This is a genomic window from Roseovarius sp. A46 (assembly GCF_004126395.1).
Taxonomy (GTDB): domain Bacteria; phylum Pseudomonadota; class Alphaproteobacteria; order Rhodobacterales; family Rhodobacteraceae; genus Roseovarius; species Roseovarius nitratireducens.
Window position 1 is genome coordinate 1 of the sequence record NZ_PVWS01000016.1, and the last position, 55,314, is coordinate 55,314.

Sequence of the window (55,314 nt, forward strand, 5' to 3'; positions counted from 1 at the left end):
CGCAACCAACAGCCGCGCTGCGCCACCTGAAAGCTCCGCGCATCTGTCGGTTGCTCCACCTGCGCCTGTCGGCGTATCAACCCAAAGGGCTCCGGTTCCGGCTGGATGAAAGTTCAGTGGCAGGCCAGCCTGCCCTCACGCTACGGGTTTGTCAAATATACAATCGCCATTATTTGCGCCAACCAATACTGAGTAGTTGGCTAGTGGAACTTTCTTGGCTGCTGTAATGCTTCGAAAATTCGACACGGTGAAGGACGTGAGTTGCATTTTATGTCCCCAGAAACATCTGATATGTATTTTCTAGTCTACTGTAAAATCTATGGCAAGAATTCGTACAGGAAGGTTTGGGAGAGGTTTTCAATGCTCGGCAGGACACCGTGTTTGCCTCAGCATTCCTGCCCTTTTGCGCACATCCCCCTTCACCCCAACGCCCCCTCCAAATCCGCGATCAAATCCCCCGCATCCTCGATCCCCACCGACAGCCGGATCAGCGTCTCCGGGATGCCCGAATGCGGCTCGATGCTGGCGCGGTGCTCGGCGAGGCTTTCCACCCCGCCCAGCGATGTCGCCCGGTGAAACAGCCGCAGCCGCCCCAGCACCTCCAGCGCGCGCGCGCGGTCGCCCTTCACCATGAACGACAGCAGGTACCCGTACCCCCCATTCATCTGCCGCGCGGCGACGTCATGCCCCGCGTGCTCCGCCAGCCCCGGATATAGCACCGCCGCCACCCCCTCATGCGCCGCCAGGTACTCTGCCACCGCCATCGCGTTGGCGCACATCCGCTCCACCCGCAGCGGCAATGTCCGCATCCCCCGCATCAACAGCCACGCCTCGAACGGCCCGATCACCGCGCCTGCGTCATGCCGGTCGGTGGCGATCTCGGCCCACATCGGCAGCTTGGGGTCGCGGCACGACAGCACGCCGCCCAAAACATCCGAATGCCCCCCCAGCGCCTTGGTCGCCGAATGCATCGACAGGTCGGCCCCGAGGTCCAGCGCCCGGGTCAGCACCGGCGTCGCCGCCGTGCCATCGACCACCAGCACCGCGCCCGCCTTGTGCGCCATGCCGGATGCCGCCGCGATATCCACGGTCTTCAGCCACGGGTTCGACGGCGTCTCGATCCACACCATGTCCGCCGACGACCGGCACGCATTGGCCAGCGCGCGCGTGTCCGACGCGTCCACCTCGTCCAGTATGATCGCCCGGCGCACGCAATATTCGCGCACCCATTTCAGCGTGCCCCAGTAGATGCCATTCTGCATCACCACCCGCGCGCCCGACGGCAGCGCCCGGAACACCGCCGCCACCGCCGCCATGCCGCTGGGAAACAGCAGGCTCGCCGCCGCCTCTTCCAGCGCGCGCACCACCTCCTCGGCCTGCCGCACGGTGTCGTTCTGGTCCCGGCCATAGGTGTTGTCGGGGCGCAACAGCGCGTTGTCCTCGCCGCGCAGGTAGGTGGTGGCCAGGCTGATCCCCGGCACCGCGCCGCCGGTCTGCGCATCCATCGCACCCGCCGCCTGCGCCGCGATGGTGGCGGGGCTCAGTTTGCTGTTCTTCATGGCCGTTTTCGTCCTTTTGTTCGTTGTCTTTCAATGCGCACCAGCGCCGCTATCCCCCGCCCGGCGGCACCGCCGGGCAGCGCCTGCCTGCCCCCCGGCAGGCGCTTCAGACGTTACACCAGGTAGCAACGCCGCGCATTACTTGACCGCATCGCCGCTGGCACGGTTACGCCCGCGCGCCCGCCCAGGCAGGCGCTGCCCTCAGCACAACAGCACATCATGCCGCACTCTTTCACACCGCAAACAGCCGCCCCGGCCCCCAGCCCCGCGCCCGCTCGCCCGCACCCGCCAGCCGCAGCATATGCCAGAACATCGCCTGGTTCGAGGTCACCACCGGCTTGCCCAATGCCGCCTCAGCCTCGTCGATCACCGCCATGCTACGCAGGTTGGTGCAGGAGGTGAACACCGCCTCTACCCCGGGCCGCGCGCCGACGTCCAGCATCCCGCGCAACGTGGCCGCCTCGGGGATGCGCCCCACGATCCGGTCGTCGCTCTCGCCAAAGCTTTCCGAGGCCACCGCCTCGATCCCCGCTGCGCCCAGCGCCGCCTGCATCGGCGCCACCACCTCCGGCAGGTAGGGCGTGACCATGCCGATGCGGTCCACCCCCAGCACCCCCAGCGCCGCGATCACCGCGCTCAGCGGGTCGGTCACCGGCGTTCCGGGATGCGCCTCGCCCACACGCGCCGCCACCTCCGCAGGCCCGATCACCGTCGCGCCAGAGGTACACCCATACCCCACCGCCCCCAGCCCCGGCGGCAACAACGCCGCGCTGCGCGTCAGCTCCGGCGCCATATGCGCGAGGTCGTCGGGCGTGACATGGTCGCGCGCCGGGATACGGCTGTGCATCACATGCGCCGCGCGGCCCGCGAACACCTGCCGCGCCTCCCATTCGAGCCCCGTATCCACGCTCAGCACGATCAGGCCCAGCCGCAGCCCGCCCCCCGGCCCCTCGTCAAGCGCGTAATCCATCTGCCCCTCCTTCCGCCCGGCTCAGCGTGCCGCCCGAAACGGCGGCGCGCACGCCCGTGGTCCCCGGGCAGGACGTGGGCAACCCCCGCGCCACCCGCACCGCCAGATGCGCGAATGCCTGCGCCTCCAGCATATCACCATCGAGCCCCGCCTCCTCGACCGGCACCACCGGGCAGTCCAGCGAGGCGCGCAGCATCTCCATCATCACCGGGTTCTTGCGTCCGCCCCCGGTCACCAGAACACGCGCGGGTGGCACCGGGCAATGCTCCATCCCGCGCATCACCGCCGACACCGCCATCGCCGTCAGCGTCGCCGCCGCGTCGGAATCCCCCAGCTCGCCCACCAGCGCCACCATCTCGGCAAATGCGTTGCGGTCAAGCGACTTGGGCGGCATCCGCAGGAACCACGGCTCATCCAGGAACATCTCCAGCGCCCCCTGCGCCACCCGGCCCCGCCGCGCCAGCGCGCCGTCGTGGTCGCACTCGGCCCCCAGCCGCGCCTGCACCAGGTCGTTGATCGGCGCATTCGCCGGTCCGGTGTCAAAGGCCAGCAGCGCGCCGTCATCCTCGGGCCGCGCACAGCGCGGATCGACCCAGGTCAGGTTGCCCACCCCCCCGAGGTTGAGAAACGCCAGCGGCGCCCCGGCCCCGATCCATTTCGCGCAGGCGAAATGGTAGAACGGGGCCAGCGGCGCGCCCTCGCCACCGAACCGCACATCGGCGCTGCGAAAATCCCACACCACCGGCAGACCCAGCATCTCCGCCAGCCGCGCGCCGTCCCCCGCCTGATGGGTGCCGCGCCCGCGCGGCTCGTGCGCCAGCGTCTGCCCGTGAAACCCCACCAACGCGACCCCGTCAAAGCCGCGCAGCAACTCCGCATGCGCGTCCTCCACCACGCGCGCGGCGGCCTCGACCTCCGGCCCCACCCACTGCCCGAGTGCGCGGCGCAACACCGCGCGCTCAGTGTCCGAGTAGGGCCGGTAACCCACCGGGCCAAAGCCGTGGATTAGCTCGCCATCAGTCTCGATCATGGCGGCGTCCACCCCGTCCAGAGAGGTGCCCGACATCGCCCCAAGCGCCCGGATGCGCCCCGCCTTCAACATGGCCTTTTCCTTCGCCCCACGACTGCCTATACATGCCGCGCAAATCAAAGCGGGACAAGCGCCATGACCTACCACCCGAAATCCGATTTCATGCGCGTGATGATCGAGCGCGGCTTTCTCGCGGATTGCACCGATTACCAGGGGCTGGACGAGGCGCTCAGCGCGGGCGTGGTGCCCGCCTATATCGGGTTTGATGCCACCGCGCGCTCGCTGCATGTCGGCTCGCTCATCCAGATCATGATGCTGCGCTGGCTGCAAAAGACCGGGCACAAGCCGCTCACGCTGATGGGCGGCGGCACCACCAAGGTGGGCGATCCCTCGTTTCGCGCGGATGAGCGCCCGCTCTTGGACGATGCCGCGATCCAGGCCAATATCGACGGCATCCAGCGCGTCTTCGCCGCCTACATCACCTATGGCGACGGCCCCACCGATGCGCTCATGCTCGACAATGCCGAATGGCTCGACGGGCTGAAATACATCGAGTTCCTGCGCGATATCGGGCGGCATTTCTCGGTCAACCGGATGCTGGCCTTTGAATCGGTGAAATCGCGCCTCGACCGCGAGCAATCGCTGTCGTTCCTCGAATTCAACTACATGATCCTGCAGGCATATGACTTTCTCGAACTCAACCGCCGCTATGGCTGCGTGTTGCAGATGGGCGGCTCGGACCAGTGGGGCAACATCGTCAACGGGATCGACCTCACGCGCCGCGTGCTCGACCACGAGATCTACGGCCTCACCTCGCCGCTCTTGACCACCGCCGACGGGCGCAAGATGGGCAAATCCGCCGATGGCGCGATCTGGCTCGATTCCGAAATGTGCAGCCCGTACCAGTTCTGGCAATTCTGGCGCAACACGATGGACGCCGACGTGGGCCGCTTCCTGCGGCTCTACACCGAATTGCCCCTCGACGAGTGCAACCGCCTGGGCGCGCTCGCGGGGTCAGAGATCAACGAGGCCAAGATCATCCTGGCCAATGAGGTGACGACGCTGCTGCACGGGGCCGAGGCCGCGCAGGCCGCCGAGGCCACGGCCCGCGAGGTGTTCGAAAAGGGCGGCATCGGCGATGACCTGCCAACGCTCGACCTGAGCCGCGCCGAGGTGGCGGATGGCATCTCGGTGGTGCAACTCATCGTGCGCGCCGGCCTCGCCAAATCCGGCAAGGAGGCCAAGCGCCTCATCGCCGAGAACGGTGCCCGCCTCGACGACGCGCCGCTCACCGACGCGGGCCTCGTGCTCGACGCGGACGCGCTGTCCTCCCCGATCAAGCTCTCGGCGGGCCGCAAGCGTCACGCCCTCGTGAAACTCACCGACTGATCCGCCCCGATTTCTTCAAAAGAAATCGGCCCGAAGTCTTTTCAAGACTTCGACCCCCGTCACGGCAGCTTCACGAAACCCCGCTTGCACCCCCCGGGACGGCAGCCTATCCCTCCCGCCATGACCGATCACACCGCAGACGCCCCCGGCGGGATGGGCACGTTCGAGCGCTGGCTCTCGCTCTGGGTGGCGCTGGCCATGGGCGCGGGGCTGTTGCTGGGCAATCTCCTGCCGGGCGTCTTCCAGACCCTCGCCAGCGCCGAGATCGCCCGCGTCAACCTGCCCGTGGCGGTGCTTGTGTGGGCAATGGTTTACCCGATGATGGTGGGCGTCGATTTTGGCGCGCTGCGGCAGGTGGGCGAGCGGCCCAAGGGCCTCGTCATCACCCTGACGGTTAACTGGCTCATCAAGCCTTTCACCATGGCCGCACTTGGCGTGCTGTTCTTCAACCATGTCTTCGCCGGGCTGATCCCACCCGAGGACGCGCAGGGCTATCTCGCGGGGCTGATCCTGCTCGGCGCCGCACCCTGCACCGCGATGGTCTTCGTCTGGTCACAGCTCACCCGCGGCGACGCCACCTATACCCTCATGCAGGTCAGCGTGAACGACGTCATCATGGTGTTCGCCTTCGCGCCCATCGTGGCGCTGCTGCTGGGCGTGACCGACATCGCTGTACCGTGGGAGACGCTGCTGCTGTCGGTCCTGCTCTACATCCTCATCCCGCTCATCGCCGGGATCGCGACGCGCAGCCGTCTGATGCGGCAGGGGGGCGAGGCCGCGGTCGAGGCATTCCGCGCCCGCGTCAAGCCGATCACCATTCTCGGCTTGCTGGTCACGGTGCTGCTGCTCTTCGGCTTCCAGGGGCAGGTGATTATCGACACGCCGCTGGTGATCACCCTCATCGCCGTGCCGCTGCTGTTGCAGAGCTACGGCATCTTCATCATAGCCTACGGTCTCGCCCGTGCGTGGCGCGTGCCCTTCAACGTCGCCGCGCCTTGCGCGCTCATCGGCACGTCGAATTTCTTCGAACTCGCCGTCGCCGTCGCGATCAGCCTGTTCGGTCTCGGCTCCGGCGCGGCGCTCGCCACCGTGGTGGGCGTTCTGGTCGAGGTGCCGGTGATGCTCTCGCTCGTGGCCTTCGCCAACCGCACGCGCCACTGGTTTCCAGCCGCTTGACGCACCGCGCGCCGCCGGCCGCGAACCTTGCGGTTCGCGTCCTGAACCTACAGGTTCGCGCGGCCCGCCAGCGCGTCGTCCAGCACCTTTCGCACCACCTCGGGCGGCACGTCCCCCGTGATGAAGGCGTCGCCGATGCCGCGCGCGAGGATGAACCGCAGGGTGCCATCCACCACCTTCTTGTCCTGCGCCATCAGCGACAACAGCCCCTCGGCATCCGGCAATTTTCCTGGAATATCAGACAGGTCCGCCTTCATCTTCATGTCGCGAAGATGGGCGCGCACGCGGCTCGGCTCCTCCTGCGCGCACAGCCCCAGCCGCGCAGACAACTCGAACGCCAGCGCGCAACCGATCGCCACGCCCTCGCCATGCAGCAATCGCGCCCCATCATATTGTGTTGCCGCCTCCAACGCATGACAAAATGTATGGCCCAAGTTGAGCAAGGCCCGCTCGCCCTGCTCGGTCTCGTCGCGGCTGACGATCCCCGCCTTCATCTCGACCGAGCGTTTCACAAGATGGATGCGCGCCGCCATATCGCCCTTGGCGGCGGATGAGCTATGCTCTTCAAGCCATTGAAAGAATTGGCTGTCTCCCAACAGACCGTATTTCACGACCTCGCCATATCCCGCCCGGTAATCGCGCGGCGTCAGCGTGCCCAACACCTCCGTATCCGCCAGCACGAGGCTCGGCTGATGAAACGCCCCGATCAGGTTCTTGCCCCTTGGCGAGTTGATCCCTGTCTTCCCCCCGACCGAGCTATCCACCTGCGCCAGCAGGCTCGTCGGCACCTGCACGAACCGCACCCCCCGCCGCAGGATCGCGGCGGCAAAGCCGACAAGGTCGCCGATCACCCCGCCGCCGAACGCCACGACCACGTCGCCGCGTTCGATCCGCTGCTCCAGAAGCCACTCGACGACGCGTTCCAGGTGCGGCCAGGATTTCGTCGCCTCGCCCGGTGGCAGGGTCAGCAAGTCAGATGAAATTCCTCTATTGTCCAGCCCCTTACGGAGCGTTTCCCAATGCAGTCCCGCCACTGTCTCGTCGCTCACCACCGCCACGTGCGGGCGCTGCAACAGCGGCCTGATACGCGCGCCCGCCGCGCAGAGCAGCCCCGGCCCGATCACCACGTCATAGGCCCGCTCACCCAGTGGCACATGCACGGTTTCGATCATTTCACCTCCTCCAGAATATCCGGACGCGCGGCCAGCGCCGCCTCGACCTGCGCGGCCATGTCGTCGATCGCGTAGTCGCGATGTGCCTCTACTCGCACATCTGCCAGCGCATAGAGCGGTACGCGCGCCTCGTAGAGCTCGCGCAGCGTCTCTCGTGGATGAGCTGTGCGCAACAAGGGCCGGGTATTCTTGCCTTTTACCCGTGACCACAGCAGATCGAGCTCAGCATCCAGCCACACCGAAAGCCCCTTGCGCGCGATCATCTCACGGTTACGTTGCGCGAGAAAGGCACCGCCGCCGACCGACAGGATCGCCGGCGTCGCATCGAGCAACCGGTCGATCACCTCGCTCTCTCTGGCGCGAAAGAACTGCTCTCCATCCCTTTGAAATATCTCGGCAATTGTCATGTTGGCTGCCTTCTCGATCTCGACATCCGAGTCAAGAAACGGCACCCCCAAACGGGCCGCGAGCGCGCGCCCCACGGCGGTCTTGCCCGCGCCCATCATGCCGACGAGCACGATTGTTTTCTTAAGTTTCCAACGCTTGCCAGCCGCCACGCCCGGCGCTCCCTTGCCTCTTGGGGATATTTTGCACTCAATGGCGTGATCTTGCCGGAAATGCCAGCTATAAGTGGGAAAAATCACCCTCAGAGCACATGGACCGCCTCATGCTTCGCCTTATCAAATGGTTGTTCTACCTTGCAATTCTGGGGTTCATTGGGCTCGTGGCCTATGCCTATCTCGGCCCGTTCTTCGGTGCCGATTTCACCCCGACCCAAACCGAGACGCGGCAGGATATCATTCTTGAGATCGAGTAGCGCCTTTCTCGCCGCCCTTCTGTGGTCCGGCACCGCCGCGGCACAGGCCCCACTCTCGGCCATCGACTGGCTCGACGAGATGGGCACCGCCGCCGTCATATCCCCCGGCCCCGATGCGCCCGACACCGCCGACCGCATCTCGCGGCCCGACGTCACGGTAACGCCACTCGGCGCGCAACGCGCGGATTCGGTTGGGCTCTTGCCGAGCACCACGACCGGCCTGCCGCGGACGCTCTGGGAGGCAAGCAACACCGCCATCCTCACCCGCTATCTCGAGCGGCTGCCCGAGCGCCCGCTCCCCGCGATGCGAGCGCTCTACTACACGCTGCTGCTGGCTGAGGCCGACGCCCCCCCCGACAGTACCGGGGCCGCGTCGTTCCTGCACGCGCGCCTGGCGGCGCTGCGCCGGTTCGGCGCGGTCGAGCCCGCGCTGGCACTGGTCGAGCGCGCAGGCGGGTCGCGGCCGGGACTGTTCGACACCTGGCTCGACCTCGCGCTGCTCGACGGCCGCGAGGACCGGGCCTGCGCAGCACTCGCCGCCACGCCACACCTGAGCGATGATCCACGGTCGCGCATCTATTGCCTCGCCCGCGCGGGAGACTGGCAGACGGCGGCGCTGATCCTGCACGGGGCCGAGGCAAGCGGCGCGATCACCGAGCCGGACGTGACGCTCCTCGCGCTCCATCTCGAACCCGAACTCATCGAGGAGATCGCCCCGCCCGTGCCCCCCACCGAGTTGACGCCGCTTCGATTTCGTCTCTACGAATCCATTGGCGCACCACTCGGCACACATGGCCTGCCGCGCGCCTATGCCATGGCCGACCTGCGCGGTACGGCGGGCTGGAAGGCCGAGATCGTCGCCGCCGAGCGGCTTGCGCAGACCGGGGCGCTCGCTGCTACACGGCTCTTCGGGCTCTACACGGCGCGCAAGCCCGCAGCCTCGGGCGGTGTGTGGGACCGCGTCGCCGCGGTACAGGCGCTCGACAGTGCGCTCGCGCCCGGTGGCGGGGCTGAAGCGCTGGCCAAGGCGCTGCCCGCCGTGTGGGAGGGTGCGCGTGCGCTTGGGCTGGAAACGGTGATGTCCGAGATTTTCGCCGAGCGCCTTCTCGCCGCCGCCCCCCTGCCCGACCCGCTCGCTGCGCGCGCTGCCGAGATGGTCCTTCTGTCGCCGCTCTACGAGCGCGCGAGAGAGATCGCGTCACCCTCCATGCGCGACAGGTTCCTCGCCGGGATCGCCGAGGGCACCCCGGGAAACGCGGATGCCGCCACCCGGATGCAATCGGCGATCGCCGCAGGATTTGCCGCCACCACTGCCGCCCCCGAGCATCAGCAGATGATCGCCGAGGGTCGGCTGGGCGAGGCGATCCTCGCCGCCGCCGCGCTGCTCGACCACGGTGCCGAGAGGGTTGCGCCCTCGTCGGTGGAGGTCGCGCTCGCCACCCTGCGCGCCGCCGGGCTGGAGGACACCGCGCGGCGCGCGGCCTTGCAGATCGTGCTGCTCGGGCCGGACCAATGAACCTGGCCGAGAACCGCATCGACACCTTTCTCGAGGCGCAGGCTGCCGAACTGGGGGCCGCGCGCAACACGCTGATGGCTTATGGCCGCGACCTGCGCGCCTACGCAGGTTGGCTCATCACGCGGGGCGGGCGCGGCTTGCTGACGGCCACGCAGGCGGATGTCGAGGCCTATCTCGTGGCCTGCGATGCAGAGGGGCTGGCGCAGGCCACCCGCGCGCGGCGCCTGTCCTCGATCCGGCAATTCTACCGGTTCGCGGTGGATGAGGGCTGGCGCAGCGACAATCCCGCGATCCGCCTTCAGGGTCCGGGGCGCAGCCGGGCATTGCCACGCACGCTTACCGAGGGGCAGGTCGAGCGCCTGCTCGACGCCGCGCCACAAGTCGGCCGTGGTGAGGTCGAGCAGGTGCGCAACGGGGCTCTCCTGGCGCTGCTCTATGCCACGGGTATGCGGGTGAGCGAGCTCGTGGGCCTGCCGCTGGCCGCGGCGCAGGGCGACCCGGAGATGCTGCTGGTGCGCGGCAAGGGCGGCAAGGAGCGGCTGGTGCCACTGTCGCCACCGGCGCGCGCGGCGCTCGCTGCGTGGCTCGTGGTGCGCGCCCGCGACAAGCGGCGCGCGGCTTCGCCCTGGCTGTTTCCGTCGTCTGGCCGCGCCGGGCACCTGACGCGACATCGGTTCTATGGCCTCGTCAAGCAGATCGCCACCCGCGCGGGCATCGACCCTGACGCGGTCACGCCGCACCGGTTGCGCCATGCCTTTGCCACGCATCTGCTGGCGAACGGGGCCGATCTGCGGGTAATCCAGACGCTTCTGGGCCATGCCGATCTCGCCACCACCGAGATTTACACCCACGTACTCGACGCACGGCTGCGCGCGCTGGTGGAGGCGCATCACCCGCTCGGCACCACCCGCCGCAAGACTGACCCCAAGGGATGAGCGCGCGTCTGCCGCCTTGATTGAGCCGCCCTGAGACCGCATAACCCCGCCATATCATCTCAAGGACGCTGACCCATGGACTCGCTCGCCGCCTATCTCGACCCGACCTTCTGGATCACCGTCGTGGCGATTCTCGGGCTGCTGGTGCTCTCGGGTTTTTTCTCGGGCAGCGAGACCGCGCTCACGGCGGCCTCGCGCGGCAAGCTGCGCGCACAGGCGGAAAAGGGCTCGCGCGGGGCGGAGACCGCACTCGGGATCACCGAGGACAACGAGCGCCTGATCGGCTCGGTTCTTCTCGGCAACAACCTCGTCAACATTCTTGCAGCCTCGCTGGCCACCGCCCTATTCACACGGCTCTTCGGCGAGAGCGGCGTAGCGCTGGCGACGCTGGTGATGACGCTTCTTGTGCTGATATTCGCCGAGGTGCTGCCCAAGACCTATGCCATCACCAATGCCGAGTTGGCGGCGGCGCGCACCGCGCCGGTGATCGTCTGGGTGATCCGCGTCTTCGACCCAATCGTGTCCGCGGTGCGCTGGCTGGTGCGGCTGATCCTGCGCTGCGTCGGTGTGCAAACCGACCCCGACAGCCACATCCTCGCCGTGCGCGAGGAGATCGCCGGTGCGCTCTGGCTGGGGCAGTCCGAGGGCGTGGTCGAAAAGGAGGATCGCGACCGCATCCTGGGCGCGCTCGATCTCAGCGATCGCGCGGTCGAGGAGGTGATGATCCACCGCTCGCGCATCCAGATGCTCGACGTAGAGGCCCGCCCGCAGGATATCCTGTCGCAATGTCTTGCCAGCAACCACACGCGCCTGCCTCTCTATGAGGGCGATCCCGACAATATCGTCGGCATCGTCCACGCAAAGGACCTGCTGCGCGCCATCCACAAACTCGCCGTGGAGGGCGATAACAGCACCGGCGAACTCGACGATTTCGACGTGCGTACCATTGCGCGAGAGCCATATTTCATACCCGAGACGACCACGCTCGACGAGCAGATGCGCCAATTCTTGCGGATGCGGAGCCATTTCGCGTTGGTGGTGGACGAATATGGCGCGCTTCAGGGGCTGATCACGCTTGAAGACATCCTCGAGGAGATCGTCGGCGAGATCGTCGACGAGTTCGATGCCGAAACCGATCACCCGGTGCGCCGCGCCTCAGACGGCGACTATATCGTGGACGGGGCGATGACCATCCGCGACCTCAACCGCGCCACCGACTGGACCCTGCCCGACGACGCGGCCAACACCGTCGCGGGGCTGGTGATCCACGAGGCGCAGAGCATCCCCACGGTGGACCAGGTGTTCAGCTTCCACGGCTTCCGCTTCCAGGTCATGTCACGCAAGGATAACCGCATCACGAGGCTGAAGATCCGCAAACTGTGAGGGGGCTTTTGGCCTGGAGCGGACGTTGCAGTGAGCCGCGCCATCTCATGTCCGCGGCCAGGCGATCCAACGGTTTTTCAGGGCACTTTATTTCTGCTTTTCCGAAAAACATGCAATCGGCACGCTAGCTTAGCCAAATCGCCTGTCCGGGGGGCGGACATGCGATGGCGCGGCGGCCTTCGGCCTTGATTCCGCGCCGGGACCAGATGGTCCAACGTCCGCTCAAGGCCACCCAGCGACTTTCCGCCCGTCCGCGCCTCACCCACCCGCCGGGAACACGAAACACCGGTCGCGGCGGATCATCAGCCACAGCGGCTTGCCCGGCTTGGGCAGGAACACGTTGGGCACGCTCGCCTTGATGAGCGAGCCGTCGTGGTCCATGCGAAACTCCACCAGGCTTTCCGACCCCATGAACCGCGCCCGCGTCACCACCCCGCGCGCAGGCGTGCCGTCGAGCGGCGTGGGGTTGGGCCCGCGCCCGTTCCGGTCGAAATCGATCTTGATGTGCTGCGGACGGATCACGATCTCGACCACTTGCCCGTCCGGCACGCCAGGGGCGAGAAACTGGCCAAAGGGGGTCTCGGTCAGCGCCCCGCGCACGGTGCCCCGGATCACGTTGATTTCGGAGAAGAACGCCATCGCGCTGCGATCCATCGGCGCGTTATAGACGTTGTAGGGCGCGCCCTGCTGCACGATCCGCCCGTCGCGCATCAGCGCGATCTGATCCGCCATGCGCATCGCCTCCTCCGGCTCGTGCGTGACCAGCAGCACGGCGGTGTCCTCCTCGCGCAGGATGTCGAGCGTCTCGTCACGGATACCATCGCGCAAGCGGTTGTCGAGCCCCGAGAACGGCTCGTCCATCAGCATGATCCGCGGGCGCGGCGCCAGCGCACGCGCCAGCGCCACACGCTGCTGCTCGCCCCCCGAAAGCTCGTGGGGGAAGGCGTCGATATGATGCGCCAGATGCACCCGCTCAAGCAGTTCGATCACCCGTGCGCGCCGCGCCCGTCTCGGTCCGTCGAGGCCAAATCCCACGTTATCGGCCACGCTCAGATGCGGAAATAGCGCGAAATCCTGGAACATGAGGCCGATCCGCCGCCGCTCGGGTGGCACGCGGAAGATCGTGTCGCACACCAGCTTGCCATCGACATGGATCTCGCCCGAGTCCTGCATCTCGACGCCCGCGATCATCCGCAGGGTCGTCGACTTGCCGCAGCCCGACGGTCCCAGCAGGCACATCACCTGCCCCGGCAAGACCTGCAGCGATACGTCGTCTACCACCAGCCGCCCGTCATAGCGGCGCGTGACGTTCCTGATTTCCAGCCGGGGAGTGGGGCTTTGCACCGGTGTCTCTCGCCATCTATCCGACCGATTTGATCGGCCTTTGAACGCAGCCAATAGCAACCCCACCCCGCCCATGCAAGCACCGCCGCCCCTGCGCCGTTGACAGCGTGGAATCGAAGTGCTTGTGTGCCCACGGATTTTTCATACCGGAGTTTGACTCATGCGATTTATCACAGGCGCCGCTCTGGCGCTCTGCCTTGCGCTTCCCGCCCATGCCGAAACTGACCGCGAGGCACGGCTCGCCGTCGCGCGCGACTATGTCGAGGCCAGCATGGCCGACACGAACATCCAGGAGTTCATCCGCCAGATATGGCAGCCGATGGTGCAGCAGATGGCCGCCAACCGACAGGCGCTCTCGCCCGCGCAGGTGGCCGATATCGAGGCGCTCTTTTCCGAGGAGTTGACCGCGCCCCTCACCGAAGTCATGCGCCGCCAGGACGAGAACCTCGCCGATCTACTGACGCTTGAAGAATTGACGGCACTGCACGATTTCTACACTTCCGAGCACGGCGGCGAGGTAATGCGCAAGATGCCGCGGCTGGCGCAGGCGCAACAGCCGATGATCTCCGCGGTGTTGCAGGACGCCATGCCGCGAATGATGCCCAGGATCGAGGAGATCACCACCCGCGCGCCCAAGGCGGATTAGACCCGCGCCAGCACGGCCCGCGCCGCGCGCAGTCCCGGGGCCTCGCCCCCCTCGCCGAGGCGCTGCATGGTGGTCTCCATCGCCGCTTCTTGCGCGTCCGGGTGCTCCATCACCTGCAAGAGCGCCGGCGCGATCGCCTCGGGGCGGCAGGCCCGGCCGATGAATTCCGGCACCGCGCGGGTCTCGCTCACGAGGTTGACGAGGGTGAGCGTATCCACCCGGATGAGCCGTGACAGGATCGCGCGGCTGAGCGGCGCCATGTCGTAGGCGATCACCATCGGCGTGCGCGCATGCGCAAGCTCCAGCGACACGGTGCCCGACGCCGCGAGCGCCAGGTCAGCGGCGTGAAACGCGCGGGCCTTCTCGGCGGCATGGTCGGGGTCATCGGGCGACAGGATCAGCGGCTGCTCGGGCCAGTCCGCCAACGCCGCGCGGACCAACGGCACCATCGCCGTGGTGGTGGGTAGCACCAGCCGCGCCTCTGGCCGCACGTCCAGCACCCGCCTGATCGCCGCGCCGAAAACCGGGGCGAGCCGCGTCACCTCACCCCGCCGCGAACCCGGCAGCACCAGCAGGAGCGGCGCGTCGCCGATCCCGTGGCGCGCGCGGAACGTTGCCACCTCCGCCGCGTCGGGATGCGGCTCGGCCACCACCGGGTGGCCCACGAAATCGCAGGCCATGCCCGCGGCCTCCATCAGCGGCGGCTCGAACGGCAGAAGTGCCAGCACCTGATCGACATACTGCGCCATCCTTGCCGCGCGCCCCGCCCGCCAGGCCCAGACCGAGGGGGCGACGTAGTGCACGGTACGGATGGCCGGATTCGCGGCGCGCACCTGCCGCGCCACGCGCAGACCGAAATCCGGGCTATCGATGGTCACCAGGACGTCCGGCGCGGTCTCCAGAACGGCGGCGACGGTCTGCGCGAGACGGCGGCGCAGATGCAGGTAGCGCGGCAGTACCTCCGCCAGCCCCATCACGCTCAGATCGTCCATCGCGAACAGGCTGTCGAGTCCCTGCGCCTGCATAATCGACCCGCCCACGCCGAAGAATCGCGGCGTGGCGAGCGTCTTGAGACCGGACATCAGTGCGCCGCCCAGCCGATCGCCGGACGCCTCACCCGCGACGAGAAACACCTTCACCCCTGCCCCCCGGACGACCCGCCGTCGCGCACCCACAGGAACAGGCCCGCGCCCGCCAGCACCTCGATCACCCGGGCACGGTCGAGCACCATTACACCGCCCGCTGCAATCACGATACCGGCAAGCCCTGCCTCGGCGGCGCGCGCGGCGGTATCGGGGCCGATCACCGGCATATCCACGCGCATCTCCTGACGGGGCTTTGGCGCCTTGTATAGAAACGCGGGCGTGGCCTGCGCATCCGCCGCGCGCCGCCAGTCGACGGCTGCATCGAGCGCGAGGTCTAGCGGGTTGAACGCCCCCAGTGCGAGGTCGGCCAGCATGGCGTCGGTGCCGCGCGCGTCCTCGCGTGCGACGACCGTGCCACCGCGCAGGACCACCGCCTGCCCGGTATCGCTGCGCCCCATCTCGGCCAGCGCGGCCTCGGCGGTGGGCAACGCCGCGCGCACCTCCGGGGGCAGCGCACCCACCGGCACGCCGGCCTCCGGCAACAGGTCCGGCGCGATGGCCGCCGCGCCCACCACGGCGATCCCCGCCTCCTCGATGATCGCCACGATCTCGCGCAGGGTGCCGTCGTCGCCCTTGGCCATCGCTGCCATGAGGCGTGGCACCAAGGGCGCGGTGGCCGCGTCGATGCGGCTCGGGTCCACCTCGGGCCGCCGCATAGCGCCCGCCATGCACAGCCGCGTCACCCCGCGCGCGCGCAATTCCTCCAGCAAGCTGCCGAATGTCTCGAGCCGAAAGCCCAGCCGGGGCATATCGCCGGTGACCTGCGAGGGAAACTGCTCCACCTCGCACAGCACAGGCACCTCGCCCCGCGCCAGCAGCACCCGCACCAGGTGCGGCGGCACGCCGCCCTGCCCGGCGATAAGCGCGAGGCCCACCGGCCTAGCCCTGCCCGGGGGTGAGGTAGGAGCGGTCGGAATGCGCGGTCACGAAATCGACGATCCGGCGCACGTAATCGCTCGTTGTCTCCTCGCCCAGCCTGCGTGCGCGGTCCTGGAACGCGCCCTCGCCCTGCGCCAGCATCTGGAACGCGGCGCGCAGCGCGGTGATGTCGGCGCGCGGCACGCCGCGCCGCTTGAGCCCCACGAGGTTGAGCCCGTCGAGATAGCCGCGCGGCCCCTGCACAAGGCCATAGGGGATCACGTCGTTGGTCACCATCGTCACCGCCCCGATAATCGCGCCGCGGCCGATACGCACGAATTGATGGACCCCCGACAGCCCGCCGATGATGACATCGTCCTCCAGCACGCAATGCCCCGCGAGGGCCGCGTTGTTGACCACGATCGCCCGGTCTCCGATCTGCACGTCATGGGCCACGTGACAGCCCGCCATGAACAGGCCGTCGTCGCCCACGCGCGTGACACCGCCGCCGCCCTCGGTGCCGGTGTTCATGGTGACGTGCTCGCGGATACGGTTGCGCGCGCCGATCACCAGCCGCGTCTCCTCGCCACGGTACTTCAGATCCTGCGGAATCTCGCCGATGCAGGAGAACGGAAAAATCAGCGTGCCATCACCGATCTCGGTCGCGCCGGTCACCACCACGTGGGACTTGAGCGTGACACCGGGAGCAAGCCGCACCCGCGGGCCGACATGACAGAACGGCCCAATCTGGCAGCCCTCCCCGATCTCGGCCCCCGGCTCGACCACCGCCGCCGGGTGGATCATCGTCTCGCTCATCGCGTCAATCCTTCGGCATGTCCATCATGGCGGTGAATTCCGCCTCGGCGGCCACCTCGCCCGCGACCGAGGCCACGCCCGCGAATTTCCAGACCTTGCCGCCCGGCTTGCCCCGGCGCGTCTCGACCTTGAGCTCCAGCACGTCGCCCGGCACCACCATGCGGCGGAACTTGGCCGTCTCGATGGCCATGAAATAGACCAGCATGTTGCGCTCCTCCAGACCCAGCGCACAGCCCACCATGACCGCAGCGGTCTGCGCCATCGCCTCGATGATGGTCACCCCCGGCATGATCGGGTGGCCCGGGAAATGGCCCTGGAAATGCGGCTCGTTCATCGAGACGTTCTTGAGGCCGCGCGCCGAGTTGAAGCCGTCGATATCGACCACACGATCCACCAGCAGGAACGGGTAGCGATGCGGGATAATCCGCTGGATCAGATGGATATCCGCGGATTTCAGCGGCTCGCTCATGGCACGTCCTCTCAAAGTTGCGACGCGCTGTCCCTAGCAAGTGCGCCCGCGCGGGGCAAGCGCGGCGCGCGGCTACTCCTGCGGCGCGTCGGGCGGCTCGGGGCCCTCGCCGATGCGGGCGTCGATGCGCGAAACGGCGATATCGGTCACGTCGGCCACCTCGGCGCGCAAGATCACGCTGCGCACATCCAGCAGCGCCACCGCATCCGCCTCGTTCAGGATATCACCCAGAACCGGCTGCACCACCCGCATGAACTGCACCGGCGCGAGATCGCGCTGCCGTTCCAACTCGCGCGAGAGCCGCTCGCTCTCGCGGCGCAGTTGCGTCACCTTGGTATCGAACGCGTCGGCCATCTCGCGAAACTCGTCCGGCGGGGTGGTGGCGCGCAACTCCGTGAGCTTCTGCTCTTCGGCCTCGAGCTCGGCGGCCACGCGATCGTTGCGCGAGATCAACGCGTCACGCTCGGCCTCGATCCCGGCCTGGAGCTTCTGGCCATAGGCGGTTTCCGCCAGCAGCCGCTCGATGTCGATCACAAGCACATCGCTCTGCACGACGCCCAGTTGCTGCGCCCGCGCGGGCGCATCCGCGCCCCCCGAGAACAGGGCCAGAAACGTTGCGAGAAAGAGCCCCGCGCGCATAATCAAAAGTCGGTGCGAACCGTCAGGTTGAAGCTCTGCTCGAAATCGCCCGGCTCCTTCTTGAGTGCGTTGGAGAAGTTCATCCGCAGCGGCCCGAAGGGCGAGCTCCAGAACACCGACAGGCCGATGACGTGGCGTGGCTCGAACCCGGTGGCGGCGAGCGTGCCAACCGCCGCGCTCTTGTTGTCGACACCCCAGATCGCGCCGACATCGTAGAACGCGCCACCGGTGATACCGTATTCCTCCGGCAGACCGATGGGGAATTCAGCCTCGAGCTTCAGCGCCGCGTAGTAGTCGCCGCCAAGATGCTCGTTGCCCTCGACCGGGCCCATCCCGTTGGGCTCGAACCCGCGGATCACCTGATCGTTGAAGCGGTTGAGGAATCGGCTGTTTTGCCCGCTGTTGAACTCGATCGCACCACCCTCGACGATGGCACGCAGCGTCACTTCCTCGTTGAGCACCGCGGTCTGTCCGACCAGCCGCAGGGTGGTCTTGATATACTCGTTATCCCCACCGAGCCCAGCCAGTTCCTGCCCGAAGGACAGAAGTATCCCCGAATTGGGGTCGAGACCGGTGCGGCGCGTGTCAAAGCTGTAATCATAGCCCACGGCACTGGTCCAAAGGTCGCCCTGATTGATCTCGTTCTGGAGAATGCCACTGTTGCCGTTGTAGTCCGACATCTCCTCGTAGCGACCGTTGTAGAACAGGCCCAGACGTCCATTCTCGCCGGTGGGAAAGGTCAGGCTGGGGCGGAACACACCGATGGCGGTATCGAACAGGGCGTTGTCGCTGTCGGTCTCCTGGAACGCGAAGTCGAGCCCGAACGCCACGTCCCGCCCCAGGAAGGCGGGTTCGACGAAGCCGATGTTGTAGTTGAGCGTGTCGCCGGTGCCCAGGATGTTGAATTTGAGTTCCTGCCCCCGTCCGAGGAAATTGCGCTCGGACAGGCCGAATTGCAAACCCAGACCCGAATTGGTCGAGAAGCTGGCACCGACCGAAACAGAGCCGGTCGTGGTTTCCTCGACATCGGTCTCGATCACGACCTGGTCGGGACGCGACCCCTCGCGCGCGTTGACATCGACATTCTCGAAGAAACGCAGCGCACGGATGCGCTCGGCCGCCTGCCGGATCGCGCGCGGATTGAACGGATCGCCCTCGGCGGTGTCGAACTGGCGCCGGATCACCCGGTCAAGCGTGGTGGTGTTGCCCTCGATATCAATACGCTCGACGAACACACGCGGTCCCCGCTGGAGCACGAATTCAACGTCGAGCGTCAGCTCGCGGTCGTTGCGCGTCACCCGTGGCTCGACGCGCAGGAAATCCACGCCCTGCTTGACGCCCAGCCGCTCCATCCGGGCGATGGCATTTTCGACCACGTTAGGGGAGTAGACCACGCCAGAGCGCAGCTTGAGCGTGTCGTGATACGGCTCGGCCTCCACGGCGTCATACTCGCTCACCGTCGTCACCTCGCCAAAGCGGAACTGCTGCCCCTCTTCAACGTTAAAGGTAACGAAATAACCGTCGCGTTCGCGCGCCAGCTCGGCATTGACGCCGGTCACGCGGAAATCGACATAGCCCCGCGAATTGTAGAAGTCCGTCAGCACCTGCCGGTCAAAGCTTATCCGGTCCTCTACGAAGGTATCCCTGCTGATGATCGCACGCAAAAGCCCCGCCTGCTTGCTCTGGATCGCGCGGCGCAGGCGACGGTCGGAATAGACCCGGTTGCCGGAAAAGCCGATACGCTTGATCTCGATGGCGCCGCCCTCGAAAATCTCGAAAACGACGTCCACCCGGTTGTCGCTACGGCGGATCACCTTGGGCGTGACCCGCGCCGAAATGCGCCCGTTCTGGGCATAGGCCTCGGCGATGGTAGCGGCGTCGCGCTCGGCCTGCGCGGGGCTGAACACCTGCCGCGACCGGCTCTGGATAAAGCCCGACAACTCCTCGTTCTTGAGCTTCTTGTTGCCCTCGAAGGCGATGCGGTTGATGGTCGGGAACTCGGTCACGCGAATGACCAGGCGGTTGCCCTGCGGATCGAGCTCGACGGTCTCGAACAGGCCGGTATCGAGAATGCGCTGATAGGCAGCGTTGAGCTCGCCCGCGCTCACCGTCCCGCCCCGTGCGATCTCGGCATAGGACAGGATCGTATCGCCCTCGATCCGCTGATTGCCCTCGATCGCCACCTCGGTAAAGCGGTATTCCTGGGCCTGACCCTGCGAGGCAAGCCCGACCAAGGCGAGCGACAGCACCGCAACTAGGTGGAAAAGACCCTGTTTCAAAAAGGCGGCAAGCGGCCGTGCCGCGTCACAATCGCTCATCGGTCAAACCCAGTCAGACATCCCATTAACCGAAGTCACTACCCGGTCTGTCAGGGCTTGTCAAAACGCGAATGACCGGGTCACAGCGTGCCGAGATATCCCGCCGCCATCAGTGCCGCAGCCAGCGTCGCGGCAAACAGCAACAGATCGGCATTGACGGCGACCAGCACGCTTGCGCCGCGATATGCGTCCCTGAGACTTGGCATGATCCGCTCCTTCGCGCATAATTCCGGACATTGCCGAGCTTGCCTGCCCGCAATGACGAATTTTTGCTCGAATCGTGGCAAGAATCGGGCGCGCGCACCTTGTCAGCGCGCCGCCATGAACGCCGCGAGCCGCGCCAGCCCCTCCTCGATATCTGCCGTCGCGCGCGCATAGGAAAAGCGCAGCGTTCCCGCCCCGCGACCGGGGTCGAAATCAAGCCCCGGTGTCACCGCGACGCCCGCGCGTTCAAGGATTTCGGCGGCCAGCGCGCGGCTGTCATCGGTCAGGTGGCGCACGTCGGCATAGACGTAGAATGCACCGTCGGGTGGCGCGATCCGGTCAAAGCCCGCCTTGGGCAGCCCCTCCAGCATCAGCGCACGGTTACGGGCATAGACCGCCCGGTTGGCCTCCAGCTCCTCGTGGCAGTCCATCGCCGCCAGCGCCGCGATCTGGCTGGCATGTGGCGGGCAGATAAAGAGATTCTGCGCCAGCCGTTCGATAGTGCGCACGTGATCCTCGGGCACCACCATCCAGCCGATGCGCCAGCCGGTCATCGAGAAATACTTGGAGAAAGAATTGATGACGTAACAGTCGTCGGTGATCTCCAGCGCGCTCACCGCGCGGGCCTCGTAATGCAGGCCATGATAGATTTCGTCGCTGATGAATTGCCCCCCGGCCTGTTGCGTGGCGCCAATCAGCGCCGCCAGCCGGCCGCGGTCCAGCATCGTGCCCGATGGATTGCCCGGGCTCGCCACCAGCAGCCCTGCCAGATCGCGGTCCGCGAGGTCTCCGGGCACTGGTTGCAGGCGGTTTTCCGCCGACGTTTCGATATCGACGGGCACGAGGTCCAGCGCGCGCAGGATCTGGCGATAGCTTGGATAGCCCGGAGCGCCGATTCCCACCCTGTCGCCCGCGTCGAAGAGCGCGGTGAAGGCAAGGATGAACGCCCCCGACGATCCCGGCGTGATGACCACGCGCGCGGGGTCGAGATCAACGCCATACCATTCGCGGTAATGCCGCGCGATGCGGGCACGCAGCTCCGGCAACCCCAGCGCCACTGTATAGCCGAGCGCGCCCGCCTCCATCGCCGCGGCCAGTGCCGCGCGCGCACCCGCAGGGGCCGGGGTGCCGGGCTGCCCCACCTCCATGTGGATGATCCGCCGCCCCGCCTCTTCGGCGCGGCGCGCGGCCTCCATGACGTCCATCACGATGAACGCATCGACCTTGGATCGGCGGGCACGGCGCATTACATTCCTCCTCGAACGGGTGCGGCACGCCTCCGTTTCACTGACAAAGGCAGGCAAGGTCAATGCAGCCAATCCGATTTATCGCCGCACTGCTGGTGCTGGTCGTGACGCTCGCCGCCCCGGCGCGCGCCGTCACGCTGTTGCGCGATCCCGATATCGAGCACGGGCTGAAGATGCTGGCCGAACCGGTGCTGCGTGCCGCCGGGCTCAGCCCCGAGCGGGTGGATATCCTCGTGCTCGACGCTCCCAGCCTCAATGCCTTCGTCGTCGATGCCAATTCCATTTTCCTGCATTCCGGGCTGATCCTGCGGATGGACAACCCCGCCATGCTGCAATCGGTGATCGCCCACGAGGCCGCGCATATCTCCAACGGCCACCTGATGCGCCGCCCCATCAACCTGCGCAACGCCCGCAACGCCGCCGCACTCGGCACGATCCTCGCGGGCATCGCGGGCGCCGCCGCGGGCAGCGGGGAGTTCGCCGCCGGGGCGGCGGCAGGGATACAGGGTGCGGCGATGCGCAGCTTCTTCTCGCATACCCGCGCCGAGGAAAACGCAGCCGATACCAGCGGGATGCGTTATCTGCACAGCGCCGGCGTCAACCTCTCGGGCGCGGTGCAGGTGATGGATCTCTTCCGCGGACAGGAATCGCTGTCGCTGACGCGGCAGGACGCCTATGCGCGCACGCACCCACTGTCGCGCGACCGCTTCCGCCGGGTGCGCGCGCTGGCCGAGGCGCAATCGGGCGAGGCCAGACCCGACCGCGAGGCCGAATACTGGTTTGCCCGCACCAAGGGCAAGCTCTCGGCCTTCCAGCGCTCGCCGAAATGGACGCTGACGCGCGCGGGCGAATCGGGCTTCGAGGATGTGCGCCTTATGCGACAGGCGGTGGCGTATCATCGCCTCTCTGATCTCGGTCGTGCGCTGCCGGCCATCGACGCGGCCGTCGCTCGGCGGCCCGATGATCCCTACCTGCACGAGTTGCGCGGCCAGATCCTGATGGAAAGCCGCCGGATCAAGCCCGCGGTCGCCGCCTATGCCCGCGCCGCGAACCTCGCGCCACGCGACGCGCTCATCCTCGGCGCCTACGGGCGCGCGCTGCTAGCCGACGGGCAGGTACAGCAGGCCGCCCGCCGGCTCGAGGAGGCCCGCGCTCGCGACGGGCGCGACATCCGCGTGCTGCGCGACCTGGCTCAGGCCGAGGCGCAGATGGGCAATCGCGGCATGGCCTCTGTCCTCACCGCCGAGCGTTATGCGATGGCAGGCCGTCTCAAAGATGCTAGGATACACGCCGAACGCGCCAGCGGCCTGCTGCCTCGGGGTTCGCCAGGCTGGCAGCGCGCACAAGACATCCTTGCGACCGCGGACGCCGCCGAGAAACGGAGAAAGTGACAAAGTGACCCTACCCTACCGACTCGTGACCGCCGCCCTGCTCTCGCTCGGCATGTCCTTGCCCGCCCAAGCGCTCGACCTCGACAATCTGAGCACCGCCGACCGCGCGCTCCTGCGCAAGGAAATCCGCGCCTACCTGCTCGAGAACCCCGAAGTCATCATGGAAGCGGTGGCCGTTCTCGAGGAACGTCAGGCCACCGGTCAGGCCGAGGCAGATGTTCAACTCGTGCGCGCCAATGCCGAAGCGCTCTTCGACGCGCCCCTTGACTGGGTCGGTGGCAACCCGGACGGGGACATCACACTGGTCGAGTTCATGGATTACAGATGCGGCTATTGCCGTCGAGCTTTCGAGGACGTGAAAAACCTCGTGAAAGAGGATGGCAACATCCGCTTCATCCTCAAGGAATTCCCGATCCTCGGCGAGGAATCGGTCGCCGCGTCGCGCTTTGCCATCGCCACGAAACAGGTGGCTGGCGACGACGCCTACAAATCCGTGCACGACGCGCTGATGACCTATAATGGCGCGATGAACGAGGCCGGGTTCACCCGCCTCGCCGACGCGCTCGGGCTCGACGCAAACGCCATCATCGCCGAGATGCAGAGCGACGCCGTGACCGAGGTGATCGCCGCCAACCACGCGCTTGGACAGCGCCTGCGCGTCAGCGGTACGCCCTCCTTCGTGATGGATGACCGGATGCTGCGCGGCTACCTGCCGCAGGACGCGATGCAGCAGGTCGCCGACGAAATCCGCGCGCAATAGGCCATGCCACACGCCTGGACCGGGGCGGCGCTATTGACCGTCGCCGCCGTCACCGCTGCGGGCGCGCAGGACGTGCCCCCGACCTCGCGCAGCCCGCTGGGCGAGGCGATTCGTGCAGCGCTCATCGCAACGCCGGACCTGCTCTCGGGGCTAACCGCCACGCCACGCCCGCCGCTCGATCTCTACGGGGCCGAGATAGCCCGCGATCTCGACCTGCTCGCCCGCGCGGCGCCTCGCCTCTTCGATCCTGACCGGCCCGGTCTCGGCCCGGCGGGCGCGCCAACCCGGATCGCATTCTTCACCCGCGCCGACTGCGCCGACTGCGCCACGGCACAAGCGGAGTTGCAGGCGCTCGCCGCGCGGATGGGCTTTCGCGCCACGCTGTTCGACATGGATCGCGAGGTGACGCTCGCCCACGATCTCGGACTCGACATGGCCCCGTCCTACGTTCTGCCCGACAGGATGCTGCGCGGCGCCATGCCCACCATCGTGCTCGAACGCTACCTCGCCGAGTAGGCCCGCCTCAGCCCCCGATCACCGGCAGGTCCGCCCCCGCCAGCGGCGACAGCGCGCGGGCGGGCCCGTCGGTGATCGCAATCACCTCCTCGTGGACCATGATCCGCCCCGGCGCGGCGGCGATGACCGGTTCCAGCGTGATGACCATGTCGGGCAACAGCACCGTCTCGTCACCCGCCATCAGCGACAGCCCCTCGGTCAGCTGCATCCCCAGCCCGTGCCCCAGCCGCCCGTCACCCTCGCCCACTACATCCGCCATCGCGCGCCATACATCGCAGGCCCGCGCCCCGGGCCGCGCCGCCGCCAGCCCCGCCTGCGTCGCCTCGATCAGTCGCGCATGGGCCGCACGCTGCGCCGGGCGCGCATGAGCGATCGCGAAATTCCGGTCGAAATCGCAGAAATACCCGTCGCGCACCGCGCCCGTATCGAGCATCAGCACGTCCCCCGCCGCAAGCGGCCGCGCATCGGCCGGCGAGATCACGTCCGCGTAGCCCTCCGGTCCCGCACCCCCGGCGAGGTAGGGCACCCAGTCGGCCCCCTCCTCCAGCAGCAGCCGCTGGAAATCACGAAACACCCGGTCGAGCGGCACGCCCGGCCCGGCGATCTCGCCCACCCGGTCAAAGGCCCGCCCGGCAATGGCACAGATGCGCGCAATGCGGTCGATCTCCGCCCCGGATTTCACCGCGCGCAGCCCCGCCACGATCCCGCGATCATCGGTGAAGTCCAGCCCGCTCACCGCCTTGAGCCGCGCGAAATCGCCCAAAGGCATCCGCAAATGGCTCTCCGGCCCCGAGGGCACCCCCACCGGCCCACCGATCTCTCGCAAGGCATCGGCCAGAAGCGGCGCACCATCGCCCGCCGGCGCGGGCCAGGTGCGGATATCGGCGATCCATGTGCGCGCCATCAGCGCCGCGCCGATTTCCGGGATCACCGCCACCGGATCGCCCGAGGCAGGGATCACGAGAAACCAGTCCCGGCTCAGGCTTTCCCAGAACCGGGTGAGAAACCCACTGAAATAGCGGAATTCCGGCTCGGTAGTCAGCAGCAGCGCCCCCAGCCCCGCCTCTGCCATGCCCGCCTGCGCCCGTGCCAGCCGCGCGCGATACTCGGGCTCTCCAAAACCGCTCACGCCTCGGGCTCTTCGCTGATGATGGCCAGCGCCCGCGTCTCAGGCCCCAGCCCCATCGCCATCAGCGCGGCCACACCCGCCGCCCCCGATTCCGTCGTCGCCATGCCCTTTTCGGCCAGCGCGGGCAGCACGCGCGCCGCCTCGTCCTCTGTCACGGTGACAAAGGCGTCGGCATCCCGCGCCAGCCCCTTCAGCGCGATGAACGACGGCGCCTTGCAATCGAGCCGCCCCATGGCCGAGACCGGCCCCCCGGTCTCCACCGGCCGCCCCGCGCGGATGCTCTCGATCAGCGCGGGCGCGACTTCCGGCTCCACCACCACGATCCGCGGGCCATCCCCCCAGACCGCCCGGACATGCGCGGCCACCGCCGCCGCCATCCCGCCGACCCCGGCCTGCAACGCGATCACGTCGAAGGGCGCGGGCGATTGCGCGGTGATCTCGGCGGCCATCGCGAGGTATCCCTCCATCAGCCGGTGCGGCAGCGCCATGTATCCCGGCCACGAACTGTCGGACAAAAGCGTGCCGTCGCCCGCCGCGGCCGCCGCCTCCGCCGCCGCCATGCTGCCCGCATAGTCCGCCCCCGCGCGCACCACCTCCGCGCCCTTGCCCCGCAGCCGCGCGGCAAAGCTCTCGGGCACCGTCTCGGCCAGGTAGACCACCGCCCGCGCGCCAAAGACGCGCGCACCCGCGGCCACAGACAGCCCGTGATTGCCCGCGCTCGCGGTGACGTATGACCGCCCTTCCAGCGCGCGGCCCATATCCTCTGCCCCCGTGGCTGCGGCGTCGCAGGCAATGACGTAGGCCGCCCCCAGCGCCTTGAAGCTACCCAGCCCCATGCGCCCGCGCTCGTCCTTGACCCACAGGTCCGGGCCCAATCCCGGCATCGCCACCAGCGGCGTCTCTGCCGCCGCCGGACAGCGCGCCAGCAACCCCTGCACCGCCGCCACATCGACGCTCGGCCACGGCGCCCCCGCCAGGCCACGCTCGTCCATGCCCGTACCACGCAGTGAATTTTCCAGGATATCCATGGCTGCCCTTTCCGTGTTTCGCGCATCTGAGCCAAACCCGAGTGTGAAATCAATCCTTCAACCCCTTTCCCGGTCACGATCCGGTGAAACCGTCGCTTGACGCCGGGTCGTCGGCATCGAGATGCTGACAGACCGGTCGAGTATCGGCAAGATATTGCGAAATATAGGAATTTTTACACCACCCCCTGACACGGATCACCCGAATTCCCACCTCGGTTGCGTGAAACGGCGCAAACCGCGCCCCCGAAACCCGCAGGAAAACGCCTGCAGAAAAGGAGGAAAGAATGACCTTTCGTGACCTCGCACTCGCCACGGCCCTGACCAGCGCAGCGGCCCTCGCCGCACCCGCGGCCTTTGCACAGGACTCCGCGCAGCGGATCGACGATCCCGCTGTCGGAAGCCAGGTGGATAATCTGCCCAGGGCAAATGCCGATCTGCCGGAGATTCCAAACGATATCGACGTGGAAGCGGCTTCACCGTCCGAACTTGACCTCATGGGCAAGGACCTGACCGAGGCCGAGAAGACCCTCGTCAAGAACATCCTTGTCGAGGCCGAGAATGGGGCCACGCTCAGCTCGGTGGATGACTATGTCATTGGCGAGGTGAGCGGCACCATGGGCAATGCGGGATCAGACCACCTGATCTATGTCGATGTCCGCCAAGAGGCCGGTCTGGTGGCCGACCGTCTTGCCTTCCGGGCAAGCGCACTCAGTGTCGAGGAGGTCGGCGACCTGGAATACGCAATGACCCTCAAGGACCTGCGCAAGAACGTGGCGGAACGCGTTGCCACGCAGCGCATGTAACCCGGCCAGCGGGCAGGGCGAGCCTGTCCTGACCCAGTGGCCCGTCAGCGGCCCGGCCTCGTGCCGGGCCGCTTTTTCCTCATCTGGCCCGAAAACCACGAACCAAAGCCCGCCGATGTTTCACACGGGCTGGCGTTCAGGCAACTGACCGCCGATGCGCGAGGGCCGTTCTTGCGGGAATCTGCCAACTGGCACGCCATTCCGCCGACCGATCTTGAGAGCGCCCGAAGGCGTACCCAGTCTCGAAAGGCCAAAACGGCAACGAACGCACTCCGCCAAGGTGCGATCTCGAGAAATGCACTGGCAAGCGAAAGGAGAACCACCATGAAACTCCGGACCATCGCAACAACCCTTCTGCTGAGCACCGGACTGGCCACGATTGGCCATGCCCAAAGCGTCGGCGTTGGCACAGACGGAAGTGCAGGCGTGGGTGTCGGCGCAAGTACAGGCGGCACTGTCGACGGCAATGTGGGCGCGAGCGCCGACACAAGCGGAACCGCGAGCCTCGGCATCGACGGCGACAGCTCCGGCGATGTCGGCGCGGGCACAAGCGGGCGCGCCCAGCTCGGCGCCGCACTCGGCCTGGCCGGGAAAAACGCTGCGGAAATCACCGGGGCGACGGTCGTGTCTGCCGACGGTCAGGTGATCGGCACCGTGCAAGGCGCCCGGACCGACCCCGCGGACGGTAGCGTGCAAGCGCTTGTTTCCCTGGACGAGTCGGTCGGCCTGTCCGTCGAGACGCTGGCCTTCGAGGCCGCAAGTCTGAAGGCAGAAAGCGAGGACACGCTGGTCAACGCCATGACTGCCGCCGAATTGCGCAGCAATGTCGAAGCACAGGCCTCGGGCAATGCCCGGGCCACCGCCTCGAACGACTAGGCATCGCAACACCGCAACCGGGCCGTTCCACACCGGCCCGGCGCCCCCCCCCGGCTGCCTGCGGGCAGCCGGGTTCTGCCCCTTTCCCCCGGCCCGCCGATCGCATAAACAGGCGCGCAAAGCGCCAGCCGAGGGGACACCACGCCGATGCAAGAGCCCGATATCACGCCCGACCTGATCGCCGCCCACGGCCTCAAGTCAGAGGAATATGACCGCATCCTCGAAATTCTCGGGCGCGACCCTTCCTTCACTGAAATGGGCATTTTCTCGGCCATGTGGAACGAACACTGTTCCTACAAATCCTCCAAGAAATGGCTGCGCACCCTGCCCACCTCGGGGCCACAGGTAATCTGCGGACCGGGCGAAAACGCGGGCGTGGTGGATATCGGCGACGGGCAGGCCGTGGTGTTCAAGATGGAGAGCCATAACCATCCCTCCTATATCGAACCTTACCAGGGGGCTGCGACCGGCGTGGGCGGCATCCTGCGCGACGTCTTCACCATGGGCGCGCGCCCCGTTGCTGCGATGAATTCATTGAGCTTCGGCTCCCCCGACCACCCGAAAACCCGCCAGCTCGTGCATGGCGTGGTCGAGGGGATCGGCGGCTACGGCAACTGCTTCGGCGTGCCCACGGTGGGCGGCGAAGTGCGCTTTGATCCCGCCTATGACGGCAACTGCCTCGTCAACGCCTTCGCTGCCGGATTGGCCGACGCGGACGCGATCTTCTACTCGGCGGCCTCCGGCGTTGGCATGCCGGTGGTCTATCTCGGGGCCAAGACCGGCCGCGACGGCGTCGGCGGCGCGACCATGGCCTCGGCAGAGTTCGACGAAAGCATCGAGGAAAAGCGCCCCACCGTGCAGGTGGGCGACCCCTTCACCGAAAAGCGCCTGATGGAGGCCTGTCTGGAGCTGATGGCCACCGGCGCGGTGATCTCGATCCAGGACATGGGGGCGGCAGGCCTCACCTGCTCGGCGGTGGAGATGGGCGACAAGGGCAGGCTCGGCATCCGCCTCGATCTCGACCGCGTGCCGCAGCGCGAGGACGCCATGACCGCCTACGAGATGATGCTGTCCGAGAGCCAGGAGCGGATGCTCATGGTGCTGCGACCCGAGAAAGAGGCCGAGGCCCGCGCCGTGTTCGAGAAATGGGATCTCGATTTCGCCATCGTCGGCGAGACCATCGCCGAGGATCGCTTTCTCATCCTGCACGGCAACAGCATCAAGGCCGATCTGCCGCTCTCCACCCTCGCCTCCTCGGCGCCCGAATACGACCGCCCCTTCACCGAGGCAGAGCCCCCTGCCCCGCTCGACCCCGACAGCGTCCCGGCGCTCGATCCCATCGACGGGCTCAAGGCGCTGATCGGCTCGGTCAATTACTGCGCGCGGCAATGGGTCTACGAGCAATACGATACGATGGTGATGGCCGACACGGTGCGCACGCCCGGCCTCGGCGCGGGCGTGATCCGCGTCCACGGCACAGAAAAGCTGCTGGCGTTCACCTCGGACGTGACGCCCCGCTATGTCGCCGCCAACCCCGAGGAGGGTGGCAAGCAGGCGGTGGCCGAGGCGTACCGCAACCTCACGGCCCTGGGCGCCGTGCCGCTCGCCAGCACCGACAACCTCAACTTCGGCAACCCCGAGAAACCCGCGATCATGGGCCAGTTCGTCGGCGCGATCCGCGGCATCGGTGCCGCCTGCGCAGCACTCGACATGCCCATCGTGTCGGGCAACGTCTCGCTCTACAACGAGACCGACGGCACCGCGATCCTGCCCACCCCCACCATCGGCGCGGTGGGCCTGATCCGCGATCCCGACACGGCCATCCTCGGCCAGGCGCGCGAAGGCCATGTGGCGTTGGTGCTTGGTGAGACGAATGGCCATCTCGGGCAATCGGCGATCCTCTCGGAAGTGTTCAACCGCACCGAGGGCGACGCGCCCCCCGTCGATCTCGAGGCCGAGCGCCGCCACGGCGATTTCATCCGCGACAATCACGCGCTGATCCGCGCCTGCACCGATCTCTCCGATGGCGGGCTCGCGCTCGCCGCCTTCGAGATGGCCGAGGCGGCAGGCGTGGGCGTCCATCTCGACGCCGACGACATGGGCACGCTATTCGGCGAGGACCAGGGCCGCTACCTGATCGCCTGCAATTTCGACCAGGCCGAGGCGCTGATGATCGCGGCTGGCAAGGCAGGCGTGCCGCTCACGAGCGTCGGCCGGTTCACTGGCGACACCGTGCGAATGGGTCGGGTCGAGGCGCCGCTTGCCGAGCTTTCGACACTCTACCGCGGCACCTTTGGCACGGTTTTCGGGTAAGGTCGGGACACCCCTGAGCCCGGGTGACGGGAAATGCGCGCACCCCGAGATTTCGGGATTGACGGCGGCGCGCAGCTTGCCTATCCAGCCGCTCACGCGGTTGTAGCTCAGTTGGTTAGAGTGCCGGCCTGTCACGCCGGAGGTCGCGGGTTCGAGCCCCGTCAACCGCGCCACTCTTTATCCCATTTGGATGATGTTCCGCACCCGTCCGATGCCTGTCAGACCACCAGAACGGGGATGTCAGACAGCCCTGTCACCTTGTGCGAGACACTGCCGAGCAGATAACCCTCGACCGAGCCCATGCCGCGGCTGCCGATCACGATCAGGTCGTTTTCGTGTTCCTTGGCGAATTTGACAATGGTGCGCGAGGTGGGGCCGGACTTGATGAACGCGCGGACCTCGGCAAAGCCGGAGTCGATCGCGTGCTTCTTGGCATAATCAGCAACTTCGCGGGCGTGGGCCGACATGATGTCGTCGAGATTGCCGGGGTCGGATGGCCGCACCATCGACAGCGACGCCTCGAGCATCGAGTGGTGGCGGTAAACCGTCAGGATGGTCAAAGCCGCGTTGGTGAGGCGGGCCATTTCCATTGCCTTGTCGAGAGCATTCTTCGCGTTGGGCGAGCCGTCGAAGGGCACAAGAATCGATTTGAACATGGACGTTCTCCTCGGGGTTATTTCGCGAAGGCCAGATCGCGCAGGAAGAGCGCGATCTGCGGGAAGTAGATCAGCGCCACGGCGACCGAGAGCAGAATGAAGATGAAGGGCGGCGTGCCACGGATCACCTCCCAATACGGCCGCTTGAACACCGCGATAGCGGTAAAGATGTCACAGCCAAAAGGCGGCGTGGCCGAGCCGATGGCGACCTGAAGCGTGATGATCGTGCCCACCAGCACCGGATCGAGGCCCACGGAATCCACCACCGGCGCAAAGATCGGCACCATCACGAGGATCACCACGATCGGATCGACGAACATGCAGCCGATGAAAAAGGCGATGGAGATGACAAAGAGCACGCCGATCTGTCCCATCTGGTCGATGCCTATGGACCCGAGGATTTCCTGCGGAATCTGGGCAAAGGAAATCACCCATGAAAACGCCGCCCCGACACCCACGAGAATGAACACCACCGCCGTGATCAGCCCGGTGGATTTCGCCGTGTCGTAGACGCCCGAGAGGTCGAGCGAGCGAAACACCAACACTTCGAGGATGAGCGCGTAGAGCACGCAGGCTGCCGCCGCCTCTGTCGGGCTGAAGATGCCGCCATAGATGCCGCCGATGATGATCAGCGGAAAGCCCAGCGGCCAGAGCGCGTGCTGGATGGCACGGGCGCGGTCCGGCCAGCTTGTCTTGTCCTCGGTGGGCACATTGTTGCGCACCGCGTAGATCCACGAATAGATCGAGAACAACAGGAGGATCAGCAGACCCGGCCCGATGCCCGCGATGAACAGCTCGGCAATCGAGGTGTTGGAGACGACGCCATAGATAATCATCCCGATGGATGGCGGGATCAGGAACGCGATGTCCGACGAATTGACGATCAGCGCGAGGATGAAACTGTCGTTATAGCCGGCCTTCTGCATCCGGGGCCGCAGCGGAGAGCCGATGGCGACCACCGTCGCCTGGGTCGAGCCCGAGACCGCGCCAAACATCGTGCAGGCCGCCGCCGTCGAGACCGCGAGCCCCCCCTTGAGGTGGCCCACGAAGGCCATCACGAGATCGATCAGCCGCCCCGCCGATTGCCCGCGCGTCATGATGTCGGCGGCAAAGATGAACATCGGTACCGCGATCAGCGAGGCGGGCCGGATACCCGCCATGATCTGTTGAATCATCGTCTCAAGCTGACCAAAGCCACCGAACAGCGTGTAGAAGCCCACGAAGGCCCCGACGATGAGCGGGATCATCATCGGAAAGCCGAGTAGAAGCAGGACGATCATGATCGAGAAAATCGTGACAGCCATGGCTCAGACCTCCATCTCGTTGTCGTCATATCCCTCAAGCACGGCGGTCGAGAGGTAGATATCCCTGGACAGGATGTTCTTGATGGCCGTGAGCAGGTATTGCAGCCCGGTCATGAAGAAGCCGACGGGCACCCAGACAAGGGTGATCCAGACGGGGATTTGCAGCGACGGCAGGACACGGCCGCGCCCGGCCTGCGTTAAGATGTAATTGAAGGAGTAATAACAAAGCCCCAGCATGAACACCGCCGTCACCAGCGCGATCACTATCATCATGAGTTTGCGCACCTTGGGCGGCAGCGCGTCGTAGATGGCCGACATGCGGATGTGCCGGCCCTGGCGCGCGGCATAGCTGATCCCCGCAAAGGTGATCAGGATGATCAGGATGCGGTTAAGTTCTTCGGAAAAGAAGATGCTGTTCTGAAAGACGAAACGCCCCACCACGTTGGCGACGGTATTGGCCGCCATGAGAAGAACGCCAACCGCAAGCATGATCGCCTCGACGCGCGCAATCAGGTTGTCGATGGTGCCGAGAAATCCAGGCAGCGTCGAAGAATAGGCGTCCGCTGACGGTGTGGCGCGTATCGGTTCTTCCGGCGGTGACGCGCCGTCCGTTTCAGGCTTGTCGTTCACGGCTGACCCTCCCCGTGAATATCAATTGTAAAATATGGGTGCGGGGGCGGCGGGATGCAGGCCGCCCCCGATGTGGTGCCGGTGTTATTCGGTCACGGCTTCGAGGTCGGCCTTCATCTGGTCAAGGATCTTCTTGCCGCTCTCACCGGTCATTTCGATGAAGCGGTCTTCGACCTGTTTGCCAGCCTCGATGAACGGCTGACGCTGCTCTTTGTTGAGCACGTTGATTTCGATCTCGGGCTTGGCGTCCTTGATTTTCTTGATGCTCTCTTCGTGCAGGCCTTTCTGGTAGTCGATGATGTGATCGAACGCCACGTCGATCGCATCCTGCACGACCTGTTGCTCCTCGTCCGAGAGGCCGTCATAGAAGTCCTGATTGGCCATCACGGCGGTGGTAAAGTTGTTGTGGCCCAGACAGGTGATGACCTTGGACACCTCATACATGTTGGCGGACCAGTTCCAGAACATCGGGTTTTCCTGCCCCTGAATGATGCCGGTCTGGAGCGCGCCGTAAACTTCGCCCCACGGCAGCGGCGTGGGTGTCGCACCAAACGCCTGATAGCTTTCGACAAGCAGCGGGTTGGTCATCACGCGCACCTTGACCTCGTTGAGGTCTGCCGGTTCGGTCACCGGTTCCTGCGTGGTCACACAGACCTCGCCCTCTGGGAACATGGCCAGCAGCTCCAGCCCTTGCTCAGCATAAAGCTCGGGGAACATCTCGTTGACCGCCTTCGAGGTGCGGAAAAATTCACCGAGCGCCTGGGTGTCCTGCGGCAGCAGGTAGGGGACGAAAAAGACCTGCGCCTCGGGGATGAGCGAGCCGGTGAAACCCGGGCTCTGATCGACGAATTGCAGGATGCCGGCCTGCGCCTGTTCCATCGTATCGGCGGATTCACCGAGCGTGCCATAGGGGAAGAGTTGCACCTGGTGGTCGGAATTGGCCTCGACCTCTTCCTTGAATTTCTGGGCAAAGACGCCCTGCACGTCCTCAAGCGCCTCCTCAAAGGCATATCGCCATGTATCGGCGGTCGCGGCGGTCGCGCTGAGGGCCAGAATACTGGTGGTGGCGAGCGCCGTGAATGTGCGTTTGACGAATGGGGTCATAATTTTCTCCCTCCAGTTAACCTACCCTTCGAGCCTGTCTCGAACTGATCCACATGTCAAATGAGTCCACTAAGCCATTGTTAAAATTAACAATACACTGGCGTTGAGCGAGAGTCGCGCATGCCGTTCTAGACGTGTTTCAACGCGCGCGCGCGTCGAGGAACGGCTGTAGGGCGCTGCAGGTGGCGGTGGGGTTGGTGTCGGGAAAAAAATGGCCGCCGGGGATCGCCTGTGCCTGCATATGGCGGCATTTCGCGGCCCACGCGGCGGGCACGTCGTAGTGCCGGGCCATCGCACCCTGCGCACCGTAAAGGACCAGCGTGGGACAGGCGATGCAGGCGTCCGCATCGGCGCTGTCATCGGCCATGTCACGGGCGAGCGTGGCGCGATAATCGTTGCACATGCCCCGGATGGTGTCGGGGTCGCGCCAGGCCGCGCGGTATTGCGCCAGTTGATCAGCATCGAAATCCGCGAGCTGCGCGCCGCCCCACCCGAGCAGACAGGCGTGAAAGAACGCATCCGGGTCGGCCTCGATCATGCGGTCGGGGAACGGGTATGGCTGGGCAAGAAAGAACCAGTGGTAATAGGACTGCGCCACCGGCCAGCGCAGATCGGACAGCAGGGTATGCGTTGGAATGATGTCCATCAGCACAAGGCTGCGCACCCGGTGGCCCGCATCGAGTGCGAGCCGGTGGGCTACGCGCGCACCCCGGTCATGGCCGACGAGGTCAAAGCGGTCATGACCGAGGCTGTCCATGAGACCCGCCATCTCGCGCGCCATCGCGCGGAAGCTGTAGGCGTCCAGACTGCCGGGCTTGGCCGAGGCGCCATATCCAGGCAGGTCGGGGCAGATCACGGTGTGGCTCAGCGCCAGTTCCGGTGCGATATGCGCCCACATGGCGCGACTCTGCGGAAACCCGTGCAAAAGCAGCACTGGCGGCCCCTCGCCGCCCATGCTGTAGCCAACGTTATCGGTCTGGTGATCGGTGAAGCCCGGGATCATCTCGCCAGCGCGTCAAGCACCCGTGCCCAGCTTCGGATACCCTTGTGAAAGCTCGTCACGTTGTACTTCTCGTTGGGCGAGTGGATCGCGTCATCCTCTTGCGCAAAGCCGATCAGCATGGCGTCGAGCCCGAGTATCTCCTTGAAAAACCCCGCGACCGGGATCGAGCCGCCCATGCCTGTAAGCACCGCCTCGCGATTCCATTCATCCGACAGCGCCTGCCGCGCGGCCTCGAATTCTGGGCGGTTGGTGTTCATCACCACCGCAGGAGAGCCGTCGAGGTCCTGGTTCCAGGCGATTTTGGCGTCCGGGGACAGCCGGTCCTCCACATGCTTGCGAATTTTCCGGCGCAGCGTGTCGGGGTCCATGTCCCCGACAAGGCGACAGGTGAGCTTGCAATGCGCCTTGCTTGGGATCACCGTCTTGGTGCCCGCACCCTGGTAGCCGCCCCAGAGCCCGTTGATTTCCAGCGTGGGGCGTGCCCATTGCTGCACCAGCGTGGAATAGCCCGCCTCGCCATGCGGCTGCGTCATGCCCACCGAGGAGAGGTATTCCTCCTCGTCGAAACCGCAGTCTTGCCATTGGCGCAGCAGCTCGTCTGGCACCTCGTGCACGCCCTCGTAAAAGCCCTCGACCGCGACGCGGCCCTGATCGTCGTGGAAAGACGCGATGATGCGGGAGATTTCCCGCAACGGGTTGAGTGCCGGGCCGCCGTAATGGCCGGAATGCAGGTCGATGGAGGGGCCCTGGATGGTAAATTCGTCCTTCAACATACCCCGAAGCTGCGACGCGATCGACGGCACGCCAGGCGCCACCATAGAGGTATCGCAGATCAGCGCGAGATCGGCGGAAAGCTCGTCCGCGTTCTCGCGCAGGAAGGGGATTAGAGAGGGCGAGCCCGATTCTTCCTCGCCCTCGAAGAAAAAAGTGATCCGGCAGGGCAACGTGCCGTTGACCGCCTGCCAGGCACGGCACGCCTCGACGAAGGTCATGAGCTGCCCCTTGTCATCCGAGGCACCGCGCGCGCGGATCACGCGGCCCTTATCGGTGTCCTGGATTTCGGGGGCGAAGGGATCGCTGTGCCACAGATCGAGCGGGTCCACGGGCTGCACGTCGTAATGGCCGTAGAACAGCAGGTGCGGCCCGTCGCCCTCGACATGGCCTACCACCATCGGGCGGCCCGGGGTGGCGCGCTTTTCCGCCTTTACGCCAAGACTTTGCAGGTCGGCCACGAGCCAGTCGGCGGCGGCCTCGCAATCGCCCGCATGGGCCGGGTCGGTCGAGATCGAGGGGATGCGCAAAAGCCCCGTGAGCCGGTCGAGCGCCGCGTCGAGAGAGGTGTCGATATGCGCAAGCGTCGCGGGTAGGGTCATGGGCCGGGCCTTTCGGACTGTTTGATGCTGTGGTCAGCGGCGAGGGTAACAGGCGCGGCGGCGCTGTCCAGACGCTTGACCCATGTCAAGGTGAGGGGTCGCGGCGTTTTGTAGCCTGTTCTCATCCGGGTGATACGGTATACAAGCCCCCGGAAATTGACTAGATAATGGGCATAGGGGCGAAGCACCGACGGCTCTCGAAGGGAAGGACATGCCAGTGGATTACGTGGCCAAGCTGGATCAGGCAATCGCGCGTCTGCACGAGGAGGGGCGCTATCGCACCTTTATCGACATCGAACGCGAGAACGGCAATTTCCCGCATGCCACGTGGTGCAGGCCCGACGGGTCGGACCAACCGATTACCGTCTGGTGCGGCAACGACTATCTCGGCATGGGGCAGCACCCAGTGGTGCTCGAGGCGATGCACGAGGCGATCGACGCCACCGGTGCCGGGTCTGGCGGCACGCGCAATATCAGCGGCACCACCGTCTATCACAAGCGGCTGGAGGCGGAACTGGCCGATCTGCACGGCAAGGAGGCGGCGCTGCTGTTCACCTCGGCCTATATCGCCAATGACGCGACGCTGAGCACCCTGCCCAAGCTGTTTCCCGGCCTCATCATCTATTCCGACGCGCTCAACCATGCGAGCATGATCGAGGGCGTGCGCCGCAACGGGGGCGCCAAACGCATCTTCCGGCACAACGATGTGGCGCATCTGCGCGAACTGATGGCCGCCGACGACCCCGCCGCGCCCAAGCTCATCGCCTTCGAATCGGTCTACTCGATGGATGGCGATTTCGGCCCCATCGAGGCGATCTGCGATCTGGCGGATGAATTTGGCGCGCTGACCTATATCGACGAGGTGCACGCGGTGGGCATGTATGGCCCGCGCGGCGCAGGGATTTGCGAGCGCGACCGCCTGATGCACCGGCTCGACATCATCAACGGCACGCTGGCCAAGGCGTATGGCGTGATGGGCGGCTATATCGCCGCGAGCGCCAAGATGTGCGACGCGGTGCGCTCCTACGCGCCGGGCTTTATCTTCTCGACCTCGCTCGCCCCGGCACTCGCGGCGGGGGCGCGGGCCTCGGTCGCCTTTCTCAAGACCGCCGAGGGGCAAAAGCTGCGCGAGCGTCACCAGACGCAGGCCAAGATCCTCAAGACCCGGCTCAAGGCGCTGGGCCTGCCGATCATCGACCACGGCAGCCATATCGTGCCGGTGATCGTGGGCGACCCGGTGCATACCAAGGCGCTCTCGGACATGCTGCTCGACGGCTACGGCATCTACGTGCAGCCGATCAATTTCCCCACCGTGCCGCGCGGCACCGAACGGCTGCGCTTTACACCATCGCCGGTGCATGGTCCCCGCGAGATGGATGCGCTGGTGCGCGGAATGGATGCACTATGGAGCCAGTGTGCGCTGAATCGCGCCGAATGCGCCGGGTGAAGCACGCAGACGTGCAATGCCGCTTGCCTTGTGTTAACGTGTCCTAAACAAAAGGTTGTAAGCCGAATCGTAGATATCGGTTCCTAGGCAGGGACATGCAAGAGGCTCGTGGCACATGATAGGCCGCCGTCGGACGCTCGACACGAACACCGAAGAGGCCGATATCCGCGGTTTCGACGCCTATGACCTGCGTCTAGGCGACCTGATGCGCGGCGAGCGCGCCACCCTTGGAAAATCGCTTCTGGATGTCGAGCGCGAGTTGCGCATCCGCGCCAATTACGTGGCCGCCATCGAGAATGCCGACCCCTCCGTTTTCGACACACCCGGCTTCATCCCCGGTTACGTGCGCTCCTACGCGCGCTATCTCGGCATGGACCCTGACCGCGCCTTTGCCGCGTTCTGCACTGAATCGGGATTTTCCATCGCGCATGGCATGTCCGAACAGGCGTCGTCACGCTACCGGCCCGCCGCGCCCCGGAAGGAACCAAAGTCCAGGCCTGCGGCGGGCGATTCCCTGTCGGGCATAGGCACGCCCTTTGCCCCCGCGCGCGAAAGCGTGCTGTCGCGGATCGAGCCGGGCGCCATCGGCTCGGCCTTGGTTCTGGTGGCGCTCATCGGGGCCATCGGCTATGGCGGCTGGAGCGTGCTTCGGCAGGTGCAGCAGGTCCGGCTCTCGCCAGTAGAGAACACGCCGCTGGTGCTCGCCGAACTCGATCCACTGGACCGAGCGGTAGACACGGACGCGGCCCCCAGCGGCTTCGAGGCCCCGCGCGAGGACCGGCTGACACGGCTCTATCGGCCCAGCCCGCTCGAGGTGCCGGTGATGGTCGCGCGCGACGCGCCGATCTCGATGCTCGACCCGAGCAAGGTGGGCACGCTGAGCCCCACCCCGCCCGAGGCCGATCGCGACAGCGCCATCGAGCGCGCCCTGCTCGCAGCACAGCAGACGACCGATGATGCCCCGGCGGTGGTGCCAAAGGTGGTAGAAGGCGCGCCCGACAAGGTTCAGGTCGTCGCCGTGCGCCCGGCCTGGGTGCGGGTGCGCGCCGCCGACGGCAGCGTGATCTACGAGGGAATCATGAACGCGGGCGATACCTACGAGGTGCCCGGCACCGAGGAGCCGCCGACCATCCGCGTGGGCGAATCCGGCGCAGTCTATTTCGCCGTGAACGGCGAGCATTACGGCCCCGCAGGCCCGCGCGGTGCGGTAACCGCGAACCTCGCGCTGGCCCCCAATGCGCTGACCGAGCGCTACGCGCTCGCCGACCCGGACTCGGATAACGACCTGATGCGCGTAGTCGCAGAGCTGCCCCAAGAACCGCAGCAATAGCCCGGTTGTCCCGACAGGCACGGCAGGCTATCTGGACCGGGAGAGCATCCCAACCCAACGGGGCCAGCCATGACGCATAATCCCATCCGCCCGTGGCGCAATATCGAACGCCGCCAATCCCGCCGGATCATGGTCGGTTCCGTCCCGGTGGGTGGCGGGGCACCGATCACCGTGCAGACCATGACCAACACGCCCACCACCGACGTGGCCGCCACCGTCGCGCAGGTGCAGGCCGCCGCCGAGGCGGGGGCCGACATCGTGCGCGTCTCGGTGCCTGACGAGCCGTCGTCGCGGGCCCTGCGCGAGATCGTGCGCGAAAGCCCGGTGCCAATCGTCGCGGACATCCATTTCCACTACAAGCGCGGCATCGAGGCGGCGGAGGCTGGCGCAGCCTGCCTGCGGATCAACCCCGGCAATATCGGCGACGAGCGGCGCGTGCGCGAGGTGATCGCTGCGGCACGCGATAACGGCTGTTCGATGCGGATCGGGGTCAACGCGGGATCGCTGGAAAAGCACCTCCTGGACAAGTATGGCGAGCCCTGCCCCGACGCGATGGTGGAATCCGGCCTCGACCATATCCGCATTCTTGAGGACAACGATTTCTTTGATTTCAAGATCAGCGTAAAGGCCTCGGACGTGTTCATGGCCGTCGCCGCCTACATGCAATTGGCCGACGCGACCGACGCGCCGCTGCATCTCGGCATCACCGAGGCGGGCGGGCTCATGTCCGGCACGATCAAGAGCGCGATCGGGCTGGGCAACCTGCTCTGGGCCGGAATCGGCGACACGATCCGCGTAAGCCTGTCGGCCGACCCGGTCGAAGAAGTGCGCGTCGGCTATGACATCCTCAAGTCGCTTGGGCTGCGGCACCGGGGCGTCAATATCATCTCCTGCCCGTCCTGCGCACGGCAGGGCTTCGACGTGATCGCCACGGTGTCGGAGCTGGAAGAGAGGCTGGCGCATATCAAGACGCCGATGAGCCTCAGCATCATCGGCTGCGTGGTCAACGGCCCCGGCGAGGCGCTGATGACCGACGTTGGATTTACCGGCGGCGGCGCGGGCCACGGCATGGTCTATCTCGCAGGCAAGGCAAGCCACAAGATGTCGAACGACGCGATGATCTCGCATATCGTCGAAGAGGTCGAGAAACGCGCGGCCGAAATCGAGGCGAGCGCAGCGCAGGCGGCAGAATAAGGCCGGCAAAACCGGGGCATTCCGGCCAGGCATGGCTGGGACGCCCAGCGACTGCCCGCGCGGGAAAAGGCGTGCCCGCACAGCATGCCTTTACCCCGACCAGACAGCCAGTACCGGCGGCGCTTACCTCGTCTCGTCCTGTCCGGTGCCGCCGTCGTCGTCCGCCGCGTACTCGGTCTCCGGGTCGTACCCGCTCGCACCTTCCTCCAGCAGGGTGACGTGGGTGCTGTCGGTCTCGGGATCGTAGGCGAGGCCGTAATTGCTGTGCCCATCCTCCCGCACCCGATGCCATTCGTGCCAGGCTGCATAGGCAAAGATCGCGATGAAGGGCGTAAGCAGGATCAGGGCGAGCGCGCTGGTAGGCATGGTCACCTCCCCGATTGGCGCGGGGCGAACGGTATGGTGCGTGCCACCCTCACGCGTTGGCTTCGCGGATCTTCTCGGCGGCGGTCTTGTCGTAGGCCACGCCGCTCTTGTCGAGAAGCTGGTCGAGCTCCCCCGAGAGCGTCATCTCGGTCACGATGTCGCAGCCGCCCACGAACTCTCCCTTGACGTAGAGTTGCGGGATCGTGGGCCACTCGGAGTAATCCTTGATCCCCTGGCGGATGCCCTCGTCGGCAAGCACGTTCACATCGGCGAAATCGACGCCCATGAAATTGAGCACCCCCGCCACGCGGCTGGAAAAGCCGCATTGCGGCATGTCCTTGGTGCCCTTCATGAACAGCACCACGTCGGAGGTGCTTACGGTTTCCTGGATGCGGGTCTTGGCGTCGGTCATTTTTTGCGGTCCTTGGGTATGAAGAGTTTCGCGTAGGTCTGCGGATCGCGGGAGATGCGATAGGTCATGGATTGCCCGCCGCTCACCCCGGAGGAATAGTGCGATTCGATGATGCTGTCGCCGGATCCCGGCTCGGTGCCGCGCCGGGCCCCGCTCCCGCTCTCGCGCTCTTGGCGCAGGACCTGCGCGGCGCGCAGCACGGCCAGCAACAGGACGAGGCCTGACAGCACCGTGATGATCGCCGCACCCGACATCAGCCGGGGGCCTTGGTGGTCAGCGCGAGCGCGTGGATCGCACCGTCGGGGCCGTCCATCTTGCCCTTGAGCGCGGCGTAGACGAGACGTTGCTGCTGCACGCGGTTCAACCCGCGAAAGCTTTCGTCGATGACCTCGGCGGCGAAATGCACGCCGTCATCGCCCTCGACGGTGATGCGGGCATCTGGCAGAGCCTCGCGGATAAGCGCCTCGAGATCGGAAGCGAGAAGGGCCATCGGCTTGTCTCCCTTGTGTCCTCTGCCGCAGATGTAGACCGCCGGGGGGCCGCGTGCAAGGGACGCTCAGATTTCCTCGCCCTTCTTCAGAAGTTCGTCGATCAGGGCACGCTGCAACGCGCCGCTGTCGCCACCGCCATATAGCAGCCCGCCCGAGGAATAGAGCGTGCCAAAGCTCTGCGCGAGGTTCACGACCTGCCCGATCCCCGAGATGAGCTGATCCTTCTTCAGGGCCGCCAGCGGGTGAATATAGGCCGACCACAGGATCTCCTTGGCGATGGCATAGCGGGCGTCGAGCGCGCTGTCGAAATTGGCCTGCATCATGCGCGTCATCTGGTCGGGCGTGACATCGGCGCTGCGCGCGACCGGGGTGATGGCGCGCATCCGGTCGGCGCTCTCATCCGTGACGACGAGCACCTGCACATCGTCGATGATCAATTGCCAGACCGCGCCGTCCCTCTGCGCCTCGGGGTCGAGCGCGCGGATGATCGCATCGAGCCGGTCGAGGGTCATGGCCGGCTCGGTTGCCGCATCCGGCGGCGTGCCGGTCGCAGGCGGTTCCTCGGGCGCGGTCTCCTGTGCAAGCAGCGTGAACGGCAACATCAGCAGGGCGGCGAGCAGCGTCAGGCGGGGCATGGCGTGTCCTTCATCCGGGCTGTTCCGAGACTGCCACAGGGACCGGGACCGCGCCACGGCCCTCGCCGAAACGTGAAGGGGCCACCTGTCAACGGGACCGGCCTGCCCGAACGCAAAAGCCCCCGCCGGGGCGAGGGCCTTTGAAAAATAATGGCAGCAGTGGCGCGGTTGACGGGGCTCGAACCCGCGACCTCCGGCGTGACAGGCCGGCACTCTAACCAGCTGAGCTACAACCGCCCGCTGCCTGCCCGGTCGCCCGGGCGTGACGCGCTTCTAAGCGCCGCCCGGGCCCGCGTCAAGCAGCTTTGGCTCGCGAAATCGCGGTTTTCACGGCGGGCGCCGACCGGGCTTGGGATGGTGGGTGATGAGAGACTCGAACTCCCGACATCTTCGGTGTAAACGAAGCGCTCTACCAACTGAGCTAATCACCCTGCCCGCGCCTGATAGCCAAGCGCCCGCCCGCGCACAAGGGACTTGTCGACACGAGGCCCACACCGGCGCCTTACAACGGCCAGAACACCAAAAGCAGCGGCATCGCGACGAGCACGACAAGCCCCTCGAGCGGCAGGCCCAGCCGCCAGTAATCCCCGAACCGAAACCCGCCCGGCCCGAGGATCATGGTGTTGTTCTGGTGCCCCACCGGCGTCAGGAACGCGCAAGAGGCCCCGATCGCCACCGCCATCAGAAAGCTGTCTGGATTGGCGCCCAGCGTCGCGGAAATGCCCAGCGCGACGGGGCACAGGACGGCGGCGGTGGCAGCGTTGTTCATCACGTCGGACAGGAACATCGTCGTCACCAGCACCACCCCCAGCGCGATCACCGGATTGCCCTGCGACACGGTCCCGACCAGGAACCGCGCCAGCAAATCGGCAGCGCCGGTGCTCTGCATCGCGCCCGCCACCGGGATCAGCGCACCCAGCAGCACGATCACCGGCCAGTCGATCGCGGTATAAACCTGCCGGAGCGGCACCGTGCGCAGCACCATCGAGGCCAGCACCCCCAGCGCGAAGGCCGCCGCCGAAGGCAACAGCCCCAGCGTCACCAACGCGATCGCCGAAACCATGATCGCTCCGGCCATGATCGCCATGCGCTTGTCGGGAATGCGCAGGTCGCGCGCGCCCAGCGGCACGCAGCCGGTCTCCTTGACGAAGCCGGTCACGGCCTCCGCCGCGCCCTGCACGAGCAACAGATCGCCGGATTTGAGCTTCAGCGTCCGCAGCCGCGTGCGCGGCGGGTGGCCCTCGCGCGACACCGCCAGCAGGTTGAGCCCGTGGCGCGTGCGCAGCCGCAGGTCGCGGGCCGAGCGCCCGACGATGGTCGCACCCGGCAGCACCGCCAGTTCGCGCAGCACGATCTGGCCATCACCGTCGCGCGACCGATCCTCCTCCGCGTCCTCCTCCTCCTCGGTGTCCGCGCCCTCCGCGTCCTCCGCCGTACCGCCAGAGCCTGCGCGCCCCTCTTCGTCCTCCACCACCTGCGCCGCCGCCGCCTCCGCATCTTCGAGCGAGATGCCAAACACCGACACCGCCTCGCCCAGAGCCTCGACATCGGCCTCCAGCACCAGCACGTCGCCCGCGCGGATGCGCCGCCCGCCATGCGGCGCGGTCAGGCGCACGCCGTTGCGTATCAGCCCGACCACCTGCGCGTCGCTGTCCTCGATCTCGCGCTCAAAACCGCGCAGCGTGAGGCCCACGGCCTTGCTGTCGTCGGGCACCGTCAATTCGGTGAAATACGCCCCCGTATCGAACCCCTCCCCCGCCACGGATTTGCGCTCCGGCACCAGCCGCCAACCGAGCAAGGTGACAAAGATGACGCCCGCCCCCGCCACGGCCACCCCGACCGGTGCAAAATCGAACATGGCGAACTGTCCCAGCCCCGCCTCCTCGCGAAAGCCCGAGACGATCAGGTTGGGGGGCGTGCCGATCAGCGTGGTCATGCCCCCCAGAATCGTGCCAAAGGCCAGCGGCATCAGCACCTGCCCGGGCGTCAGGTCCAGCCGGTCCGACAATTGCATCGCCACCGGCATCAGGAGCGCCATCGCACCCACATTGTTCATCACCCCCGACAGCGCCGCCCCCAGCCCGACCAGCGCGCCCATGCTGGCCAGCCGCCCGGTATCGCGCGGCAACAGCCCGCGCGCCAGCCAGTCTACCGCGCCGGTGGTCTGCAACCCGTGGCTCAGGATCAGGACGCAGGCGACGGTGATCACCGCCGGATGCCCGAACCCGGCAAAGGCCGCGCCCGCGGGCACCAGCCCGGCGATCACACAGGCCATCAGCGCAGCGAGCGCCACCACGTCATGGCGCAGCCTGCCCCACATGAACAGCCCGAGCGTAGCCGCGAGGATCGACAGAATGAGCACCTGGTCGAGTGTCACGGCGCCGGCCTTTCAGACGGGGCGCGCGCGCTCAGCGCGCCGATCGCTTGCCAAACTCGCTGTCCAGAAGTGCCCGTATCTTGCGACCGCCGCCGCGCAGCGCGGCCTCCACATCCGCATCGGAATGCCTGATCGAGTGGGGCTGCATCCCCTCGGGGCGCGCCTCGATGGTGCACAGGATGTCATCGCCCCCCCCCTTGGCCGCGTTCACGTCGGCCAGGTGGACCTCGACCCGCGTCAGGCGCTCTGCCAGATGCCCCAGCGCCGCGGTGACGATGCCCTCGGCGATCTCGGCCAGCCTGTCATCGCCCTGAATATGCGAGTCGGTGTTGAGTTGGAATTGCATGCCGGACCTCTCTTGAGTGTGACGGATGTGCCGTGACCCGGGCCACGATACCTCTGGGTACCCGAAATCACCGCCCCGAACCACCGCAAACACGCCAGCCGCCAGCCTGTCACCACTACAGGGAAAATGGTGGGTGATAAGAGATTCGAACTCCTGACATCTTCGATGTGAACGAAGCGCTCTACCACTGAGCTAATCACCCGTGCGCGGCTATTTAGCGTCACTTCCGGGGGTCTGCAACCACCTCTTTCGCATCTTTATCATCCGCCGTTCCGGCCTCCGCACCGCGGGCGGCATTCTGCCGGATACGGGCGATGATCACGCGACCATTGGCCATCTGCTTGGTGCGGTTGATCTTGACCTTGCCCATCGGCGCGAGGTTGAGCTCGCGCCCCTCGGCGAGCGCCTCGCCGATGAGCGCCAGCGCCGCCTCAAGCACCGGCTTGGCAAATTTCTTCTTCACGTCCGAGCGCGCGACCACCTGCGCCAGCAATTCCTGCCGCTTGAGATCGGGCAGCACCGGCTCGGGCGCGGTCTCCGCCACCACCACCGGCTTCGGCGCGGCGGCCGCGGGCTTGGCCGGGGGCTCGCTGCTCTTGCGCGATGTGGTCGCTGCCTTTGGTGCGCCGCCGCGCGGGCCTGCCTTCGTTGCCATGAAACGCCTCGATCCTGTGCTCAAATTGGTGCTTTTGCAGCAACAGCCTAACGCCCCAACGACGACAATTCCACCCAACAGTTGACCTTGCGAGCGCTGAAACCCTATCGTTGACAGCGTCGCAAAATCATACTGGGGAACAAAGTCTTGAAGAATCTTGCTTGCGCCATCGCGTGTGCCACCACATTCGCCGCCTCGCCCCTGCTTGCCGGGGCGCTCAGCGACCCGGTGGTCGAACCCGAGGTCATCATCGCGGATACAACCGACAACTCGCAGGATGTCGGACAGCTCATCATCCCGTTGATGCTGCTGATGATCATCGTCGGGATGGGTTACGGCCACTGACACCGCGCGCATCGTCCAGACGGTAATCGGTCGGGGGCGGTGCCCTCTTTCACCGTTTCTCGACCGGCGCTCGGCAAGGTGTGCACACGCACCGCGCCTGAAGCGGAGGCGCGCGTTGCAACGGCCCACGCCGCCCGAACGCGTATTCCCTGATCGCAAATACAGAACGGCACGAGGTTGCCCCCGCGCCGTTCCTGCTTTCGACCAGGTGCACCGCGTCAGTGCGCCACCGTGCCCCGCGCTTCGTCATCGCCGGATTTGAGCGCGGCCTCGGCGACGGCGGCCTCGTGGGCCTCCTGATCCCAGTCCACCGGCTCGGGCTGCCGTACCAGCGCCAGCTTGAGCACGTCGCGCACGTGATCGACGGGGATGATCTCCAGCCCCTCCTTCACGTTGTCGGGGATCTCGGTCAGGTCCTTCTCGTTGTCGCGCGGAATGAGCACCGTTTTGATCCCCCCCCGCAGCGCCGCGAGCAGTTTTTCCTTCAGCCCCCCGATGGGCAGCGCGTTGCCGCGCAGCGTGACCTCGCCGGTCATGGCGATGTCCTTGCGGATCGGGATGCCCGTGAGCACCGATACGATGGAGGTGACCATCGCAAGACCCGCCGAGGGCCCGTCCTTGGGCGTCGCCCCTTCGGGTACGTGCACGTGGATGTCCCATTTCTCGAACTTGGGCGGCTTGATGCCCAATTCCGGTGCCACGGACCGCACATAGGAAGAAGCCGCGTCGATCGATTCCTTCATCACGTCGCCCAGGGTGCCGGTGGTCTTCATCCGGCCCTTGCCCGGCAGGCGCAGCGCCTCGATGTTCAGAAGCTCACCGCCAACGGAGGTATAGGCGAGGCCCGTGACCACGCCGACCTGATCGCTCTCCTCTGCCAGACCGAACTTGAACTTCCGCACGCCCAGGAAATCGCCAAGGTTCTCGGGCGTCACGGTTATCGCCTTGTCCTTACCCTTGATGATGCGCGTCACGGCCTTGCGCGCGATCTTGGCGATCTCGCGTTCGAGGTTCCGCACCCCGGCTTCGCGGGTGTAATAGCGGACAATATCGGTCAGCGCTGCGTCGGTCAGCTCGAACTCGCCCTTTTTCAGGCCGTTGTTCTTGATCTGCTTCTGCAACAGGTGCTGCTTGGCGATCTCGCGCTTTTCGTCCTCGGTATAGCCCGCCAGCGGAATGATCTCCATCCGGTCCAGAAGCGGCGACGGCATGTTGTAGCTGTTGGCCGTGGTCAGGAACATCACGTTCGAGAGGTCGTATTCCACCTCGAGATAGTGATCGACAAAGGTTGAGTTCTGCTCGGGGTCCAGAACCTCCAGCATCGCGCTCGCCGGGTCGCCCCGGAAATCCTGCCCCATCTTGTCGATCTCGTCGAGCAGGATGAGCGGGTTGGTGGTCTTGGCCTTCTTCAGCGACTGGATGATCTTGCCGGGCATCGAGCCGATATACGTCCGGCGGTGGCCGCGAATCTCGCTCTCGTCGCGCACGCCACCCAGGCTGATGCGGATGAACTCGCGCCCCGTCGCGCGCGCCACCGACTTGCCCAGCGAGGTCTTGCCCACGCCCGGCGGGCCCACGAGGCACATGATCGGCCCCTTGAGCTTTTTCGAACGCTGCTGCACTGCGAGGTATTCGACGATCCGCTCCTTGACCTTCTCAAGCCCGTAGTGATCGGCGTCCAGCACCTCCTGCGCGCGGTTCAGGTCCTTCTTGACCCGGCTCTTGGTGCCCCACGGGATCGACAGCATCCAATCGAGGTAATTGCGCACCACCGTCGCCTCGGCGCTCATCGGGCTCATGTTCTTGAGCTTCTTGAGCTCGGCCTCGGCCTTTTCGCGCGCTTCCTTGCTGAGCTTGGTCTCGTTGACGCGCGCTTCCAGCTCGGCGATCTCGCCCTCGCCGTCCTCGCCGTCGCCCAGCTCCTTCTGAATGGCCTTCATCTGCTCATTCAGGTAATACTCGCGCTGCGTGCGCTCCATCTGGCTCTTGACGCGGGTCTTGATCTTCTTTTCGACCTGCAACACGCTCATCTCGCCCTGCATCAGGCCATAGACCTTCTCCAGCCGCTCGCTCACGCTCAGCGTCTCCAGAAGCTCCTGCTTGCGCTCGACATCAAGGCCCAGGTGCCCCGATACCAGATCGGCAAGCCGCGCCGAATCCTCGGCCTCGCTCACCGCCGCCAGCGCCTCGTCGGGGATGTTCTTGCGGATCTTGGCGTAGCGCGCGAATTCCTCGGCCACCGTGTGCAACAATGCCTGCGTGGTGGTCGGATCGCCCGGCATCTCGTCGATAAGCTCGGCACGGGCGGCAAAGAATTCCTCCTGCCCGAGAAACTCGACAATACGCACCCGCCGCACGCCCTCGACCAGCACCTTCACGGTGCCGTCGGGCAGCTTCAGCAGTTGCAGCACATTGGCCAGCACACCGACGCGAAAGATGCCGTCCTCGGCGGGGTCGTCGTCGGCGGGGTCGATCTGGCTCGACAGCAGGATCTGCTTGTCGTCAGACATTACCTCTTCCAGCGCGCGTACCGATTTCTCGCGCCCGACAAAGAGCGGCACGATCATGTGCGGGAACACGACGATGTCGCGCAGCGGCAGCACCGGGTAAGAGGCGTTGAGTTGGTCTGTCATGCTCGGTTTCCTGTCTCTAGCAAGAGGGCCTGCCCCGGCTCGGCGGCAGCGAGGGCCCTCTCCGTTGCGTTACCCCTCATTTGGGGCGTGCACCCCCGGGTTTCAACGAATTGGCGCGCAGAATGCCTCGACAGGCCCCGTCGCACAAGGGCGCATCGGTCGCGCCATGTCGAATTGCCGCGCCGGCCGTCGGGCTGCCATCCTCACAATGGCGCAATATCGCCCTCCGCCCGCGCGGCGTGAAACTCCGTCTCCCACGCCGCAAATCGCCCCCCGGTGATCGCCGCGCGCATCCCTGCCATCAATTCCTGGTAATAATGCAGGTTGTGCCAGGTCAGCAGCATCCCCGCGATCATCTCGCCCGAACGGTAGACATGGTGCAGGTAGGCGCGCGAATAGCCGCGGCAGGCGGGGCAGGTGCAGTCCTCGTCCAGCGGGCGGGGATCGTCGGCGTGCCGCGCGTTCTTGAGGTTGACCTGCCCCCGGCGCGTCCACGCCTGCCCCGTCCGGCCCGAACGCGACGGTAGCACGCAATCCATCATGTCCACTCCGCGCTTGACCGCGCCGACGATATCGTCGGGCTTGCCCACCCCCATCAGGTAGCGCGGGCGGTCCTCCGGCAGCATGCCGGGCGCGTAATCGAGGCATTCGAACATGGCTTCTTGCCCCTCGCCCACCGCCAGCCCGCCGATGGCATACCCGTCAAAGCCGATCGCGCACAGCGCCTCCGCGCTCTCCTCGCGCAAATCGCGTTCCAGCCCGCCCTGCTGAATCCCGAACAGCGCATGACCGGGGCGGTCGCCAAACGCCTCGCGCGACCGCGCCGCCCAGCGCATCGACAGCCGCATGCTCTCGGCCAGCCGCGCGCGGTCGGCGGGCAGCGCCGGGCACTCGTCGAACGCCATCACGATATCGCTGCCCAGAAACGCCTGTATCTCCATCGACCGCTCCGGGCTCAATTCATGGCGCGATCCGTCCACATGGCTGCGAAACGTGACCCCCGCTTCGGTCAGCTTGCGCAGCCCCGACAGGCTCATCACCTGGAATCCACCCGAATCCGTCAGGATCGGCCCGTCCCAGTTCATGAACCGGTGCAGCCCCCCCAGCCGCGCCACCCGCCCCGCGCCGGGACGCAGCATCAGGTGATACGTGTTGCCCAGCAGGATATCCGCCCCGGTGGCGCGCACGCTTTCGGGCAGCATCCCCTTCACGGTGCCGGCGGTGCCCACCGGCATGAAGGCAGGCGTGGCAATGTCGCCACGCGTCGTGCGGATGACGCCCGCGCGCGCCAAACCGTCGGTTGCCATGAGCGAATAGTTGAATGATGCTGACATACCGCTTCCCGTAACAGAGCGGCACCATATCCGACGAATCCGCGACCATGACAAGGAGGCCGCGCCAATGAGCGACACGCCCACACCACCCCAGCCGCTGCAATTCGGCTGGGAGGAATGGATATCGCTGCCCGATCTCGGCGTGCCCGCGCTCAAGGCCAAGGTCGATACCGGCGCGCGCACCTCGGCGCTCCATGCCTTCGATATCGAGACCTTCGGCCCCGCCTCGAAACCCAAGGTGCGTTTCACCGTCCACCCGATCCCGGGGCGCGACGATCTCGTGATCCCCTGCTCCGCACCGATCCTCGACCGGCGCGAGGTGGCCTCTTCCAACGGCGAGCGCGAATTGCGCTACGTGATCCAGAGCGTGCTCGCGGTGAACGGCGATAGCTGGCCCATAGAGATCACACTCACCAACCGCTCCACCATGACCAGCCGGATGCTGCTCGGGCGGCAGGCGCTCAAGGATCACATCTCCATCGTCGCCACCGACCGCTTCCTGCAGCCCGAGCTCAGCTATGATGTTTACCACACGTCGAAAATGCGCGCCGTCCAGCCCAAGCGCGCCCTGCGCATCGCCGTGCTATCGCGCGAAAACAATTATTCCACGCGGCGCCTGGTCGAAGAGGGCGAGAAACGCGGCCACACCGTAGAGGTGATCGACACCACGCGCTGCTACATGGCGATCAACGCGCTGGCCCCCGAGGTGCATTACGACGGCAAGCGCCTGCCCCGTTACGACGCGGTGATCCCGCGCATCGGCGCCTCCGTCACCGCCTATGGCGCCGCCGTGATCCGCCAGTTCGAGACCATCGGCACCTTCTGCGCCAACACCTCCGCCGGGATCATCGCCAGCCGCGACAAGCTCTACGCCCACCAGTTGATGGCGCGCGCGCAGGTCGGCATGCCCAACACCGCCTTCGCCGCCTCGCCCAAGGATACCGGCAACCTGATCGGCCTCGTCGGCACCGCGCCGCTGATCGTCAAGCTGCTCGAATCGACGCAAGGCAAGGGCGTGGTCCTCGCCGAGACGAAAAAGGCCGCCGAATCGGTGATCGACGCCTTCCGCGGCCTCAAGGCCAATTTCCTCGTGCAGGATTTCGTGCGCGAAGCGGCGGGCGAGGATATCCGCTGCCTCGTGATCGGCGGCAAGGTCGTGGCCTCGATGAAACGCACCGGCGCGGATGGCGATTTCCGCTCCAACCTGCATCGCGGCGGATCGGCCAAATCGGTGCGAATCACCAAGGCCGAACGCGAGACCGCGATCCGCGCCGCCCGCGTGTTCGATCTCAACATGGCGGGCGTGGACCTGCTGCGCTCCGAAACCGGGCCCAAGGTGCTCGAGGTCAATTCCTCGCCTGGCTTCGAGGGGATCGAGACCTCGACCGGCAAGAACATCACCGGCGCGCTCTACGAGATGATCGAGACGCGGGTGCGCCCCGCCCCGGTCCGTCGGCGCAAGACCACCGCGCGGTGACCCCCTCGAACCGTGCGGTTCGCGCGCTGAACCGTGAGGTTCGCCCTCTGGACGCGGGCGGGGTTAAATCTTATATGTTTTATCGGAAACACTGCAGGAGCCGTCCGTCATGACCGCAACAGAGCCCCTCGAAGGCGCGCCGCTGATCGCGCCCTCCAGCACCGATCACCCGCTCTACGACCAGGTGGTGGAGGCCTGTCGCTCCGTCTATGACCCTGAAATCCCTGTGAATATTTACGATCTCGGGCTGATCTACACGATCGACATCTCACCCGAAAACGCAGTCGGGGTGGTGATGACGCTGACCGCCCCGGGTTGCCCGGTCGCGGGCGAAATGCCCGGCTGGGTCGCCGACGCGATCGAGCCGCTTCCCGGCGTGAAACAGGTCGATGTCCAACTCACCTGGGAGCCGCCCTGGGGGATGGACATGATGTCAGACGAGGCTCGGCTTGAGCTGGGTTTCATGTAACGAAATCAACGAACTGGAAGGGTATCCTCATGTTCGGCACCCCCGGAAAGCAGGCCGTCTCCATAACGCCCGCTGCCGCCACGCAAATCGCGAAACTGATGGGACGCGACGGCCATCAAGGCTTGCGCATCGGCGTCAAGAAAGGCGGCTGTGCGGGCATGGAATACACGATGGAGTATGTGACCGAGGTCGATCCCCACGATGAGGTGGTCGAACAGGACGGCGCGCGCATCCTGATCGCGCCAATGGCACAGATGTTCCTGTTCGGCACCGAGATCGACTACCAGACATCGCTCTTGGAATCAGGTTTTGTCTTCAACAACCCCAACGTCACCGAATCTTGCGGCTGCGGAGAGTCGATCAAGTTCGCAGATATGTAAGCTTAGTGGCGTAACTCATTGCCAAAAGGCGATTTTTCATGAAACGCAAACTCGCCGCCGGCAATTGGAAGATGCACGGCACCAATGCCAGCCTGACCGAGATCGCCGCGCTCGTCACCGCCCATCCCGCGCCCGGCGCCGATATCCTTCTCTGCCCGCCCGCAACGCTCCTCGCGCGGGCCGCGGTCCTTGCCGCCGACAGCGCCGTGATGATCGGCGCGCAGGATTGCCACCCTGCCGCCTCGGGCGCCCATACCGGCGATATCTCTGCCCCGATGCTGGCCGATGCGGGGGCAACGGCGGTCATCCTCGGCCATTCCGAACGCCGGGAAAATCATAGTGAAACCAATGATTTGATCTCCGAAAAGGCGCGCTCGGCCCACGCCGCGGGTCTCACGGCGGTAATCTGCCTCGGCGAGACGCTCGCGCAGCGCGAGGCCGCGCAAACCCTTGAAATCATCGCCACCGATCTGCACGCTTCCCTGCCCGACAGCGCCACCGCCGCCAACACCGTCCTCGCCTACGAGCCGGTCTGGGCCATCGGCACCGGCCTCACCCCGACCGAGGCGCAGATCGCCGAGGTCCACGGCCTCATACGCAGCCTGCTCAGCGAGCGACTTGGCGAGACAGAGGCCGCCGCGCTGCGACTGCTCTACGGCGGGTCGGTCAAGCCCGGCAACGCCGCCGGGATATTTGGCATCGCCAATGTGGACGGTGCCCTGGTCGGCGGCGCTAGCCTCAAGGCCGCCGATTTCTCTCCGGTTATCAACGCCCTGGAAGCCACAGTTTAACTCGCGTGGCTTCATCTTGCCAAAAATATTCCGGGGGAGTCGGCCCGCAGGGTCGGCGGGGGCAGCGCCCCCATTCTCCGCTCACAGCGGCAGCATCGTGGTCGACTTGATCTCTTCCATCGATAGCAGCGCCGTGACCGTGTGGATCTTCACCTCCGCGATCAGCGCCTGATAGAACACGTCATAGGCCCGGGCATTGGTGACACGAACCTTCAGGATGTAGTCGATATCGCCCGCAAGCCGGTGCGCCTCCATGACCTCTGGACGTTTCTTCAACGTTTCCAGGAATTTCGCCTGCCACTCCGCGTCATGCTCCGACGTCCGTACCAACACGAAGAAGCACGCCTCCAGCCCCAGCGCCTCGGGGTCGAGCAGCACCGTCTGCTGACGGATGACACCGCCCTCGCGCATCTTGCGGACGCGGTTCCACACCGGTGTTTTCGAGGAGCCCACGGCGCGGGCAATATCGTCGAGCGACTGCGCCGCATCGCGCTGCAACTGCCCTAGGATTTTCCGATCAAGCTCATCTATCCGGATCGTCATTCCACCTGCCCTCCAAAACTGGAACACCCCACCACGATCCTCATCAAAATGGAACGTGTGTCCTTATTGTTTGCGGCATCTGGCGTTCTGGAGGGAATATTTCCTATATTCTTGGTGAAGTCAAACAGTCCCGGACCCGTGTCGCCATGCCCAGCCAACCCGCCCACCGCGCTGTAACCCCCGTCGCCCTCGTCGGCGCGGGCCCCGGCGGCATCGACTTGCTCACCATCCGTGCCCTGCGGCTGATCGAGGCGGCGGACGTGGTGATCCATGACCGGCTGGTGAGCGGCGACATCCTCGCGCTCGCCCATGCGGACGCCCACGTGATCGCCGCAGGCAAGCAGGGGTTCGGCCCCACCACGCCGCAAGAGGCGATCAACGCGCTCATCACCGGCCACGCGCTCACCGGCGCGCGGGTCGTGCGGCTCAAGGGCGGCGACCCGGTGCTGTTTGGACGCCTCGACGAGGAGATTGCGGCGCTCGAAGACGCCGACCTGCCCTACGAGATCGTGCCCGGCGTCACGGCAGCTTCGGCCGCCGCCGCCTCCATCGGCCAGAGCCTGACGCAACGCGGGCGCAACTCCGGCCTGCGGCTGCTCACCGGCCATGACATGCAGGGCTTTGCCGATCACGACTGGCGCGCGATGGCCCACCCGGGCGAGGTGGCGGCGCTCTACATGGCCAAGCGCGCCGCACGCTTCGTGCAGGGCCGGCTGATGATGCACGGCGCAGCCCCCGACACGCCTGTGACCCTGGTCGAGAACGCCGCCCGCGCCGACGAACGCATCCTCGCCACCACGCTGGCCGACTGGCCCACCGACCTGGCCGATGCCGGGCTGGACGGCCCGGCACTCACCTTCCTCGGGCTCGCCCCGCGCGAGGCCCGTGCCCGCATTCCGCAAACGACCCCGCTGACCAGACAGGAGCTTGCCTGACATGCCCCGCGCCTTCACCCCCAAGGTCGTCACCGCCAATGCCCTCGTCGAGGGCGACGTGGTCTATCTCACCTCCGATGACCGCTGGACGCGCGACCTCGCCGAGGCCGAGCTGCTGACCGACGAGGCCGATGCCGATCTGCGCCTGTTGCAGGCGCAGGCCCGCACGTCCGAGGTGGTCGGTGCCTATCTCGCCGACATGCGCCCCGGCGCGAACGGCCCCGAGCCCGCCCATTTCCGAGAGGCGTTCCGCGCCACCGGCCCCTCCAACCGCTTTCATGGCAAGCAGTCCGAAGGGCTGCGCCGCGCCTGACCCACGCGACACGCGCAGGAGACAGAAGATGTATCGCTATACCGAGTTCGACACCGCCTTTCTCGCCGAGCGCACCCGCCAGTTCCGCGCGCAGGTCGAGCGGCGGATCGACGGCCATCTTACCGAGGACGAGTTCAGGCCGCTGCGCCTGATGAACGGGCTTTACCTGCAATTGCACGCCTACATGCTGCGCGTGGCGGTGCCCTACGGTTCTCTGGACGCCGCGAAGATGCGGCAACTGGCCTATCTCGCCGAACGGTGGGACAAGGGCTATGGTCATTTCACCACGCGCACCAACATCCAGTACAACTGGCCGAAACTG

At 66.2% G+C, this 55,314-nt stretch carries 57 protein-coding genes and 4 tRNA genes (1 of these 61 only partly in view); 25 read left to right on the top strand and 36 right to left on the bottom strand.

Annotated features, from left to right (window positions below):
* Positions 1-419: 419 nt before the first annotated feature.
* The 3 genes from C6W92_RS09920 to C6W92_RS09930 all read right to left on the bottom strand — a co-directional run bounded on the left by C6W92_RS09920 (position 420) and on the right by C6W92_RS09930 (position 3,631).
* Positions 420-1,559: an aminotransferase class I/II-fold pyridoxal phosphate-dependent enzyme gene (locus C6W92_RS09920; protein WP_129432819.1), complete on the bottom strand. Its 1,140-nt coding sequence runs from the start codon at positions 1,557-1,559 to the stop codon at positions 420-422.
* Between the two features lie 232 nt (positions 1,560-1,791).
* The gene (locus C6W92_RS09925) at positions 1,792-2,529 is read right to left on the bottom strand and encodes an Asp/Glu racemase (protein WP_129432820.1); all 738 of its coding nucleotides are present in this window, start codon (positions 2,527-2,529) and stop codon (positions 1,792-1,794) included.
* Positions 2,513-3,631 (bottom strand): anhydro-N-acetylmuramic acid kinase, encoded by a 1,119-nt coding sequence (locus tag C6W92_RS09930; RefSeq protein WP_129432821.1) that lies wholly within the window; start codon positions 3,629-3,631, stop codon positions 2,513-2,515. Before C6W92_RS09930 ends, C6W92_RS09925 begins: the two co-directional genes overlap by 17 nt.
* 63 nt (positions 3,632-3,694) lie before the next feature.
* On the opposite strand from C6W92_RS09930, the gene tyrS reads away from it, so the two are divergent.
* Positions 3,695-4,948 carry a tyrosine--tRNA ligase gene (gene tyrS / locus C6W92_RS09935; RefSeq protein WP_129432822.1) on the top strand — a complete coding sequence of 418 codons (1,254 nt, stop codon included), beginning with the start codon at positions 3,695-3,697 and terminating at the stop codon, positions 4,946-4,948.
* A 120-nt stretch (positions 4,949-5,068) separates the two neighbouring features.
* Positions 5,069-6,124: an ACR3 family arsenite efflux transporter gene (gene arsB / locus C6W92_RS09940; protein ID WP_129432823.1), complete on the top strand. Its 1,056-nt coding sequence runs from the start codon at positions 5,069-5,071 to the stop codon at positions 6,122-6,124.
* Positions 6,125-6,171: 47 nt separating this feature from the next.
* Here the strand turns inward: arsB and aroB are convergent, their stop codons facing one another.
* The gene (gene aroB / locus C6W92_RS09945) at positions 6,172-7,296 is read right to left on the bottom strand and encodes a 3-dehydroquinate synthase (RefSeq protein ID WP_129432824.1); all 1,125 of its coding nucleotides are present in this window, start codon (positions 7,294-7,296) and stop codon (positions 6,172-6,174) included.
* Positions 7,293-7,853, bottom strand: a complete 561-nt coding sequence (locus C6W92_RS09950) for a shikimate kinase (RefSeq protein WP_277815900.1) — start codon at positions 7,851-7,853, stop codon at positions 7,293-7,295. The genes aroB and C6W92_RS09950 overlap by 4 nt, the downstream gene beginning before the upstream one ends.
* Positions 7,854-7,963: 110 nt before the next feature.
* Here C6W92_RS09950 and C6W92_RS17700 point away from each other — a divergent pair, with 110 nt between their 5' ends.
* From C6W92_RS17700 to C6W92_RS09965, 4 genes are all read left to right on the top strand, one after another.
* A complete protein-coding gene (locus tag C6W92_RS17700) occupies positions 7,964-8,113 on the top strand; it encodes a hypothetical protein (protein ID WP_164989213.1) in 150 nt (49 codons plus the stop codon).
* Entirely contained in the window at positions 8,100-9,629 is a 1,530-nt protein-coding gene (locus tag C6W92_RS09955) for a hypothetical protein (RefSeq protein ID WP_129432825.1), read from the top strand. The genes C6W92_RS17700 and C6W92_RS09955 overlap by 14 nt, the downstream gene beginning before the upstream one ends.
* Positions 9,626-10,564, top strand: a complete 939-nt coding sequence (locus tag C6W92_RS09960) for a site-specific tyrosine recombinase XerD (protein ID WP_129432826.1) — start codon at positions 9,626-9,628, stop codon at positions 10,562-10,564. Before C6W92_RS09955 ends, C6W92_RS09960 begins: the two co-directional genes overlap by 4 nt.
* 75 nt (positions 10,565-10,639) lie before the next feature.
* Positions 10,640-11,947 (top strand): HlyC/CorC family transporter, encoded by a 1,308-nt coding sequence (locus C6W92_RS09965; protein WP_129432827.1) that lies wholly within the window; start codon positions 10,640-10,642, stop codon positions 11,945-11,947.
* A gap of 258 nt (positions 11,948-12,205) precedes the next feature.
* On the opposite strand, the gene C6W92_RS09970 is transcribed toward C6W92_RS09965, so the two are convergent.
* Positions 12,206-13,291, bottom strand: coding sequence for an ABC transporter ATP-binding protein (locus C6W92_RS09970; protein WP_241691124.1), 1,086 nt, complete (start codon positions 13,289-13,291; stop codon positions 12,206-12,208).
* Positions 13,292-13,451: 160 nt separating this feature from the next.
* Here C6W92_RS09970 and C6W92_RS09975 point away from each other — a divergent pair, with 160 nt between their 5' ends.
* Positions 13,452-13,937 carry a DUF2059 domain-containing protein gene (locus C6W92_RS09975; protein WP_129432829.1) on the top strand — a complete coding sequence of 162 codons (486 nt, stop codon included), beginning with the start codon at positions 13,452-13,454 and terminating at the stop codon, positions 13,935-13,937.
* On the opposite strand, the gene lpxB is transcribed toward C6W92_RS09975, so the two are convergent.
* From lpxB to C6W92_RS10010, 8 genes are all read right to left on the bottom strand, one after another.
* Positions 13,934-15,076 (bottom strand): lipid-A-disaccharide synthase, encoded by a 1,143-nt coding sequence (lpxB, locus tag C6W92_RS09980; RefSeq protein WP_129432830.1) that lies wholly within the window; start codon positions 15,074-15,076, stop codon positions 13,934-13,936. The genes C6W92_RS09975 and lpxB overlap by 4 nt on opposite strands.
* Positions 15,073-15,957 carry a UDP-2,3-diacylglucosamine diphosphatase LpxI gene (lpxI, locus tag C6W92_RS09985; protein WP_129432831.1) on the bottom strand — a complete coding sequence of 295 codons (885 nt, stop codon included), beginning with the start codon at positions 15,955-15,957 and terminating at the stop codon, positions 15,073-15,075. The genes lpxB and lpxI overlap by 4 nt, the downstream gene beginning before the upstream one ends.
* Before the next feature lie 4 nt (positions 15,958-15,961).
* Complete coding sequence (gene lpxA, locus C6W92_RS09990) at positions 15,962-16,756, bottom strand: acyl-ACP--UDP-N-acetylglucosamine O-acyltransferase (RefSeq protein WP_129432832.1); 795 nt, start codon at positions 16,754-16,756, stop codon at positions 15,962-15,964.
* Between the two features lie 4 nt (positions 16,757-16,760).
* Positions 16,761-17,225 (bottom strand): 3-hydroxyacyl-ACP dehydratase FabZ, encoded by a 465-nt coding sequence (gene fabZ, locus C6W92_RS09995; protein ID WP_129432833.1) that lies wholly within the window; start codon positions 17,223-17,225, stop codon positions 16,761-16,763.
* A gap of 72 nt (positions 17,226-17,297) precedes the next feature.
* Positions 17,298-17,864 (bottom strand): OmpH family outer membrane protein, encoded by a 567-nt coding sequence (locus tag C6W92_RS10000; RefSeq protein ID WP_129432834.1) that lies wholly within the window; start codon positions 17,862-17,864, stop codon positions 17,298-17,300.
* Between the two features lie 2 nt (positions 17,865-17,866).
* On the bottom strand, positions 17,867-20,182 hold the full coding sequence (gene bamA / locus C6W92_RS10005) for an outer membrane protein assembly factor BamA (RefSeq protein WP_129432835.1): 2,316 nt from the start codon (positions 20,180-20,182) through the stop codon (positions 17,867-17,869).
* 80 nt (positions 20,183-20,262) lie between these two features.
* On the bottom strand, positions 20,263-20,388 hold the full coding sequence (locus C6W92_RS18150; RefSeq protein WP_276308229.1) for a hypothetical protein: 126 nt from the start codon (positions 20,386-20,388) through the stop codon (positions 20,263-20,265).
* A 102-nt stretch (positions 20,389-20,490) separates the two neighbouring features.
* Positions 20,491-21,633 carry an aminotransferase class I/II-fold pyridoxal phosphate-dependent enzyme gene (locus C6W92_RS10010; protein WP_129432836.1) on the bottom strand — a complete coding sequence of 381 codons (1,143 nt, stop codon included), beginning with the start codon at positions 21,631-21,633 and terminating at the stop codon, positions 20,491-20,493.
* 62 nt (positions 21,634-21,695) lie between these two features.
* Here C6W92_RS10010 and C6W92_RS10015 point away from each other — a divergent pair, with 62 nt between their 5' ends.
* From C6W92_RS10015 to C6W92_RS10025, 3 genes are read left to right on the top strand one after another with little or no spacing between them, the layout of a single operon-like run.
* Positions 21,696-23,024, top strand: a complete 1,329-nt coding sequence (locus C6W92_RS10015; protein ID WP_129432837.1) for a M48 family metalloprotease — start codon at positions 21,696-21,698, stop codon at positions 23,022-23,024.
* Between the two features lie 52 nt (positions 23,025-23,076).
* Complete coding sequence (locus C6W92_RS10020) at positions 23,077-23,784, top strand: DsbA family protein (RefSeq protein WP_129432888.1); 708 nt, start codon at positions 23,077-23,079, stop codon at positions 23,782-23,784.
* A gap of 3 nt (positions 23,785-23,787) precedes the next feature.
* Complete coding sequence (locus C6W92_RS10025; RefSeq protein ID WP_129432838.1) at positions 23,788-24,300, top strand: hypothetical protein; 513 nt, start codon at positions 23,788-23,790, stop codon at positions 24,298-24,300.
* 7 nt (positions 24,301-24,307) lie between these two features.
* On the opposite strand, the gene C6W92_RS10030 is transcribed toward C6W92_RS10025, so the two are convergent.
* Together C6W92_RS10030 and C6W92_RS10035 are read right to left on the bottom strand one after the other, a co-directional pair.
* Positions 24,308-25,429: a Xaa-Pro peptidase family protein gene (locus C6W92_RS10030; RefSeq protein ID WP_129432839.1), complete on the bottom strand. Its 1,122-nt coding sequence runs from the start codon at positions 25,427-25,429 to the stop codon at positions 24,308-24,310.
* Positions 25,426-26,457, bottom strand: coding sequence for a pyridoxal-phosphate dependent enzyme (locus C6W92_RS10035; protein ID WP_129432840.1), 1,032 nt, complete (start codon positions 26,455-26,457; stop codon positions 25,426-25,428). Before C6W92_RS10035 ends, C6W92_RS10030 begins: the two co-directional genes overlap by 4 nt.
* Before the next feature lie 284 nt (positions 26,458-26,741).
* Here C6W92_RS10035 and C6W92_RS10040 point away from each other — a divergent pair, with 284 nt between their 5' ends.
* The 4 genes from C6W92_RS10040 (at position 26,742) to C6W92_RS10055 (ending at position 30,622) form a co-directional block, all read left to right on the top strand.
* The gene (locus C6W92_RS10040; protein WP_206735521.1) at positions 26,742-27,260 is read left to right on the top strand and encodes a phosphoribosylglycinamide synthetase; all 519 of its coding nucleotides are present in this window, start codon (positions 26,742-26,744) and stop codon (positions 27,258-27,260) included.
* 324 nt (positions 27,261-27,584) lie between these two features.
* On the top strand, positions 27,585-28,136 hold the full coding sequence (locus C6W92_RS10045; RefSeq protein WP_129432841.1) for a hypothetical protein: 552 nt from the start codon (positions 27,585-27,587) through the stop codon (positions 28,134-28,136).
* A gap of 147 nt (positions 28,137-28,283) precedes the next feature.
* Positions 28,284-30,449: a phosphoribosylformylglycinamidine synthase subunit PurL gene (gene purL / locus C6W92_RS10050; RefSeq protein WP_129432842.1), complete on the top strand. Its 2,166-nt coding sequence runs from the start codon at positions 28,284-28,286 to the stop codon at positions 30,447-30,449.
* Positions 30,450-30,545: 96 nt separating this feature from the next.
* A tRNA-Asp gene (locus tag C6W92_RS10055) sits at positions 30,546-30,622 on the top strand.
* A gap of 45 nt (positions 30,623-30,667) precedes the next feature.
* Here C6W92_RS10055 and C6W92_RS10060 read toward each other — a convergent pair.
* The 6 genes from C6W92_RS10060 to C6W92_RS10085 form a co-directional block, all read right to left on the bottom strand.
* Positions 30,668-31,105 (bottom strand): universal stress protein, encoded by a 438-nt coding sequence (locus C6W92_RS10060; protein WP_129432843.1) that lies wholly within the window; start codon positions 31,103-31,105, stop codon positions 30,668-30,670.
* A 17-nt stretch (positions 31,106-31,122) separates the two neighbouring features.
* Entirely contained in the window at positions 31,123-32,409 is a 1,287-nt protein-coding gene (locus tag C6W92_RS10065; protein ID WP_129432844.1) for a TRAP transporter large permease, read from the bottom strand.
* A gap of 3 nt (positions 32,410-32,412) precedes the next feature.
* Positions 32,413-32,991 (bottom strand): TRAP transporter small permease, encoded by a 579-nt coding sequence (locus tag C6W92_RS10070; RefSeq protein ID WP_129432889.1) that lies wholly within the window; start codon positions 32,989-32,991, stop codon positions 32,413-32,415.
* A 132-nt stretch (positions 32,992-33,123) separates the two neighbouring features.
* Complete coding sequence (dctP, locus tag C6W92_RS10075; protein ID WP_129432845.1) at positions 33,124-34,143, bottom strand: TRAP transporter substrate-binding protein DctP; 1,020 nt, start codon at positions 34,141-34,143, stop codon at positions 33,124-33,126.
* A 139-nt stretch (positions 34,144-34,282) separates the two neighbouring features.
* The gene (locus C6W92_RS10080) at positions 34,283-35,146 is read right to left on the bottom strand and encodes an alpha/beta hydrolase (RefSeq protein WP_129432846.1); all 864 of its coding nucleotides are present in this window, start codon (positions 35,144-35,146) and stop codon (positions 34,283-34,285) included.
* A complete protein-coding gene (locus C6W92_RS10085; RefSeq protein ID WP_129432847.1) occupies positions 35,143-36,519 on the bottom strand; it encodes a dipeptidase in 1,377 nt (458 codons plus the stop codon). Before C6W92_RS10085 ends, C6W92_RS10080 begins: the two co-directional genes overlap by 4 nt.
* Before the next feature lie 217 nt (positions 36,520-36,736).
* Here C6W92_RS10085 and hemA point away from each other — a divergent pair, with 217 nt between their 5' ends.
* The 3 genes from hemA (at position 36,737) to ispG (ending at position 40,490) form a co-directional block, all read left to right on the top strand.
* Complete coding sequence (hemA, locus tag C6W92_RS10090; protein ID WP_129432890.1) at positions 36,737-37,966, top strand: 5-aminolevulinate synthase; 1,230 nt, start codon at positions 36,737-36,739, stop codon at positions 37,964-37,966.
* A gap of 115 nt (positions 37,967-38,081) precedes the next feature.
* Complete coding sequence (locus C6W92_RS10095; RefSeq protein ID WP_129432848.1) at positions 38,082-39,296, top strand: RodZ domain-containing protein; 1,215 nt, start codon at positions 38,082-38,084, stop codon at positions 39,294-39,296.
* A gap of 69 nt (positions 39,297-39,365) precedes the next feature.
* Positions 39,366-40,490, top strand: coding sequence for a flavodoxin-dependent (E)-4-hydroxy-3-methylbut-2-enyl-diphosphate synthase (gene ispG / locus C6W92_RS10100; RefSeq protein WP_129432849.1), 1,125 nt, complete (start codon positions 39,366-39,368; stop codon positions 40,488-40,490).
* Positions 40,491-40,613: 123 nt separating this feature from the next.
* Here the strand turns inward: ispG and C6W92_RS10105 are convergent, their stop codons facing one another.
* The 11 genes from C6W92_RS10105 to C6W92_RS10155 all read right to left on the bottom strand — a co-directional run bounded on the left by C6W92_RS10105 (position 40,614) and on the right by C6W92_RS10155 (position 45,772).
* Positions 40,614-40,856: a hypothetical protein gene (locus C6W92_RS10105; protein ID WP_129432850.1), complete on the bottom strand. Its 243-nt coding sequence runs from the start codon at positions 40,854-40,856 to the stop codon at positions 40,614-40,616.
* A 49-nt stretch (positions 40,857-40,905) separates the two neighbouring features.
* On the bottom strand, positions 40,906-41,268 hold the full coding sequence (grxD, locus tag C6W92_RS10110) for a Grx4 family monothiol glutaredoxin (RefSeq protein WP_104019013.1): 363 nt from the start codon (positions 41,266-41,268) through the stop codon (positions 40,906-40,908).
* Positions 41,265-41,522: a hypothetical protein gene (locus C6W92_RS10115; RefSeq protein ID WP_129432851.1), complete on the bottom strand. Its 258-nt coding sequence runs from the start codon at positions 41,520-41,522 to the stop codon at positions 41,265-41,267. The genes grxD and C6W92_RS10115 overlap by 4 nt, the downstream gene beginning before the upstream one ends.
* A complete protein-coding gene (locus tag C6W92_RS10120) occupies positions 41,522-41,758 on the bottom strand; it encodes a BolA/IbaG family iron-sulfur metabolism protein (protein ID WP_129432852.1) in 237 nt (78 codons plus the stop codon). Before C6W92_RS10120 ends, C6W92_RS10115 begins: the two co-directional genes overlap by 1 nt.
* Positions 41,759-41,824: 66 nt before the next feature.
* On the bottom strand, positions 41,825-42,394 hold the full coding sequence (locus C6W92_RS10125) for a type III secretion system chaperone (RefSeq protein ID WP_129432853.1): 570 nt from the start codon (positions 42,392-42,394) through the stop codon (positions 41,825-41,827).
* Between the two features lie 160 nt (positions 42,395-42,554).
* A tRNA-Asp gene (locus C6W92_RS10130) sits at positions 42,555-42,631 on the bottom strand.
* Between the two features lie 118 nt (positions 42,632-42,749).
* Positions 42,750-42,825: transfer RNA gene (locus C6W92_RS10135), tRNA-Val, on the bottom strand.
* Positions 42,826-42,896: 71 nt separating this feature from the next.
* Positions 42,897-44,771, bottom strand: a complete 1,875-nt coding sequence (locus C6W92_RS10140; protein ID WP_129432854.1) for an SLC13 family permease — start codon at positions 44,769-44,771, stop codon at positions 42,897-42,899.
* A gap of 31 nt (positions 44,772-44,802) precedes the next feature.
* A complete protein-coding gene (locus C6W92_RS10145) occupies positions 44,803-45,117 on the bottom strand; it encodes an HPF/RaiA family ribosome-associated protein (RefSeq protein ID WP_129432855.1) in 315 nt (104 codons plus the stop codon).
* A 127-nt stretch (positions 45,118-45,244) separates the two neighbouring features.
* Positions 45,245-45,319, bottom strand: a tRNA-Val gene (locus tag C6W92_RS10150).
* Between the two features lie 18 nt (positions 45,320-45,337).
* Entirely contained in the window at positions 45,338-45,772 is a 435-nt protein-coding gene (locus C6W92_RS10155; RefSeq protein ID WP_129432856.1) for an HU family DNA-binding protein, read from the bottom strand.
* 147 nt (positions 45,773-45,919) lie between these two features.
* On the opposite strand from C6W92_RS10155, the gene C6W92_RS10160 reads away from it, so the two are divergent.
* Positions 45,920-46,117: a hypothetical protein gene (locus C6W92_RS10160; RefSeq protein ID WP_104019006.1), complete on the top strand. Its 198-nt coding sequence runs from the start codon at positions 45,920-45,922 to the stop codon at positions 46,115-46,117.
* A 218-nt stretch (positions 46,118-46,335) separates the two neighbouring features.
* Here the strand turns inward: C6W92_RS10160 and lon are convergent, their stop codons facing one another.
* Positions 46,336-48,750, bottom strand: coding sequence for an endopeptidase La (gene lon, locus C6W92_RS10165; RefSeq protein ID WP_129432857.1), 2,415 nt, complete (start codon positions 48,748-48,750; stop codon positions 46,336-46,338).
* A 203-nt stretch (positions 48,751-48,953) separates the two neighbouring features.
* Complete coding sequence (gene tgt / locus C6W92_RS10170) at positions 48,954-50,084, bottom strand: tRNA guanosine(34) transglycosylase Tgt (protein WP_129432858.1); 1,131 nt, start codon at positions 50,082-50,084, stop codon at positions 48,954-48,956.
* Between the two features lie 67 nt (positions 50,085-50,151).
* Between tgt and rimK the strand changes: the two genes are divergently transcribed.
* From rimK to tpiA, 4 genes are all read left to right on the top strand, one after another.
* A complete protein-coding gene (gene rimK, locus C6W92_RS10175; RefSeq protein ID WP_129432859.1) occupies positions 50,152-51,561 on the top strand; it encodes a 30S ribosomal protein S6--L-glutamate ligase in 1,410 nt (469 codons plus the stop codon).
* Between the two features lie 109 nt (positions 51,562-51,670).
* Positions 51,671-52,030: an SUF system Fe-S cluster assembly protein gene (locus C6W92_RS10180; protein WP_104019002.1), complete on the top strand. Its 360-nt coding sequence runs from the start codon at positions 51,671-51,673 to the stop codon at positions 52,028-52,030.
* Between the two features lie 29 nt (positions 52,031-52,059).
* Entirely contained in the window at positions 52,060-52,410 is a 351-nt protein-coding gene (locus C6W92_RS10185; protein WP_129432860.1) for an iron-sulfur cluster assembly accessory protein, read from the top strand.
* Positions 52,411-52,448: 38 nt separating this feature from the next.
* Positions 52,449-53,201 carry a triose-phosphate isomerase gene (tpiA, locus tag C6W92_RS10190; RefSeq protein ID WP_129432861.1) on the top strand — a complete coding sequence of 251 codons (753 nt, stop codon included), beginning with the start codon at positions 52,449-52,451 and terminating at the stop codon, positions 53,199-53,201.
* An 81-nt stretch (positions 53,202-53,282) separates the two neighbouring features.
* On the opposite strand, the gene C6W92_RS10195 is transcribed toward tpiA, so the two are convergent.
* The gene (locus C6W92_RS10195) at positions 53,283-53,744 is read right to left on the bottom strand and encodes an Lrp/AsnC family transcriptional regulator (protein ID WP_129432862.1); all 462 of its coding nucleotides are present in this window, start codon (positions 53,742-53,744) and stop codon (positions 53,283-53,285) included.
* A 146-nt stretch (positions 53,745-53,890) separates the two neighbouring features.
* Here C6W92_RS10195 and cobA point away from each other — a divergent pair, with 146 nt between their 5' ends.
* The 3 genes in view from cobA to C6W92_RS10210 are tightly spaced (at most 28 nt apart) and all read left to right on the top strand, a layout consistent with a single transcriptional unit that may run on beyond the window.
* Entirely contained in the window at positions 53,891-54,679 is a 789-nt protein-coding gene (gene cobA / locus C6W92_RS10200; protein ID WP_129432863.1) for a uroporphyrinogen-III C-methyltransferase, read from the top strand.
* Between the two features lies 1 nt (position 54,680).
* Positions 54,681-54,992: a DUF2849 domain-containing protein gene (locus C6W92_RS10205; RefSeq protein ID WP_129432864.1), complete on the top strand. Its 312-nt coding sequence runs from the start codon at positions 54,681-54,683 to the stop codon at positions 54,990-54,992.
* 28 nt (positions 54,993-55,020) lie between these two features.
* A protein-coding gene (locus tag C6W92_RS10210; RefSeq protein ID WP_129432865.1) for a nitrite/sulfite reductase crosses the window boundary here: on the top strand, positions 55,021-55,314 show its 5' end (the start). The gene runs 1,377 nt beyond the window's last position; the window shows 294 of its 1,671 coding nt (coding positions 1-294); the start codon lies at positions 55,021-55,023; its stop codon lies off the right edge, out of view.

Excerpts from the sequence above, each read along its gene's own strand:
- C6W92_RS09920 (WP_129432819.1), bottom strand. The coding sequence starts at position 1,559 with ATGAAGAACAGCAAACTGAGCCCCGCCACCATCGCGGCGCAGGCGGCG.
- C6W92_RS09925 (WP_129432820.1), bottom strand. The coding sequence starts at position 2,529 with ATGGATTACGCGCTTGACGAGGGGCCGGGGGGCGGGCTGCGGCTGGGC.
- C6W92_RS09930 (WP_129432821.1), bottom strand. The coding sequence starts at position 3,631 with ATGTTGAAGGCGGGGCGCATCCGGGCGCTTGGGGCGATGTCGGGCACC.
- tyrS (WP_129432822.1), top strand. The coding sequence starts at position 3,695 with ATGACCTACCACCCGAAATCCGATTTCATGCGCGTGATGATCGAGCGC.
- arsB (WP_129432823.1), top strand. The coding sequence starts at position 5,069 with ATGACCGATCACACCGCAGACGCCCCCGGCGGGATGGGCACGTTCGAG.
- aroB (WP_129432824.1), bottom strand. The coding sequence starts at position 7,296 with ATGATCGAAACCGTGCATGTGCCACTGGGTGAGCGGGCCTATGACGTG.
- C6W92_RS17700 (WP_164989213.1), top strand. The coding sequence starts at position 7,964 with ATGCTTCGCCTTATCAAATGGTTGTTCTACCTTGCAATTCTGGGGTTC.
- C6W92_RS09960 (WP_129432826.1), top strand. The coding sequence starts at position 9,626 with ATGAACCTGGCCGAGAACCGCATCGACACCTTTCTCGAGGCGCAGGCT.
- C6W92_RS09965 (WP_129432827.1), top strand. The coding sequence starts at position 10,640 with ATGGACTCGCTCGCCGCCTATCTCGACCCGACCTTCTGGATCACCGTC.
- C6W92_RS09975 (WP_129432829.1), top strand. The coding sequence starts at position 13,452 with ATGCGATTTATCACAGGCGCCGCTCTGGCGCTCTGCCTTGCGCTTCCC.
- lpxA (WP_129432832.1), bottom strand. The coding sequence starts at position 16,756 with ATGAGCGAGACGATGATCCACCCGGCGGCGGTGGTCGAGCCGGGGGCC.
- fabZ (WP_129432833.1), bottom strand. The coding sequence starts at position 17,225 with ATGAGCGAGCCGCTGAAATCCGCGGATATCCATCTGATCCAGCGGATT.
- C6W92_RS10000 (WP_129432834.1), bottom strand. The coding sequence starts at position 17,864 with ATGCGCGCGGGGCTCTTTCTCGCAACGTTTCTGGCCCTGTTCTCGGGG.
- bamA (WP_129432835.1), bottom strand. The coding sequence starts at position 20,182 with ATGAGCGATTGTGACGCGGCACGGCCGCTTGCCGCCTTTTTGAAACAG.
- C6W92_RS18150 (WP_276308229.1), bottom strand. The coding sequence starts at position 20,388 with ATGCCAAGTCTCAGGGACGCATATCGCGGCGCAAGCGTGCTGGTCGCC.
- C6W92_RS10010 (WP_129432836.1), bottom strand. The coding sequence starts at position 21,633 with ATGCGCCGTGCCCGCCGATCCAAGGTCGATGCGTTCATCGTGATGGAC.
- C6W92_RS10015 (WP_129432837.1), top strand. The coding sequence starts at position 21,696 with ATGCAGCCAATCCGATTTATCGCCGCACTGCTGGTGCTGGTCGTGACG.
- C6W92_RS10020 (WP_129432888.1), top strand. The coding sequence starts at position 23,077 with ATGTCCTTGCCCGCCCAAGCGCTCGACCTCGACAATCTGAGCACCGCC.
- C6W92_RS10025 (WP_129432838.1), top strand. The coding sequence starts at position 23,788 with ATGCCACACGCCTGGACCGGGGCGGCGCTATTGACCGTCGCCGCCGTC.
- C6W92_RS10035 (WP_129432840.1), bottom strand. The coding sequence starts at position 26,457 with ATGGATATCCTGGAAAATTCACTGCGTGGTACGGGCATGGACGAGCGT.
- C6W92_RS10040 (WP_206735521.1), top strand. The coding sequence starts at position 26,742 with ATGACCTTTCGTGACCTCGCACTCGCCACGGCCCTGACCAGCGCAGCG.
- C6W92_RS10045 (WP_129432841.1), top strand. The coding sequence starts at position 27,585 with ATGAAACTCCGGACCATCGCAACAACCCTTCTGCTGAGCACCGGACTG.
- purL (WP_129432842.1), top strand. The coding sequence starts at position 28,284 with ATGCAAGAGCCCGATATCACGCCCGACCTGATCGCCGCCCACGGCCTC.
- C6W92_RS10060 (WP_129432843.1), bottom strand. The coding sequence starts at position 31,105 with ATGTTCAAATCGATTCTTGTGCCCTTCGACGGCTCGCCCAACGCGAAG.
- C6W92_RS10065 (WP_129432844.1), bottom strand. The coding sequence starts at position 32,409 with ATGGCTGTCACGATTTTCTCGATCATGATCGTCCTGCTTCTACTCGGC.
- dctP (WP_129432845.1), bottom strand. The coding sequence starts at position 34,143 with ATGACCCCATTCGTCAAACGCACATTCACGGCGCTCGCCACCACCAGT.
- C6W92_RS10080 (WP_129432846.1), bottom strand. The coding sequence starts at position 35,146 with ATGATCCCGGGCTTCACCGATCACCAGACCGATAACGTTGGCTACAGC.
- C6W92_RS10085 (WP_129432847.1), bottom strand. The coding sequence starts at position 36,519 with ATGACCCTACCCGCGACGCTTGCGCATATCGACACCTCTCTCGACGCG.
- C6W92_RS10095 (WP_129432848.1), top strand. The coding sequence starts at position 38,082 with ATGATAGGCCGCCGTCGGACGCTCGACACGAACACCGAAGAGGCCGAT.
- ispG (WP_129432849.1), top strand. The coding sequence starts at position 39,366 with ATGACGCATAATCCCATCCGCCCGTGGCGCAATATCGAACGCCGCCAA.
- C6W92_RS10105 (WP_129432850.1), bottom strand. The coding sequence starts at position 40,856 with ATGCCTACCAGCGCGCTCGCCCTGATCCTGCTTACGCCCTTCATCGCG.
- grxD (WP_104019013.1), bottom strand. The coding sequence starts at position 41,268 with ATGACCGACGCCAAGACCCGCATCCAGGAAACCGTAAGCACCTCCGAC.
- C6W92_RS10115 (WP_129432851.1), bottom strand. The coding sequence starts at position 41,522 with ATGTCGGGTGCGGCGATCATCACGGTGCTGTCAGGCCTCGTCCTGTTG.
- C6W92_RS10120 (WP_129432852.1), bottom strand. The coding sequence starts at position 41,758 with ATGGCCCTTCTCGCTTCCGATCTCGAGGCGCTTATCCGCGAGGCTCTG.
- C6W92_RS10125 (WP_129432853.1), bottom strand. The coding sequence starts at position 42,394 with ATGCCCCGCCTGACGCTGCTCGCCGCCCTGCTGATGTTGCCGTTCACG.
- C6W92_RS10145 (WP_129432855.1), bottom strand. The coding sequence starts at position 45,117 with ATGCAATTCCAACTCAACACCGACTCGCATATTCAGGGCGATGACAGG.
- C6W92_RS10155 (WP_129432856.1), bottom strand. The coding sequence starts at position 45,772 with ATGGCAACGAAGGCAGGCCCGCGCGGCGGCGCACCAAAGGCAGCGACC.
- lon (WP_129432857.1), bottom strand. The coding sequence starts at position 48,750 with ATGACAGACCAACTCAACGCCTCTTACCCGGTGCTGCCGCTGCGCGAC.
- tgt (WP_129432858.1), bottom strand. The coding sequence starts at position 50,084 with ATGTCAGCATCATTCAACTATTCGCTCATGGCAACCGACGGTTTGGCG.
- rimK (WP_129432859.1), top strand. The coding sequence starts at position 50,152 with ATGAGCGACACGCCCACACCACCCCAGCCGCTGCAATTCGGCTGGGAG.
- C6W92_RS10180 (WP_104019002.1), top strand. The coding sequence starts at position 51,671 with ATGACCGCAACAGAGCCCCTCGAAGGCGCGCCGCTGATCGCGCCCTCC.
- C6W92_RS10185 (WP_129432860.1), top strand. The coding sequence starts at position 52,060 with ATGTTCGGCACCCCCGGAAAGCAGGCCGTCTCCATAACGCCCGCTGCC.
- tpiA (WP_129432861.1), top strand. The coding sequence starts at position 52,449 with ATGAAACGCAAACTCGCCGCCGGCAATTGGAAGATGCACGGCACCAAT.
- C6W92_RS10195 (WP_129432862.1), bottom strand. The coding sequence starts at position 53,744 with ATGACGATCCGGATAGATGAGCTTGATCGGAAAATCCTAGGGCAGTTG.
- cobA (WP_129432863.1), top strand. The coding sequence starts at position 53,891 with ATGCCCAGCCAACCCGCCCACCGCGCTGTAACCCCCGTCGCCCTCGTC.
- C6W92_RS10205 (WP_129432864.1), top strand. The coding sequence starts at position 54,681 with ATGCCCCGCGCCTTCACCCCCAAGGTCGTCACCGCCAATGCCCTCGTC.